Raw genomic sequence first — 45,964 nt, 5'->3', positions numbered from 1 at the left:
GGACGCGGCCTGACGCACCGCGCCGTCGACGCGGCCGCACAGGTGCCGCCCGGCACCACCAAGAACTACTTCCCGACCAGGGACGCCCTGCTGCGTGCGGTGGCGGAGCGCTGCCTGGAGCAGTACCGGGAGACCACGGCGCACATTGCCGCCACTGGACCGGGACTTGCTGGCCGCGAGGGCCTGGTGGCCATGTTTCGGGCGCTGTTGGAGAACGTCGCCGGGCCCGGGCGCCCCCGCCTGCTCGCCTACCTTGAGCTGCAGGCCGAGGCGGCCCGCAAGCCTTGGCTGTCAGCCATACTCGACCCCATCGCAGCCTCGGACTTCGTGGGTCTCGAACTGGCCCAGCGGGCCGCCGGGCTGCCCGTCACTCCGCAACGGGCAGCCGTCGTCACCCTCGCCTTGCACGCCGCCATCCCACACCTGCTGGCAGGCGGCTCCGCCACCCTGGCCGCCGCAGGCCTGGACGACCCCGATCGCTTCATCCGCGGCCTCCTGCAGGCGGTGTACCCGGAGAACCCCGACGGATCGGCCATGCCATCGACCGTGGCTGGTGACGCGATGCGACCGCACTCGTGATGAGCTCCCACGCGGTATGCGACAACGCCGTTGCACGGTACGAAATGCAGGCAAGCCCCACGCCGCACCGCCCCTACCGACCGTGACCACCCGCCATGCCCCACCCGACCGGATTGCTCACCCTCAGCAACACAACGAGTGCGCATCCAGCACGGATTCCGGTGTTCCCCCAGAAACCAGTGCGCACCGAATCGCAGACCCCACACGCCGCGAGGAACAGGTGCGCCGTCGGGTGCCAGTTCCCGGGCCACGGGGCAGCGGTCGGTGGCTGATGAACCGAGCCCGGGCCACGCCGGCCGCCGTATGGAAGCCACCCCGTCCTCGAACAGGAGGCGCCGGGACGGCGGTCAGCCCGCTCTCGTGGCGCAACCGTGCCTGGGCCCGGCAGGCGAGAGCCAGGACCAACGGCGGCGGACACGCCGGTCGTCCGTCACGCGGCCGCGCGCCCTTCAACGGCATGCTGAGGCTGCGCGGCGGAAGGAGAACCATGGCGCGTCACAGCGACCGCCCCGGCCAGTCCCGGCATCGCTTCGTACCCGCGGTGCCGGGACTGGCCGCACTCAGAGGCTACCGGCGCGGTCGGCTGCGCGGCGACGTGGTGGCCGGTGTGACGGTCGCGGCGTACCTGGTGCCGCAGGTGATGGCGTACGCCGGCGTCGCGGGCCTGCCGCCGGTCGCGGGCCTGTGGGCGATCCTGCCGTCGATCGGGGTGTACGCGCTTCTCGGCTCGTCCCGGCTGCTGTCGGTCGGCCCCGAGTCGACGACCGCGCTGATGACGGCCGCCGTGGTCGGCCCGCTCGCGGGCGGAAACGCCGGGCGCTACGCCGTTCTCGCCGCGACGCTCGCCGTCGTGATCGGTGGACTGTGCCTGATGGCGTGGACGGTGCGGCTCGGCTTCGTCGCCGACCTGCTCTCGAAGCCCGTCCTGATCGGGTATCTGGCCGGGGTCGCCCTGATCATGATGGTGGGCCAGCTGACGAAGCTCACCGGTGTCCCGGTGGCGGGCGAGCGCTTCTTCCCACAGCTGTGGTCCTTCGGCCGGCACGTGTCCGAGGTGAACGTGGCCGTCACCGTCTTCAGCGCCGTTGCCCTGCTCTTCCTGTTCGCCATGGCGCACTACTTCCCCTGGCTGCCGGGCCCCCTGCTGGCCGTCGTCCTGGGCACGGCGGCGGTGGCCGCGTTCAACCTGGAGCAGCACGGCATCCACGCGATCGGAGCGGTCCCCGGTGGACTGCCCGAACTCTCCCGGCCGGACCTGCGTGAGCTGGACGAACTGGTGTTGCCCGCTGCCGGAGTGCTGCTGGTCGGCTACACCGACATGGTCCTCACCGCGCGCGCCTTCGCCTCCGGCCACAACGGGGAACACCTCGACGCCGACCAGGAACTGCTCGCTCTGGGAACCTCGAACCTCGGCGCCGGCCTGTTCTCCGGTTTCCCGGTGAGCAGCAGCGCCAGCCGCACCGCACTCGCCCGGTCCTCCGGCGGACGCACCCAGGTGTACACGCTCGTCGCCGGAGCATGCGTCCTCGCGGTGCTGCTGTTCCTCGGCCCGCTACTGGAGCACCTGCCGGTGGCCGTGCTCGGTGCCGTCGTGGTCTTCGCCCTCGATGGCCGCCTTGGCCGTGTCGACGACGGCCACAATGTCGCCGCGGGCCACCCGGTCGCCGGGGCCGACCAGCCACTCCAAGAGCGTTCCCTCGGTCATGTCGGCGCCGAGCGCGGGCATGGTGAACTCGGCCATGTCAACCGACCGCCCGCCGGGCCGCCGCCACGATGCCGTCGACCTGCGGCAGGGCGGCCTCTTCCAACTGCCGGGCGTAGGGCACCGGCACCTCGGCCCCGCAGACCCGTTCCACCGGCGCGTCCAGCTCGTAGAACCCCTGCTCGGTGATCCGCGCCGCCACCTCTGCCGACAGCCCGCCGGTGCGCCAGCCCTCGTCGACCAGCACCGCCCGGTGGGTCCGGCGGATCGAGCCGAGCACGGTCGCATCGTCCAGCGGGCGGAGCGTCCGGAGGTCGACCACCTCGGCGTCGACGCCGTCGCCGGCCAGCCGTTCCGCGGCCTTCAGGGCCTTGCCGAGCGAGCCACCGTACGTGATCAGGCTGACGTCGCTGCCGGGCTGGCGCACCGCCGCGCTGTCCAGGTCCACCGGCCCGGCTCCGGGCGGTAGCGTGCCGGAGGCGTTGTAGAGCGAGCCGTGCTCGAAGATCACCACCGGGTCGGGGTCGGCGAGGGCCGGCGCCAGCATGTACCGGGCGTCCGCCAGAGTGGCGGGGGCCAGCACCCGGATGCCGGGGATGTGGGCGTACCAGCCTTCGAGGCTGTGCGAGTGCTGGGCTGCCAGTTGGCGGCCGGCCCCCGTGGTCATCCGGATCACCAGAGGGACGGCGACCTGCCCGCCGGACATGTGCAGCAGGGTCGCGGCGTTGTTCAGGATCTGGTCCAGGGCCAGCAGGCTGAAGTTGACGGTCATCACCTCGACGATCGGCCGCAGGCCCGCGATGGCCGCGCCGATCCCGACCCCGACGAAGGCCGACTCGGACAGCGGCGTGTCTCGGATCCGCTCCGGCCCGAACTCGTCGAGCAAGCCGAGGCTGACCCCGAAGGCGCCCCCGTAGCGGCCGACCTCCTCGCCCATCAGGAACACCCGCTCGTCGGCCGCCAGCGCCTCGCGCATCGCCTCCCGGAGCGCCTCGCGGTAGGTGATCGGTTCCGGGGCCGCCTTCGCCCCGGTCACGACGGGGCTCCGCTCGGTGTGCGGACGAAGCGCAGCAGGTCCTCCGGGGGTTCGAGCCCGCCCTTGCGGGCTTCCGCCTCGGCCTGCCCCAGCTCCTCGGCGATCTCCTTCTCGACGAGGTCGAGCCCGGCGTCGTCGAACCCGTCCTCGCTGCGTATCCGGTCGACGAGTTGGGCGACCGGATCACGCTCCTTCCAGCGTTCGATCTCGGCCTTGTCGCGGTAGAGGTCAGGGTCGTACATCGAGTGCGCCCGGAAGCGGTAGGTGCGCAGCTCCAGGAAGTACGGGCCACCGCCCTCGCGGACGGCCTGCGCCGCGCGCCGGGCGGCGTGCTCGACGGCGAGGACGTCCATCCCGTCCACGGCCCAGGCGACCAGGCCGTACGAGGCCGCGCGTGCCGCCAGGTCGATCTGGGCGTGCTCGCGGACCAGCGGGGTGCCCATGGCGTAGAGGTTGTTCTCACAGATCAGCAACAGGGGAAGGTCCCACAGGGCCGCCAGGTTGGCGGTCTCGTGGAACTCGCCCTCGGCGAAGGCCCCGTCGCCGAAGAAGCAGCACGCAAGCCGGGGTTCGCCGCGCATCCGGTCGGCCAGGGCCAGTCCGGCCGCCACCGGCAGGCCGCCGGCGACGATGCCGTGACCGCCGTTGCGCCGCCACCAACCTGGAGCCGATCACCTGACGGCCCACAGACCCTGCCGACAACCCGTCGCCAAGGCCGTCCGAGGAGGACCCGGCAGGCCAGCTCGGGAGGGCCCGGTGGTTGCTGGGGAATCAGTCCGTCACGGGCGGCTCCGAAGGCTGGTGACACATGGATCTCCGACTACGACGGAGTCCCGTCATGCCCCCTTCGCCGCAACAGCACCAGGCTGCGCGTCCTGCGGATCTACCCGCGGTGCGACCAGAAGACCGCCGTCCAGTTCCTGGACTACGTCCTGGAGCGCTACCGTTTCGCGTCGGGGTCGTCCAGACGGACAACGGCGCGGAGTTCCAGTCCGCCTTCCACTGGCACGTGCTCGACAAGGGCATCGCCCACACGTACATCAAGCCGGCGTCCCCGCACCTCAACGGCAAGGTCGAACGTCCCACACCGCATCGACGCCGAGGAGTTCTACCGCATGCTCGCCGGTGTCGTCATCGACGACACCGGCGCCCTGAACGACAAACTCCGAGAATGGGAGGACTACTACAACTTCCACCGCCCACACGGCGCTCTCGACGGCCAGACGCCCTACGAACGCCCCAAGCGGAAGACCGAGACCCACGTGTAACCGAGCTCCGGCAGATGCACACCTAGCCCGACGCCCCGCACCGGCCGCCGCGGGCGCACCGTCGAGGCCCGGGCCCGGATCACGCACACCGGTAGCGAGCGCATCGACGCCGAGGCGAGCGCCGAGCAGACCGCCGCGATCGCGGCCCGCGAAGTGCCTTCCGGCTGGGCTGACAGAGACTTTCGACAAGCCTCGTCTTCCCTGCGTGGAAGGCGCTTTCGCGTTCCCGGCCACGATCTGGAAACCGCCACCGGTGAAACGCCCGGGCTGGCTCACCGGTTCAAGCCAAGCCGCGGGCGCCTCGCCAGCGGTCTACCGTCACGTGCGGTATCGCGAGAACCGTGGGGCGAGATTCCCCCCGGCGGCCCGACTACTAGGCCAGGGCGAGAAAGAACTTCTCGTCCGCGCCGCCATTGGCGTTGATCTGGCAGTTCACCGTTCCCCCGGGGCCGGTGGCGGTGGTTACCCCGCTGCCGGTCACCAGGCGCAGGTAGATGTTCGGGAAGGCTGTCGCCGATCCGAAGGAGAACGAACCGTCAGACTGGGGGAGAAGCTTGTACATCTCGTAGGAGAAGGCGCCGAATTGGCAGTTGACCGTTCCTCCTCCAGCCATGGTGGTGGGGACCCCGGAGCCCTCCATGCGCAGGAACACGTTCGGGAAGGCCACCGACTCGAAGGCGTACGAACCGTCGCTCTGCGGCCGGACTCTGAACGACGTCAAGGGGCCGGTGCCGTACTGACAGTTGACCTTCCCCGCTCCGCCGCCGGCGAAAGCGGTCACTCCGGTCCCGTCCATGCGCAGGTACACGTTCGGATAGTGCGTCGACTGGATCGTGATCGGCGCGTCTCCGAGCTTTGCGAGGTCAGCTGCTGACAGCGACATGATGGCCTCTCTCTCCTTCGGTCTGGGCGTATCGCGGACGAGTCGAGCGTGCACCGCTGCCGGCAGCCTTTGCGGCGCCGAATGCGAGGCTGGAGGAGGGCATCAAGTTCAGTACTTGCGGCGTCAGCCGACAGGAGTCTTTTGAGCCGAACTGCGCGTTCCCGTCAGCCCCATGAGCCACTTTCCATAAATGAGAAACCCCGCCGAATGGCAGGGCAAGGCGGCATTTACAGCCGCCACTCATCTTTTCCGCCCCCTCTTGCCTTTCCTGCTGCCGCAGGCTCTGAGCCGACTGTAATCCGACAGGTACACACTGTCTAGACTCGGTGCTTCAGTAAAGCCGTCCGGATCATGGAATTGATACAAGAAAGCGCCTTGACCTGGGATTATCGGCTTGCCAAAGAAGTCCCAATCAAGGCCGCAATGGCCAAGGCCACCTACCGCCGCACGGCCGTCGCCCCGCTCGATGAACTGACCCCCTTCCCGGGGGCGCCGTCCTGCTGCTCCGGCGGACCACCGAAATGCCCGCCGACCTCCGCCCGCTGGTCTACCACACCCGCAAGGCCGCCGAGAGCATCAGCGAGCTGACCACCTACCACCTCGACCTCGGCGACAACCAGGCCGAAGCACTCGACTCCGTCACCAAGCTCACCCTCGCCGGCTCCGAACTCGACCTCGACGCCCTCCTCACCATCGGCGTCACGGCCCCGTCCCACTGCCCCGGCCGCTGTTCGGCGAGCGGCCCCGGAGCGGGAAGTCGGTCCCTCCGACTTCCCGCTCCGCCCCTGCGTGTAGGGGGCCGGTACGCTCCGGAGATGACCGACCACGACATCGCCCAGCCCCTCTTCCGCCACCAGGTCGTCCAGGCGGTCTCCGCGCTGGCCGATCCTGCCTTACCGCGTGAAGTGCGGCTCGACCCGGCCAAGTTCGAGGAACTCGACTACACCGTCTGCGTCCTGTTCGACGAGTTCTGCGACGCCGACGAGCCCTTCCCCTGGCTCGGTCGGAGCCTGCGCACGGAGGAGGAGGTCGAGCTGATGGCCGCCCTCGGCGTCGCCTACACCGCCGTCCAGGACGCGCTCCTCCCCTCCGCCCCCGACGCCGCCCACCTCGACGCCCCCGGCTGGCCCGCCGTCGTCGCCGCGGCCGCCCGCCTCGCCCCGCTGCTCGCGGCCAACGACGCGGCGGCGTGAGCAGGAAGTCGGCCGGGCCGCCTTCCTGCTCACCGGGCACGTCCCGCGTTACGGGACGGCAGCCCAGTTCTGGGTCTTGACCCGGCTGTCCGCCCCGCGGATCTGCGCATCGTCACCGGCCTGGCTGCCGGGGCAGTCGAGAGCCGAGTAGCCGTTGTCGGTGGTGATCGTCAGGGTGCCACTGGTGTTCTGGGTGACCCTCCACTTCTGGTACCGGTCCGACGGGTTGTACGGCCGCAGGACAGCCCGAGGGGGATTCGAGAAGTCCGCGGTCAGGGTGAGCGAGGCGGAACAGTTGTCGTAGATCCGCACCGTGCCGTCGGGGTTCGGGTCCAGCCGCCAGCGCTGCGAAGGGCGGGAGGCGTCGGAGGCGTTGAGGGCGCCGCGCGGGCGGTTGGTCGCGGCGCAGCCGCCGTCGCGTTCCAGCGCCAGGCCGTTGCCGTCGGTGAGGCTGTAGTACCGGCCGTCGCCGACGACGGGTCCGTAGTCGATGGCGTGCCGGGCCGGGTGGTCGAGCGCGGCGCCGGTGGTGGCGAGCGGCGGGACGGCGGCGGGGCGGGTGTTCCTGAAGTACTCGGCGAAGGTGTTGGGCCTGTTCGCGGCGAGCGCCTTGATGGTGGCGTCCCAGCCTCCGTCGGTCTTCCGCCACAGGTCGAGCAGCGCACCGGTGATGTTGCCGGAGACCAGGTCGCCGACGTCCCAGCCGCCGCCGTAGGTGAAGGCGGTGCTGCTCCCGTTCGACCACACGTAGCGGTTGTCACCGAGCAGGTAGGCGGCGGTGGCGTCGGCGAAGCCCTCGACCCACGCGCAGGAGGCGCGGGTGGTGGCCGCCCAGATGTAGTGGTCGCCGCAGACGCTGTCGGCCGGCATCGTGCCGTTGTAGAGGCGGTGCATCAGGAAGTGGCCGCCCTCGTGCAGCACGGTGTGCTCGGAGTCGGGGTCGGTGTCGGGGAGGTGGATCGTGTTGTCGAGGGTGTACACCGGTCCGAAGGTGGAGCCGGGGTACCACTGGTAGGTGAGTTCGGTGCACGTGGCGGGGTTCGACTCCTGCGCGGTCCAGCAGGGACCGCCCGGGTTGGCGCGGCCCTGCCACAGGGTGTTGACGGTGTCGAAGACGTGGAAGGCCCGGGACCAGTCGGTCGAGAGCCTGGTGGTCCCGGTGTCGACGCTGGCGGAGACGTCGTACGCGAAGGACCCGACCCCGCTCCACGTGTCGCCGTTCTTGTCCACCACCTTCCACAGCCGGTTGTTCTCCGCCTTGACGGTCACCCACATGATCTCCATCGTCGTGGGGACGGCGGGGGTGTAGCAGGCTTTGATGCTTCCGTCGGAGGAGGTGTACGCCACGTCGGAGTTGAGCCGGCGGGCGGGGGTGGTCATCGTCTCGCGCCCCCACAGCTCGATGTTGGCGTTGCGCACGGGCTTGGTGCGGACGGGCTTGTCCGGACCCTCCTCCGCGTTCGGGTAGTCGTAGACGAGCTTGCCGCTCATGCAGACCGGGGCCACGGCGGCAGCGGCGGGGGCCGCCGCGAGCGGGACGGCCGCCTCGGCGGCGAGCAGCGCCGTGCCGAAGGCGGCGAGGCGGCGGGTCAGGCGCGTGCGCGAGGGTGTGGCCATCGAGGTCCTCTCGGTGGGCGGGTGCACCGGGGTCCGGTGGGACGCCGGGGAGTGCGGGGCGGCACCGGGCCGCCGAACGGCCGGCCGGATGCCGGCGCCACCGTTCGGTGGCAGTCGTTCCGGTTGTGGCGGTTCCGCTTGAGCATGTCCATGGTCGGTACACGGCCCGGCTCACGGAAAGGGCGCGCGGAAGCACTCACGAGCGCCCGGCGCACCGGGCGCACTCCGCCCTGATGCCGCGTCAGGCAGCAGGCAGCGCGGCACCGTCCAGCGGTGGAGCACCACCTCATGCGACACCGGCTTCCGCGGACGGCTCGGGGGCGCCGAGGTCCACCATCAACTCGTCGGTGACGACCTGGACAACGTGCTTGCGGGCGTAGCCGGCGACGGCGAGGGAGAGCTTCGGTTCCGCGCGACCGGCGTGACGGGAGGTGGCCGCGAAGTGGTGCACGAGGCCGGGGGTGGTGCACCCCCGTCCGAGCCATCCCACGCGAACCCCGGACCGGTCCGTTCGGCCTTCGCCACCACGCGACGTTGCCGACGAGCCGTCAGACGGGATGTCGAGGCGGGGCCGGGCCTGCGCGAGGGTGCGGCATCTGCACGATGCTTGCTGCTCCGTTCTCCGCCATGCGGCCGAGAATCGCGGGCTCCCGTCATCCTCGGAGACGATGTGTCGCTACGTCGCGGAGATGACATCGCCTCAGCCTTCGCGGCGAGGCCGGATCCCCGTTCTGCGATCTACCGTCTCCGCATGACCAGACTCCGCCGTACCTCCGTGGCCGCCGTGCTCGCCCTCGTCCTGCCGTTGCCGATCGCCGGGGCGAGTTCGGCGTTCGCAGCGCCCGGGCCCGTCGCCACCACCGCCCCCGTCGCGCAGGCGTCCACCGCAAGTCTCGATCTGCCCCGGCCGACGGGGTGGCAGCCCGTCGGCCGCAGCACGCTGCACCTCGTCGACGGGGACCGCCCGGACCCGTGGGTGCCGTCCGCGGGGGCACGGCAGTTGATGGTGTCGATGTACTACCCGGCCCGCCCCGGGACGGGCGGGCCGGCGACGCCGTACCTGACCACCGAGGAGGCCCGGTTGCTGCTGGACTTCCAGGTGCCGGGCGGCAACATACCGCCCGAGGCGGCCACCGGCCTCCACCCGTGGGCCCGTACCGACGCGCGCCCGGCGCCGGGCAGGTTCCCACTCGTCGTCCTCTCGCCCGGGTTCACGCTTCCACGTGCCACGCTTACCGGCCTCGCCGAGGACCTGGCCAGCCGCGGGTACGTCGTCGCCGCCGTCGACCACACCTACGAGACCTCCGGCACCACCTTCCCGGACGGGCGCACCCTGCCCTGCGCCCTCTGCAAGGACCCGGCCCCCGACACGTTCGCGGCCGTCCCCCCGAGCCGGGCCAAGGACATCTCCTTCGTCCTCGACCAGCTGACCGGCCCCCGCCCGGCCTGGCCGTACGCCCACATGATCGACCGGGACCGGATCGGCATGGCCGGGCACTCCATCGGCGGTAACTCCGCAGCCAGCACGATGGCCGTCGACCAGCGGATCCGCGCCGGGGTCAACATGGACGGCAAGTTCTTCGATCCGTTTCCCGCCGGCGGGCTGGGCGGACGGCCCTTCCTGATGCTCGGCACCCAGTCCGTTCACAACCCCTCGGGCTGGGACACCAGTTGGAACGATGCCTGGGCGCACATGGACGGCTGGAAGCGCTGGCTGTCCGTGACCGGCTCCGACCACGGGAGCTTCACCGACGGTCCGCTCATCGGGGCTCGCGCGGGCCTGCCCGACCCCGAAGCGACGCTTGCCCCGCTGCGCGCCGAGAAGATCACCCGGGCCTACGTCGGTGCCTTCTTCGACCTGCATCTGAAGGGCATCCCGCAGCGGTTGCTCGACCGTCCGTCGGCGGCGTACCCGGAGGTCGTCTTCCAGCAGCCCTGACGGGGCCTTCGATCCTTCCCGGAGATCACGGAATCCGAAACGGACATCCGGCCCTCGTACGCGAGCCGGCCGGGTGCCGTCCAGCGCGACTGTTCGCTGACGGCACCCGGCCTCGCGGACCGCGGGGGGACCTACCAGCGGCTGCGCGACGGCGTGGAGGCGAGCTTGGCGCTGAGCGCCGAGAGGAAGGTCGGGAGCTTGTCGACCATGGCCTTGGGGACCGGGGTGGTCTGGACGCTGCCCCTGCGCACGTCCTCGACGACGAGCGTGTAGGTGCCGTTCTCCTCGACGAGTTCGGCGGCGAAGAGCAGTGTCTGGGTTGAGGTTTCCATCGGGGTCCTAGGCTTGGGCGTCGTTGAGCCAGGCGGTCCACGCCTTGGTGGCCTGGTGCTCGTCGGCGTCCTCGGCGAACAGGTGGTGGCCCAGCCAGATCGGCCACTTCCAGGTGCTGCCGTTGAAGAACCGGTACAGCGCGTCGGGGCCGCGCAGGCCGACGAAGTCGGTGCTGAGCCAGTCCACGACCACCTCCACGGGGCCGCCGTCCGGGCCCGGGACGAGGAGTGGGAACCGGTCGCCGACGGCCGCGTCGTCGGCGAGGCCGAGGCGTCGGCGCAGGGCGGCGAAGTCGGCCGAGTCGGCGGTGGGTTCGGGGCGCTGGGCCCTGACGTAGACGGCGGGGCGGCCGGCGAAGTGCCGCAGGTACTCGGCGAGGGCGTGCTGGTAGAAGTCGACGTGCTTCTCGGCCGCGTCCGACTTGGTGTCCCAGGCCCAGGTGTCGTCGACGACGCCCGTGTGCACCCAGTGGATTCCCATCCGCAGGTGGCTCGTTCCGCCGCCAGCCGGCTCGATGTGGTAGCTGAGCGTGTTGGAGAACCCGCCGTCCTGGGTCGCCCGGACGGCGAAGTGGTGCGGCGGCTCCCAGGCCACGACGGTGGAGTCACCCCGGCTGACCTTCCCGCCGACGCGCGGCTCGACCTCCATCGGGTACAGCCAGCCCAGGTTGCCGGCGCCGGTGGCGACCGCGTGCCAGACCTGCTCGGGCGTGGCGGGCAGGTCCTGCTCCCGGCGGACCTCGAACTCTCGGGCCATGGTCGGTACTCCTTCGTCGTCGTTCATGGGTCAGTAGGTGAGCGGGAGGGCGCTCAGCCGCCGTTGCAGCGGGTTGGGCCGCCATTCGAGGGCGGCCCCGCCGGCGGCCTCGTCGGCCAGTCGCAGCTGCGGGAACCGGCGGACCAGCGTGCCGATGGCCACCTCCGCCTGGAGCTTGGCCAGCGGGCCGCCGAGGCAGAAGTGCGGGCCGTGGCCGAAGCTCAGGTGCCGGTTGCCGGGGCGGGACAGGTCGAGCCGTTCGGGGTCCTCGAAGCGCTCGGGATCACGGTTGGTCGACGCCAGGAACAGGTACACCAACTCCCCCTCCCGCAGCGTCCGCCCGCCGATCCGGAGGTCCTCGGCGACGACCCGGACGATCGCCTGGGTCACCGTGTCGTAGCGGGCCAGTTCCTCGACGGCGCCGCGGATCAGCCCCGGGTCCGCACGCAGCCGGGCCAGCTGGTCCGGGTGGCGCAGCAGGGCGAGCACGCCGTTGCCGATCAGGTGGGTGGTGGTCTCGCCGCCCGCGGTGATCAGGACGAAGCAGGTGGACAGCAGTTCGGAGTCGGTGAGCCGGTCGTCCTGCGCCTGGGTGGCGACCAGGGCGCTGATCAGGTCGTCGCCCGGTTCGGCCCGGCGCCGGCGGACGAGCCGGGCGAGGTACTCCTCGTACTGCCCGATCGCCTCCTCGGACTTGTCGATGTCCTCGCCCAGCCGGCTGAAGCGGCGGAACCAGGTCTCGACCTGCGGGCGGTCCTCGGGCGGGATGCCGAAGAGCTCGCAGGTGACGGACAGCGGCATCGGGGCGGCGACCGCCCCGATCAGGTCCATCGTCGGCCCCGCCGCGACCGCCTCGTCGACGAGCCGGTCGACGATGCGCTGGATGCCGTCGCGCAGGGCTTCGACACGCCGGGCGGTGAAGGCCCGGTTGGCCAGCCTGCGCAGCCGGGCGTGGTCCGGCGGGTCGGTGTTGGTCATCACCCGGCCGAGCCGGTCGGTGAGTCGGCTGAGGGCCTTCAGGTCGCCGCCGAGCGCGCCGTAGGCACGGGTCATCCGGTCACGGTCGTTGGACAGCCGCAGGTCGCCGAGCGCCGCCTCGACGTCGGCGTACCGGGTGAGGTACCAGATGCCCTGGGCACTGCGGTGGACGGGGCTCTCGCGCCGCATGCGGGCGTAGAAGGGGTACGGGTCCCGCCGGGCGTCGGGGGTGAGCAGCGCCGCGGCGAGGTCGGCGGACGGGGCGGGGTCGGCGGACGGGGCGAGGCCCGCCGCGGGGCGGGCCTCGTCCGTGGTGTCGGTCTTGTTCACTACGCGCCGCGCTACCGCTGGGCGTCCATGGCGTCGGCAAGGCTCCTGGGCCGCATGTCGGTCCAGGCCTGCTCGACGTACTCCAGGCAGGCGGCGTGGGTGTCGGGGCCGTGGGCGACGGTCCAGCCCTCGGGGACGTCCGCGAACTGCGGCCAGAGCGAGTGCTGGTTCTCGTCGTTGACGAGCACGAGGAAGGTGCCGTCCTGGTCGTCGAAGGGGTTGGTCATGGGAATCAGTCCTCCTGGTGGGAATGGGTGGTGTCGCCGGTCGCCTCGGTGATCCTGGCGGCCAGGATCGGCCCGATCTGGGCCAGTGAGCCGGCTTGGGTCATCCGGTCGTGCCGGGTGGTGATCTCGTGGGACTCGATCCGGCCGGCGACGTACGGACGCCAGATCTCGGGCTTGGCGTTGTCCTCGGCCCGGTCGATCGTGGAGTTGAACAGCAGCAGGTCTCCTTCGAACCTGCCGGGGACGAAGTCGACCGCCAGCTTCGCGTTGTTGATCATGATCTGGACGATGACCTCGATCTGCCGCTCGGTCAGGCCCTGCAGCGCGCTGCCCCGCCGGTTCAGGACCTCGGCGACCTCGGCGTAGGTCACCACCTGGTCGCCCAGCTCGTCCGGGTCGACGTCGAGCACACCGACGAGCACGTCCCGCTCGGTGGGCACCGGCACCTCCTCGAACTGCACGTCCTTCACCGGGTAGGCGTCGAGGATCGCCAGCAGCGCGGTCCGCTCGCCGCGCGACTGCAGCTCGCAGGCCACCGCGTGGGCGACCAGCCCGCCCGCGGACCAGCCGAGCAGCAGGTACGGGCCCTCCGGCCGGATCTTCTGGATCTGGTCGGCATAGTCGGCCGCCATCTCCTCGAAGGACGTCGGCAGCGGTTCGGGCCGGCCGAGGCCGCGCGCCTGGATCGCGTAGACCGGGTGCTGCGGGCCGAGGTGGTTCAGCAGCCCGCTGTACGACCAGCTGATGCCGCCGCCGGGGTGGATGCAGAACAGCGGCGTGCTGGTCCCGGTCGAACGCAGCGGCAGCACCACGTCCAACGCGTCGTCGGGATTGTCCATGACCAGGCGCTCGGTGAGACCGGCCACGGTCGGTGCCTCGAACAGCATGCGCAGGCCCAACTCCAGGCCGAGGGTCTCGCGGACCCGGGAGGCGAGGCGGGCGGCCAGCAGCGAGTGCCCGCCGAGGTCGAAGAAGTTGTCGTCGATCCGCACCTGCTCCCGGCCGAGGACCTCGGCGAACAGGCCGCACAGCAGCTGCTCCTGCGGCGTCCGGGGGCCGCGCCCGGCGTCCGACACCCCGTACTCGGGGGCCGGCAGGGCGGCCCGGTCGAGCTTTCCGTTGGCGGTCAGCGGCAGCGCGTCCACGGTGACGAACGCCGCCGGCACCATGTAGTCGGGCAGTTCGCGGCGCAGCCGGCCGGACAGCTCGCCCGTCTCGGGCGCCCCCTCGGGGGTGGGCACCAGGTAGGCGACCAGCCGCTTGTCGCCCGGCCGGTCCTCACGGGCGACCACGGCCGCCTGGGCGACGCCCGGGCAGCCCGCCAGGACCACCTCGATCTCTCCGGGCTCGATCCGCAGGCCGCGCAGCTTGACCTGGTGGTCGGCGCGTCCGGCGAACTCCAGCGTGCTGTCGGGACGCCACCACGCCAGGTCGCCGGTGCGGTACATCCGGCTCCCGGGCGGCCCGTACGGGTCGGCGGTGAAGCGCTCCGCCGTCAGGCCGGGCCGGCCGAGGTAGCCGCGGGCCACACCCGTCCCCGCGAGGTACAGCTCGCCGACCATGCCGGTCGGCACCGGCCGCAGCCGGGCGTCGAGCACGTAGGCGCGCATGTTCGCCATCGGCCCGCCGATCGGCACGGTCGCGGCGTGCTCGGGGAGGGTGCGCACCGGGTGGCAGGTGGCCAGGGTGGTGGCCTCGGTGGGCCCGTAGCCGTTGACCACCTCGATGCCGGGGCAGGCCGCCAGCACCCGGGCGACGGCGGCCGGGGAGACCACGTCACCGCCGGTCCACACCTCGCGCACCCCGGCGAGCAGGCCCGGCCGCTCCTCGGCGACCAGGCGGAACAGGCCCGCCGTCAGCCACAGTCCGGTCACCCCGTTCGCGGTGAGCGTGTGCTGGAGCAGGTCGAGGTCGAGCTGCTCGGGCGGTGCGACCACGACCCGGCCGCCGCCCAGCAGCGGCACCCACAGCTCGTAGGTGGAGAGGTCGAAGGCCGTCGGGGAGTGCATCAGCACCCGCTCGTGTCCGCCGCCCCGCCATTCGGGAGTGAGCGCGAGACCCACCACGTCACGGTGGGTGACGGCCACGCCCTTCGGCCGGCCGGTCGAGCCGGAGGTGTACATGATGTACGCCAACTGCCTCGGGTCACAGGGGACTTCCACGCAGGATGAGTCGGGCTCGGACTGCACCAGTGCGGTCAGCACCTCCTGGGTGAGCACCAGAGCGGCCCCGCTCTCCCGCAGGATCAGGTCGATCCGGGAGGAGGGGAAGCGCGAGTCGAGCGGCACGTAGGCGCCGCCCGCCTTGATGATCGCCAGGATCGCCACGACCAGCTCCGCCGAGCGGTCCAGCATGACCGCGACCGGCGTCTCCGGCCGCACGCCCTGGCGGATCAGAGCCCGCGCCAGGCGGTTGGCCCGCAGGTCGAGCTCCGCGTACGTCAGCTCGATACCGCCTGCCGCGACCGCGACCGCCTCCGGAGTGGCCCGTACCTGGCGGGCGAACAGCTCCGGCACCGCGGCCTCGGGCAGCTCGGCCGCGGCACCGTTGGACCCGGCGAGCAGTCGGCGGCGCTCCTCGTCGGACATGATGTCGATCCGGCTGATCGGCCGGTCGGGGTCGGCGACCGCCGCCCGCAGCAAGCGGGCCCAGCGCTCGAACAGCAGCTCCACGGTGGGTGCGTCGAACAGGTCGGTGGCGTACTCCACCGCGCCGACCAGACCGTCGGACCCACCGTCCGGGCGGAACTGCTCCGCCAGGCTGAACGTCAGGTCGACCCGTGAGGTCCCGGTCGGCGCTCCCAGGTGGCCGGTCTCCAGCCCCGGCAGCGCGAACTCGCCGAGCGGCGCGTTCTGCAGGGCCAGCATGATCTGGAACAGCGGGTGGTGGGCCAGCGACCGTACCGGGTTGACCACCTCGACCAGGTACTCGAACGGCACGTCCTGATGGTCGTACGCGGTGAGCGCCTTCTGCCGGACCCGGCCGAGCAGTTCGGCGAAGCCGGGGTCGCCGCCGGTGTCGGTGCGCAGCACCAGGGTGTTGACGAAGAACCCGACGAGCTCGTCCAGCGCCTGGTCGGTACGGCCGGCGATCGGACTGCCGATCGTGAGGTCCGTGCCGGCGCCGAGCCGGGTGAGCAGGGCGGCGAGGCCGGCCTGGAGCACCATGAACATGCTGGCGCCGCGCTCTGCGGCCAGGTCCCGCAGCGCCTGGTGCAGTTCGGCGTCCAGGCGGACCACCACCCGGTCGCCCAGCTGGGAGGCCACCGGCGGCCGGGGCCGGTCGGCGGGCAGCTGCACCTGCTGCGGGATTCCCGCCAACTCCTCCTTCCAGTAGGCCAGTTGCCGGGCGAACAGGCTGTCCGGGTCGGCGGCGTCACCGAGCAGGTCGCGTTGCCAAGCGGTGTAGTCGGCGTACTGCACCGGCAGCGGGGACCACTGCGGTTCCTCGCCCCGGCAGCGGGCCGCGTAGGCCGCGGCCAGGTCACCGGAGAGCGGGCCCATCGACCAGCCGTCGGCGGCGATGTGGTGCACCACGACCAGCAGCACGTGCCGGTCGGGGGCGAGGACGTACAGCTCCGCCCGGACCGGCGGCTCCGCAGCCAGGTCGAAGCCGCGTTGGGCCGTCTCCGCCAGCCGCTCGGCCAGCCTGCGCTCGTCCAGCTCGACCACCGGCAGTGCCGGGTGCGCCCGGTCGGCGCTCAGCACGACCTGGTACGGCACGCCGTCGGTCTCGCGGAAGACCGTCCGCAGGCTCTCGTGCCGGGCGACCACGTCCGCGAGCGCGGCGTGCAGGGCCGAGCGGTCGAGGCCGCCGGTCAGGCTCAGCGCGAGCGGCATGTTGTAGGTGGCGCTCGGCCCGTCCATCCGGTGCAGGAACCACAGACGGCGCTGGGCGAAGGACAGCGGCACGCGCTCCGGGCGGGGCCGGGCGGTCAGCGCGGGCCGCGCCGCTCCGGAGCCGTCCAGGCGGGCCGCCAGCCCGGCCACGGTCGGAGTCTCGAACAGCGTCCGGACCTCCAGCTCCGCACCGAGGGTCGCCCGGACCCGGGAGGCCAGGCGCGTCGCCAGCAGCGAGTGCCCGCCCAGGTCGAAGAAGCTGTCGTCGACACCGACCTGCGCCAGGCCGAGCACCTCGGCGAACAGCTCGGCGAGGAGCTGCTCCTGCGGGGTGCGCGGTGCCCGCCCGGCCGCGGCCGGACCGAGGTCGGGGGCGGGCAGCGCACGGCGGTCGAGCTTGCCGCTGGCCGTCAGCGGCAGCGTCTCCAGCGCCACGAACGCCGACGGGACCAGGTAGTCGGGCAGCCGGCCCCGCAGCCAGTCGCGGAGTTCACCGAGGAGGGCACCGGTGCCCCGGCTGCCGGTCGGGCGGTTGGTCAGCGAGGACAGCGCCCGGCCCGCGCCCCGGGCCGGGCGGTACGGCTCGACCGGGGAGCCGTGGAGCGTCCGCGGGTCGGCGAAGACGACGTCCACGGCGTCGGCCGCGGTGGCCGACCAGGTGACGACCACCGAGCGGCCGAACTCCGACCCGAGGGCGTGGAAGTCCTCCGGGTCGGGAAGGTCGCCCTCCTCCGGGGCGTGCAGCCGTTCCCGCAGCTCGGCGAGCGAGCCGTCGCCGTTCTGCACCGCCCGGGCCAGGGCTGCCTCGCGCACCACACGGCGGTTCGGCACCCCGGTGATCCGCAGCACGCCGGCGGGCGGCTGGGCGAGCAGCTCGCACAGCTCGTCCGGCCCGGCAACCTGCCGTCCCCACTCCAGCTCGACGGACCGGTCCGGGGCCGCCGGGGTGGTCGGCGCCTTGTGCAGCGCCACGTCGTAGCGGTAGCGGGTCAGCTCGTTGTGGTGGCGGCCGCGCTTGACCTCCACGGCCACCGCACCGATGTCCGTGCCGTGCTCCCGCAGGGCGGTGAAGAAATCCGGGTCGACCAGGAGTTCCTTCTCCACCCGGACGGCCTGCTCCACCGCGCGGCGCACCGCGCCGAGGTCGGCCTCGGCTCCGGTCCGGTGCAGCTGGACGGCCGTGGCCAGCGGGCGCAGCAGTCGCAGGTTGCGGACGTCGCCGATGAAGAGTGCGCCGCCGGGGGCGAGCAGGCCCATCAGCTTCTCGATCACGTCGGCGAGGTAGTCGGCGGACGGGAAGTACTGCACCACGGAGTTGATCACGATGGTGTCGAACTGCCCGGCCTGGAGCCCGTCGGTGTCGTGTGCCGGGCGGGTCTGGAGCACCACGCGCTCGGCGAGGTCCGCCTGCCGGGCGACCTGGGCGGTCAGTGCGTCGATCGCGGTGGCGGAGAAGTCGGTCGCCCAGTAGGTCTCGCAGTGCGGTGCGATCTGCGAGAGGAGCAGTCCGGTCCCGACGCCGACCTCCAGAACCCTGCGGGGGTGCAGGGCCAGGATGCGGGCCACGGTGGCGTCCCGCCACTCCCTCATCTGCTCGACGGGAATCGGGCTCGCGTCGTAACTGCTGTTCCAGCCGACGAAGTTCTGGCCGAAGGCGGCCTCGCCGGGGGTGATGGGCAGGGCGTCGTAGATGTCCTGCCACTCGCCCACGTGGTCCGCTTCCAGGCGGCTGTCCCGGGCCTCCTCCTGTCGGGGGACGACGTAGCCGACGAGCCGGTCGTCCTGGGCGAGGACGGCGGCCCGGGCGACGGCGGGGTGCTCGGCAAGCGCCGCCTCGACCTCGCCCGGCTCGACGCGGAAGCCGCGCACCTTCGCCTGGTCGTCGGCGCGACCGACGTATTCCAGCTGGCCGTCGGCACGGAAGCGCACCAGGTCGCCGGTGCGGTACATCCGAGCACCCTCAGGCCCGAACGGGCAGGCCACGAACCGCCCCGCCGTCAGGCCCGGCCGGTTCAGGTAGCCGCGCGACAGCCCGGCGCCCGCGACGTACAGCTCACCCGGTACGCCGGGCGGCACCGGCCGCAGCCGGTCGTCCAACACGTACACCTGCGCGTTGGCGATCGGCCGGCCGATCGGCGGCACGCCCGCCCCTGAGGACAGCGGGTCGCTCATGGTCGCGCAGACCGTCGTCTCGGTCGGACCGTACGCGTTGATCATCCGACGGCCGGGCGCCCAGCGGACCACCAGCTCCGGCGGGCAGGCCTCGCCCGCCACGACCAGCGTCGACACGGTCACCGAGCCCTCCGGCACGGCGGCCAGGACGGACGGCGGCACGGTCACGTGGGTGACCTTGAGGTCCGGGTCGGTCAGCGCGGCGAGCGGCTCGGCCGCGGGCGGCAGCACCAGGGCGGCGCCGCGCAGCAGGGCGGTGTAGATCTCCGACACGGAGGCGTCGAAGCTGGGCGAGGCGAACTGGAGCACCCGGCTGTCGGGTTCGATCGCGAACCGCTCGATCTGGGCGGCGACCAGGCTGGCGACCCCGCCGTGGCTGACCACGACGCCCTTGGGGCGGCCGGTCGAGCCCGAGGTGTAGATCACGTAGGCCGGATGCCGCACATCGAGCGCGACCACGGGATCCGTGTCCGGCCAGTCCCCGTCGCCCACCATCGCCGGGTCGTCGACCACCACCGAGGGACGGGCGTCGTCGAGCATGAACGCGATCCGCGCCTTCGGGTACGCCGGATCCACCGGAAGGTACGCGGCCCCGGCCTTCAGCACACCCAGGACCGCCACCACCGACTCCACCGACCGCGGCAACGCCACCGCCACCAACTGCTCCGGCCCCACACCCCGCGCGATCAGCGCATGCGCGAACCGGTTCGCCCGAACGTTCAACTCGCGGTACGTCAACTCCACATCGCCGCACACCAACGCGACCGCATCCGGCGTCGCCGCCACCTGCGCCGCGAATGCCTGCGGCACCGGGACGGCGCCCACCTCACGGGCGGTCGCGTTGCCCCGCTCCAGCAGCCGGTGCCGCTCGTCGGCGTCGAGGAGGTCGATCCCGCCGATCGCCTGCTCCGGATCCGCGGTGACCGCCTCCAGCAGCAGCGTCCAGCGCCGGACGAGGGCCTCGACCGTCGAGCGGTCGAACAGGTCGGTGGCGTACTCGGCCGCGCCGAGGATCCCGGCCGGGCTCCCGTCCGGACCGAACTGCTCGACCAGGCTCACCCCGAGGTCGAACTTGGCGGTTCCGGTGGCCACCGCGTAGGTGGCGACCTCCAGGCCGGGCAGTGAGAACCGGCCCATCGGCGCGTTCTGCACGGCCAGAATGGTCTGGAACAGCGGGTGGTGCGACAGCGACCGGGACGGGTTCAGCACCTCCACCAGGTGCTCGAACGGCACGTCCTGGTGCGCGTACGCCGACAGCGCCGTCTCCCGCACCCGCCCCAACAGCTCCGCGAAACTCGGATCCCCACTCGTGTCCGTCCGCAGCACCAGCGTGTTCACGAAGAACCCGACCAGGTCGTCCAGCGCCTCATCCGTACGCCCCGCGATCGGACTCCCGATCGGAATGTCCGTCCCTGCGCCCAACCGCGTGTACAGCGCCGCCAGCGCCGCCTGCAGCACCATGAACAGACTGGTGCCGGAGCGCCGCGCCAACTCGGTCAGAGCGGCGTGCAGTTCGGGGCTCAGCTCCAGGCCGACATGGTCCCCGCGCCATCCGGCCACGGCCGGCCGTGGCCGGTCGGCGGGCAGTTGGAGCAGCTCCGGCAGGTCGGACAGCTGCCGCTTCCAGTAGTCGAGCTGCTCGGCGAACCGGCTCCCGGGGTCGGCGACGTCGCCGAGCAGGTCGCGCTGCCAGAGGGTGTAGTCGGCGTACTGCACCGACAGGTTCGACCACCGCGGCACGCGACCCTCGCTCCGGGCGGCGTACGCCTCGGCCAGGTCGCGGGCCAGCGGGCCCGTGGACCAGCCGTCCCCGACGATGTGGTGCATCACCAGCAGCAGCACGTACTCGTCCGGCGCGACCGCGAAAAGCTCCGCCCGCAGCGGTGGTTCCGCAGCCAGGTCGAAGGGCTGCCGGGCGAACTCGGCCAGCCGCTCCGGAAGTTCGGCCCGGGACACCGCGGCCAGCCGGGCCCGGGGCCGGGCCTCGGCCGGGTCCAGGACGCGCTGGCACGGGACGCCGTCGACCTCCGGGAACACCGTCCGCAGGCTCTCGTGCCGCGCCGAGACGTCGGCCAGCGCCTCGCCCAACGCGGACCGGTCGAGCGTCCCGGTCAGCTGGAGCGCCAGCGGGATGTGGTAGGTCGCAGCGGTGCCGTCCATGCGGTGCAGGAACCAGAGCCGGCGCTGGGCGAAGGACAGCGGCACGTCCTCCGGCCGCTCCTGTGCGGTCAGCGCCGGGCGGGCCCGGCCGGCCCCGGCCAGCGCCTCGGCCAGACCCGCCACGGTGGGCGCCTGGAAGAGCGCGCGCAGCCCGACCTCCACGCCGAGCACCGAGCGCACCCGCGCGACCAGCCGGGTGGCGAGCAGGGAGTGCCCGCCCAGGTCGAAGAAGTCGTCGTCGACCCCGACCCGGGCCCGGCCCAGCACCTCGGCGAACAGCTCGCACAGGATCTGCTCCTGCGGCGTGCGCGGCGCCCGGCCCGCCTCCCTGGCCGTGGCCTCGGGCGCGGGCAACGCCGCCCGGTCCAACTTCCCGTTCGGCGTCAGCGGCAACACCTCCAGCAGCACGAACGCCGACGGCACCAGATAGTCCGGCAGGCGCTCGCGCAGGTGCGCCGCCAGCTCCGCCGGACGGACGGTCGCACCGGGACGGGCCGTCACGTAGCCGACGAGCCGGTCGTCCCCGACGAGGACGGCGGACTGCGCGACGGCGGGGTGCTCGGCCAGGGCCGCCTCGATCTCGCCGAGTTCGATGCGGAAGCCGCGCACCTTCACCTGCTGGTCGGCGCGGCCGACGTACTCCAGCTCGCCATCGACCCGACGCCGCGCCAGGTCGCCGGTGCGGTACATCCGCGCACCCTCCGGCCCGAACGGGCAGGCCACGAACCGCCCCGCCGTCAGGCCCGGCCGGTTCAGGTAGCCGCGCGACAGACCCGGGCCGGTGACGTACAACTCCCCTGCCACGCCCGGCGGTACGATGCGCAGCCGCTCGTCCAGCACGTACGCCCGGAAGCCCGCGACCGGCCGGCCGATCGGCGGCACGCCGGAGCCTGGGGAGAGCGGGTCGCTCATGGTCGCGCACACCGTGGTCTCGGTCGGACCGTACGCGTTGATCATCCGACGCCCGGGCGCCCAGCGCTCCACCAGCTCCGGCGGGCACGCCTCACCCGCCACCACCAGGGTGCCGGCCGTGACGTCGGCACTGTCCAGTGCTGCCAGGGCCGAGGGCGGCAGCGTCACGTGGGTGACGTCGAGCCGGCGGTCTGTCAGGGCCTCCAGCGGGGCCTCGGCAGGGGCCAGGACGAGGGCGGCGCCGGTGAGCAGGGCGCTGCACAGGTCCCAGAAGGACGCGTCGAAGCTGGGCGAGGCGAACTGGAGCACCCGGCTGCCCGGCATCACGCCGAGCCGCTCGATCTGTGCTCCCACCAGGCCCGACACGCCGGAGTGGCTGACCACGACGCCCTTGGGCCGACCGGTCGAGCCCGAGGTGTAGATCACGTACGCCGGATGCCGGACGTCGAGCGCGAGCTCGGGATCCGTGTCCGGCCAGTCTCCGTCGCCCACCATCGCCGGGTCGTCGACCACCAGCACCGGCTGGGCATCCGCCAGCATGAACGCGATCCGCGCCGCCGGGTACGCCGGATCCACCGGAAGGTACGCGGCCCCGGCCTTCAGCACACCCAGGACCGCCACCACCGACTCCACCGACCGCGGCAGCGCCACCGCCACCAACTGCTCCGGCCCCACACCCCGCGCGATCAGCGCATGCGCGAACCGGTTCGCCCTGGCATTCAACTGCCCGTACGTCAATGCGACATCGCCGCACACCAGCGCGACCGCGTCCGGCGTCGCCGCCACCTGCGCCGCCAGTAGCTCCGGCAGGCTCACCCCGGCCGCCCCGCCCTCGACGGCGGGCAGCAGCTCGCAGCGCTCCTCGGCGGACAGCAGGTCGATCCCGCCGATCGGCTGGTCGGGCGCGGCAGCGACCGCGGCCAGCAGCCTGGTCCACCGCGCGACCAGGGCCTCGACCGTCGAACGGTCGAACAGGTCGGTGCTGTACTCGACCGCACCGCTGAGCCCGGCCGGCGCGCCGTCGGGCCCGTGCTCCTCCGCGAACCCGAAGGTCAGGTCGAGCCGCGCGGTCCCGGTGAGCACGGCCACCCCGGAGACCTGGAGGCCCGGCAGCTCGAAATCACCTCCCGGCGCGTTCTGAACGACCAGCCCGGTCTGGAACAGCGGGTGGTGCGACAGCGACCGGGACGGATTCAGCGCCTCCACCAGGTGCTCGAACGGCACGTCCTGGTGCGCGTACGCCGACAGCGCCGTCTCCCGCACCCGCCCCAACAACTCGGCGAAACTCGGATCCCCACTCGTGTCCGTCCGCAGCACCAGCGTGTTCACGAAGAACCCGACCAGGTCGTCCAGCGCCTCATCCGTACGCCCCGCGATCGGACTCCCGATCGCGATGTCCGTGCCCGCACCCAACCGTGTGTACAGCGCCGCCAGCGCCGCCTGGAGCACCATGAACAGACTCGCACCCGAGCGTCGCGCCAACTCCACCAGCGCCGCGTGCAGTTCGGCGTCGATCCGGAGTTCCAGCAGGTCGCCGCTGTACGACATGGTGGCCGGGCGCGGCCGGTCGGCAGGCAGCTGCAGCTGTTCGGGCAGCCCGGCCAGCGCCTCGGTCCAGTAGGCGACCTGGCGGGCGAACACGCTGTCGGCGTCGCGCTCGTCGCCCAGGAGCTCGTGCTGCCACAGGGTGTAGTCGCCGTACGTCACCGGCAGCGGCGGCCAGGCCGGCGCCTCGCCACCCTGCCGGGTGGTGTAGGCGGTGGCCAGGTCACGGGCCAGCGGGCCCATGGACCAGCCGTCCCCGACGATGTGGTGCATCACCAGCAGCAGCACGTGCTCGTCCGGCGCGACCGCGAACAGCTCCGCCCGCAGCGGTACTTCCGAGGTCAGGTCGAAGCCCCGCACCGCCGCCTCGCGCAGCAGGGCGGGCACCTCCGCCTCGCCGGCCGCGCGCACCGTCAGCGGGACGGCGACCTCAGTGGTGTCCAGCACCCGCTGGTACGGCACTCCGGCGATGTGCGGGAAGACCGTGCGCAGGGTCTCGTGCCGGGCCACCACGTCCGCGAGCGCGGCGCTCAGCGCAGCCTGGTCGAGGTCACCGGACAGCCGCAGGGCCAGCGGCATGTGGTAGGTGGCGCTCGGCGCCCCGAACTGCTGGAGGAACCAGAGCCGGCGCTGTGCGAACGACAGCGGCATCGGTTCGCGGTGGGGCTGGGGCACCAGGGCCTGCCGCGCGGTGCCGGCGTCGTGCAGCCCGGCCGCCAGTCCGGCGGGTGTCGGGGTCCGGAACAGGCTGCGCAGCTCCAGCTCGACCCCGAGGGTCGCCCGGACCCGCGAGACCAGCCGGGTGGCGAGCAGGGAGTGCCCGCCCAGGTCGAAGAAGTCCTCCTCGACGCCGACCCGGGCCCGGCCCAGCACCTCGGCGAACAGCTCGCACAGGATCTGCTCCTGCGGCGTGCGCGGCGCCCGGCCCGCCTCCCTGGCCGTGGCCTCGGGCGCGGGCAACGCCGCCCGGTCCAACTTCCCGTTCGGCGTCAGCGGCAACGCCTCCAGCAGCACGAACACCGACGGCACCAGGTACTCCGGCACCCGGTCGCGCAGGTACGCCGCCAGCGCCACCGCGGTCGTCCCGGACCCGGCCAGGGGGACGACGTACGCGACGATCCGGTCCTCCCGGGCGAGCACCGCGACCTGGGCGACGCTAGGGTGGGCGGTCAGCTCGGCCTCGATCTCACCCGGCTCGATCCGGAACCCGCGCACCTTCACCTGGTGGTCGACCCGGCCGGCGAACTCCAGCTCGCCGTCGGCGCGCCAGCGCGCCAGGTCGCCGGTGCGGTACATCCGCGAACCGGCCGGCCCGTACGGGTCGGCGACGAAGCGCCCGGCGCTGAGCCCGGGCCGGTTCAGATAGCCACGGGCCAGCCCCGTCCCGCCGAGGTACAGCTCGCCCAGCACACCGGGGGCGACCGGCCGCAGGCACGAATCCAGCACGTAGGCACGGCAGTTGGCGATCGGGCGGCCGATCGGTACCGGCAGCGGGCAGTCGGCCGGGTCGGCCGGCAGCGAGTAGGCGGTGATCACATGGGTCTCGGCGGGCCCGTAGTGGTTGTGCAGCACCCGGCCCGGCCGACGGGACTGGAAGCGGCGCACGGCACCGCCCAGCCGCATCGCCTCGCCGGCCTGGGCGACCAACCGCAGGCTCGGCAGGTCCAGTCCGGCCTCCTCGGCGGCCTCGGCCAGTGCCTCGACCACCAGGTTCGGTGCGAACAGCTCGGCCACCTCGTGCCGGTCCAGCCAGCGGGCGAACAGCTCCGCGCTGCGGCGCTGCTCCTCGGTCGGCACCACCAGGGTCTTGCCGTACAGCAGCGCGGACAGCACCTCCTGCACCGAGACGTCGAAGCTGATCGCGGTGAACTGCGCGGTGCGCGTGCCGGGCTCGCCGCCGACGGCCCGGTGGTGCCACTCCAACAGGTTCAGCAGTCCGGCGGCGGGCATCACCACGGCCTTGGGCCGGCCGGTGGAGCCGGAGGTGTAGATGACGTAGGCCGGGTGCCGGGCGTCCACGGGGACGGCCGGATCGTGCTCCGGCTGCTCGTCGGACGGTGTGACGGCCGCGAGGTCGTCGAGCACCACGGCCGGGCGGGCGTCCTCCAGCATGTAGGCAATGCGGGCGGCCGGGTAGTCCGGGTCGATCGGCAGGTACGCCGCGCCCGTCTTGAGCACCGCGAGGACGGCGACCACCAGCTCGGCGGAGCGCGGCAGCCGCAGGGCGACGACCTGCTCCGGCCCCGCCCCGCGCGCGATCAGCGCGTGGGCCAGGCGGTTGGCCCGGCGGTTCAGCTCGCGGTAGGTCAGCGCGGTGTCCTCGAACACCACCGCCGGGGCCTCGGGGGTCGCCCGGACCCGTGCCTCGAACAGGGCGGGCAGGCCGGCGTCGGGAACCGGGCGGGCGGTGTCGTTGCGCTCGACCAGCAGCTCGTGCCGCTCCTCGGCGGTGAGGACGTCGATCCGGCTCAGCGGCCGCTCCGGATCGGCGACCACCGCCGCCAGCAGCCGCAGCCACCGGGCGACCAGCGTCTCCACCGTGGCGGGGTCGAACAGGTCGGTGCTGTACTCGACCCGCCCGACGATGCCCTCGGCCGGCCCGCCGGTGCCGCCGCGCTCCAGCAGGTGGAAGCCGAGGTCGAACATCGCGGTGGGTGTCCGTACCAGGAGGATCTCGGAGCGGAGCCCGTCCAGCGCGAACTCGGTGCGGGGCACGTTCTGCAGCGCGAGCAGCACCTGGAACAGCGGCTGACGGGCGAGCGACCGGGCCGGGTTGAGGGCCTCGACGACGTGCTCGAACGGCAGGTCCTGGTGCGCGTACGCGGCCAGGGCGCCCTCCCGGACCCGGGCCAGCAGCTCCGCGAAGGTCGGGTCGCCCGAGGTGTCGGTGCGCAGCACCAGGGTGTTGACGAAGAAGCCGACGAGGTCGTCCAGCGCCTGGTCCGTCCGGCCGGCGATCAGGCTGCCGACCGGGATGTCCGTGCCCGCGCCGAGCTTGTCCAGCAGCGATGCCAGGGCGGCCTGCAGCACCATGTACACGCTGGCACCGTGCTCCCGGCCCAGCCGGACCAGTCCGGCGTGCAGTTCGGCGTCCAGTTCGATCGCGAGGTGTCCTCCGGCGTAGGAGGGGGTCGCGGGACGGTGGCGGTCGGCAGGGAGCCGGATCTGCTCGGGCAGGTCGGCCAGCGTCCGCGTCCAGTGGGCCGTCTGGCGGGCGAACAGGCTGTCCGGGTCGGCCGCGTCGCCGAGCAACCGGTTCTGCCACAGGGTGTAGTCGGCGTACTGCACGGGCAGCGGCGCCCACTGCGGCTCCTCGCCCCGGCGGCGTGCCGCGTACGCGGTGGCCAGGTCGGCCGACAACGGGCCCAGCGACCAGCCGTCACCGGCGATGTGGTGCATCACCACCAGCAGCACGTGCTCGTCCGGCGCCGCCTCGAACAGCTCGGCGCGCAGCGGCGGTTCGGTCGCGAGGTCGAATCCGCGCGCCACCGCTGCCGCCAGCAGCCCCGGCAGGTCCGCCGTGCCCGCCCGGGTGACGGCCAGCCGGGGCGGGGCCGTCCCGGCGTCCAGCACCGCCTGGTGGGGCACCCCGTCGACCTGAGGGTAGATCGTGCGCAGGCTCTCGTGCCGGGCGACGACGTCGCCGAGCGCCGCCTGCAGGGCCGCCCGGTCGAGTTTGCCGGTCAGCCGCCACGCCAACGGCATGTTGTAGACCGAGCCTGCGCCCTCCAGCTGGTGCAGGAACCACAGCCGTCGCTGCGCGAACGACAGCGGCACCGGGTCGGGCCGCTCCGCGCGGCGCAGCGCGAGCCGCGCCCGGCCGGCCCCGCCGAGCCCGGCGGCCAGCCCGGCCACCGTCGGCGTCTCGAAGAGGGCGCGCAGCTCCAGTTCAACTCCGAGGGTCGCGCGTGCCCGGGCCACCAGCCGGGTGGCCAGCAGGGAGTGCCCGCCGAGGTCGAAGAAGTCGTCGTCGGCCCCGACCTCGGCCACGCCCAGCACCTCGGCGAACAGCTCCGCGAGGACCTGCTCCTGCGGGGTGCGCGGGGCCCGGCCGGTCCGCGCCGCGGTGTGGGCGGGCGCGGGCAGCGCGCGTCGGTCCAGCTTGCCGCTGGCCGTCAGCGGCAGGCTCTCCAGGAGCACGAAGGCGGCCGGGACCATGTAGTCCGGCAGTCGCTCGCGCAGGTGTGCCCGCAGCTCGTCCGGATGGAGCTCCGCCCCGGTTACGGGCACCAGGTAGGCGACCAGTCGGATGTCCTCCGCCCGGTCCTCCCGGACGATCACGGCGGCCTGCGCGACCTGCGGGTGTTCCGCCAGTGCCGCCTCGATCTCGCCGAGTTCGATCCGGAAGCCGCGCACCTTGACCTGGTCGTCGGTCCGGCCGAGGAACTCCAGGTTCCCTCCCCCAGCCTCCGGCCGGGGGGACCCCCAGGCACCCCACCGCACCAGGTCACCGGTGCGGTACATCCGTGATCCATGCGGCCCGAACGGGTCCGCCACGAACCGCGCCGCAGTCAGCCCCGGCCGGTTCAGGTAGCCGCGCGCCAGGCCCAGACCGGCGATGTACAGCTCACCCGGCACGCCCGCGGGCACCGGCTGCAACGCGGCGTCGAGCACGTACACCCGGACACCGCCGAGGGGCCGGCCGATCACCTGGTGCGGGCTCGACTCCAGCGGCGCGAAGACCGAGTCCACCGTGCACTCGGACGGCCCGTAGTAGTTCAGGGAGGACACCCCGTCGGCGGCCCGCAGCCGCTCCCACAGCTGCTCCGGAACGACCTCCCCGCCCAACCCGACCACCGACGGACGCCACCGCGGGTCATCCAACAGTCCGTGCTCGACCAGGACTTGCAGGTAGGACGGGGTGCCGCCGACAGTGTCCAGCCCGGCCCGCGCGGCGTACTCGAGGTAGGCGTCCGGGTCGGTCCAGGTCGCCTCGTCCAGGACGTGCAGCTCGTGGCCGGCGTACAGGGCGAGCAGCTGGTCGCAGGAGGCGTCGAACGACACGGACGTCGTCATCCCCACCCGCAGCCGCTCCTTCGTCCGTTGGGGGAACATCAGCGGCCGCTGGTTGGCGAACAGGTTGACCAGACCGCCGTGCGTCGACAACACACCCTTGGGCCGCCCGGTGGACCCGGAGGTGTAGATGACGTACGCCGGATGGCCCGGATCGATCGCCACCGCAGGGTCCGTGGCCCGGCAGTCCGCCACCAGCGCGGCGGTCTCCGGATCGTCGACCACCAGCCACCCGGCGGAACCGGCCTCCGGCAGCCGGCCCCGGGTGCGGGCGTCGGTCACCACCAGGACCGGCCGGGCGTCGTCGAGCATGTACCCGATCCGCGCGGCCGGGTACTCCGGATCGAGCGGGAGGTACGCCGCGCCGGTCTTCAGCACCGCGAGGATCGCCACCACCAGCTCGGCCGCCCTCGGCAGCGAAACCGCCACCAGCCGCTCCGGCCCTACACCCCGCGCGATCAGCGCGTGCGCCAGCCGGTTCGCCCGCGCGTCCAACTCCGCATACGTCAGCGACGCATCCGATGCCACCACCGCGAGGGCGTCCGGAATCGCCCGCACCTGAGCCCGGAACAGCTCCGGCAGGCTCTCGGTGAAGGCCGGGGCCTCCGGGCCGGTACCCAGTGCCGCCAGCTCGGCGCGTTCCTCGGCGGCGAGCAGGCCGAACCGGCTGAGCCGCCGCTGCGGGTCGGTGACCACGGCGCGGAGCAGCCGCTCCCACCGCCCGATCATCGTCTCGACGGTGGCCGGGTCGTACAGGTCACCGGCGTACTCGACGAAGCAGTCGATCCCCTCCGGAGTGGGGGCACCTCCCGGGCCGCCAGGCCCAGGGGGACCGTCCTGCGCGTGCCGCTCGGACATGGTGAAGATCAGGTCGAGCTTGGCGGTGGTCGACGTCAACGGCATGTCGCCGACGCGCAGCCCGGGCGGCGCGAAGTCGGCGCGGGGCGCGTTCTGCAGCACCAGCATGACCTGGAACAGCGGGTGGTGCGCCAGCGAGCGCATCGGGTTGAGGACTTCGACCAGGTGCTCGAACGGAAGGTCCTGGTTGGCGTACCCGGCCAGCGAGGTGTCCCGGACCCGGCCCAGCAGCTCGGCGAAGGTCGGATCGCCCGAGGTGTCGGTACGGAACACCAGGGTGTTGACGAAGTAGCCGACCAGCTCGTCCTGCGCCTGGTCGGTCCGGCCGGCGACCGGGCTGCCGACCGGGATGTCGTCGCCCGCCCCGAGCTTGCTCAGCAGCGCCGCCAGCCCGGCCTGGAGGACCATGAACAGACTGGTCCCGTGCGCGCGGGCGAGCTCGCGCAGACCGCGGTGCAGCTCGGCGTCCAGCTCGGCGTGCACGGATCCACCGCGGTGCGAGGCGATCGCCGGGCGGGACCGGTCGGTGGGCAGCTGGATCCGCTCCGGCAGGCCGGCCAGCTGCCGGGTCCAGTAGGCCGCCTGGGCGGCGAACAGGCTGTCCGGGTCGATGGAGTCGCCGAGCAGTTCGTGCTGCCACAGGGTGTAGTCGGCGTACTGGACCGGCAGCTCCCCCCACTGCGGCTCCTCGCCGCGGCAGCGCGCCGCGTAGGCGGCGGTCAGGCCCTGCGCGAGCGGGCCCAGCGACCAGCCGTCACCGGCGATGTGGTGGAGCACCACCTGGAACACGTGCTCGTCCGGTGCCAGCTCGAACAGCTCGGCACGCAGCGGCACATCGACCGCGAGGTCGAACCGACGGGCCTTCGCTTCCGCCATCACGGCCGGCAGCTCCGCCTCGGTGGTCCGGCTCACGAGCAGCCGCGGGCAGGCTGCCACGACGTCCAGCACCTGCTGGTACGGCACGCCGTCGACCGCCGGGAAAACGGTGCGCAGGCTCTCGTGCCGGGCCACCACGTCCGCCACGGCGGCCTCCAGGGCCCGCCGGTCCAGATCCCCGGACAGCCGCCAGGCCAAGGAGATGTGGTAGTTCGCGCTGGAGCCCTCCAGCTGGTGCAGGAACCACAGCCGCCGCTGCGCGAACGACAGCGGGATCACCTCGGGGCGCTCGCGCCGTGCCAGGGCGGCCTGCGCCGGTCCGGCCGCCACGAGGGCAGCGGCCAGGCCGGCCGGGGTCGGAGCCTCGAACAGCGTGCGCAGCGGCATTTCCACGCCGAGCGTTGCGCGGATCCGGGCGGCCAGGCGGGTGGCCAACAGCGAGTGCCCGCCCAGGTCGAAGAAGCCGTCCTCGACGCCGGCCGACGCCACGCCCAGGACCTCGGCGAACAGCTCGCAGAGGATCTGCTCCTGCGGGGTGCGCGGCGCACGGGTGGTGGCCGCCGGGGCGAGGTCGGGTTGGGGCAGCGCCCGGTGGTCCAGCTTGCCGTTGGCGGTCAGCGGCAGGCTCTCCAGGGTGACGAACGCCGCCGGCACCATGTGCTCCGGCAGCCACTCACGCAGGTGCTCGCGCAGTTCGGCCGCGCGCGGGACGGCACCCGGGGCGGGTACCAGGTACGCGACCAGCCGGGTGTCGTCGGTGCGGTCCTGCCGGGCCAGCACGGCGACCTGCGCGACGCTCGGGTGGGCTGCCAGCGCCGCCTCGATCTCGCCGAGCTCGATCCGGAAGCCACGCACCTTCACCTGCTGGTCGGCCCGGCCGACGTAGCACAGACTCCCGTCCGCGGCCCGGCGCACCACGTCGCCGCTGCGGTACATCCGGGAGCCGGCCGGTCCGAAGGGGTCGGCGACGAACCGCCCGGCGGTCAGGCCCGGACGGTTCAGGTAGCCGCGCGCCAGCCCGGGGCCCGCGACGTACAGCTCGCCCGCGACACCCGGGGCCACCGGCCGCAGACCGCTGTCGAGCACGTACGTCCGCAGGTCCGGGAGGGCCGTGCCGATCTGGCCGGCGGCGGTGCCGGAGCGGTCGAGAGCCGCGTACGTGACGTGCACCGTGGTCTCGGTGATGCCGTACATGTTGACCAGCCGCGGCGCGTCCTCCGGGTGCCGCTCGTACCAGCTCGCGAGCCGGGCGTGCTCCAGCGCCTCGCCGCCGAACACCACGGTGCGCAGGGCGAGTCGGCGGCCGGTCTCCGGGGCCTCCGCGTCCGCCTGCATCAGCTGGTAGAAGGCGGACGGCGTCTGGTTGAGCACCGTCACCCGCTCGCGGGCGAGGAGTTCCAGGAAACGGTGCGGCGAGCGGCTGGTCTCGTGGTCCACGACCACCAGTCGGCCGCCGTGGAGCAGCGCGCCCCACAGCTCCCACACCGAGAAGTCGAAGGCGTAGGAGTGGAAGAGCGTCCAGACGTCGTCGGCGGTGAAGCCGAACAGCGCCCGGGTGGTGTCGAACAGCCGCACCACGTTCCGGTGCGGGACGACCACGCCCTTGGGGTTGCCGGTGGAGCCGGAGGTGTGGATGACGTAGGCCGCATGACCGGGCTCGACCGAGACCTGCGGGTCGGTGTCCGGCCGTCCGCCCAGGTCGAGCGCGTCCAGCAGCAGCCGGTCCACCGGCTCCGCACCCGGCAGCTCACCGATCCCGCTCGTCGTCAGCAGCAGCCACGGCCGGGTGTCCTGGAGCAGGTAGGCGATCCGGGCCACCGGGTACCGCGGGTCCACCGGCACGTACGCGGCGCCGGTCTTGAGCACCGCGAGCACCGCCACCACCAGGTCCGCCGAGCGCGGCAGGGCCAGCGCCACCAGCTGCTCCGGGCCCACGCCCCGGTCGATCAGCGTGTGCGCGAGCCGGTTCGCCCTGGCGTTCAACTCGCCGTAGGTCAGGGCGACTTCGCCGTCCGTCAGGGCGACGGCGGCCGGGTCCGCCCGAACCTGCCGCTCGAAGAGCGCGGTCAGGCTGCTCTCCGGCGCCTCCTCCCCTCGGTCGGTACGGGCCGGGAGCAGCGCTCGGAGCTCCTCCGTGGAGAGCACGTCCACCCGGCCGATCCGCCGGCCGGGGTCGGCGACCACGGCTTGCAGCAGCCGCAGCCACCGGTCGGCGATCCCTGCCACGGTGGCCTCGTCGAACAGGTCGGTGCTGTACTCCACCACGCCCGACAGCCCTTCCCCTCCGGCCTGTTCGGCCAGGATGAAGGTCAGGTCGCACTTGGCCGTCCCGGTGTGGACCAGGTCTGTCGCCACCCGCAACCCCGGCAGGTCGAACGTGCCGAGCGGCGCGTTCTGCAGGGCGAGCATGGTCTGGAAGAGGGGGTGGTGCGCCAGCGTCCGGGTCGGGTTCAGCGCCTCCACGAGGTGCTCGAACGGCACGTCCTGGTGCGCGTACGCGGCCAGCGCGTCGGAGCGCACCCGGCCCAGCAGTTCGGTGAACGACGGGTCGCCGGACAGGTCGGTGCGCAGCACCAGGGTGTTGACGAAGAAGCCGACCAGCTCGTCCAGGGCCTCGTCGGTGCGGCCCGCGATCGGCGTGCCGATCGGGACGTCGGTGCCGGCGCCGAGCTTGCCCAGCAGGGCGGCCAGCCCGGCCTGGAGCACCATGAAGAGGCTGGCGCCGCCGTCGCGGGCGAGCGCGCGCAGGCCCTGGTGCAGGTCGGCGTCGATCCGCACCGGCAGGTGGGCGCCCCGGTAGGACATCACCGCCGGGCGGGGCCGGTCGAAGGGCAGCTCCACCTGCTCGGGAAGGTCTGCCAGCTGCTCCCGCCAGTACGCGAGCTGGCCACTCAGCAGGCTGTCCGGGTCGGCGCCGTCACCGAGCAGCTCCCGCTGCCAGAGGGCGTAGTCGGCGTACTGGACCGGCAGCGGCGACCACTCGGGCTTCGCCCCCTCGCAGCGGGCCGCATAGGCCGCCGTCAGGTCCCGCGAGAGCGGCCCCGTCGACCAGCCGTCACCGGCGATGTGGTGCACCACCAGCAGCAGTAGGTGTTCCTCCCGCCCGAGCCGGAACAGCTCGGCGTGCAGTGGTGGCTCCTCCGCCAGCTCGAAGCCGTACCGCGCCGCCTCCGCCAGCCGGTCCGGCAGGTCGCGCTCGCCAGCCTCGGTCACCCGCAGCCGCGGCCGTGCCGCGTCGAGGTCCAGCACGTGCTGGCAGGGCACGCCGTCGACCACGGGGAAGGTGGTGCGCAGGCTCTCGTGCCGCCCGACCACGTCCGCCAGGGCGGCCTCCAGGGCCCGCTGGTCGAGGTCTCCGGACAGCCTCAGCGTCAGCGGGATGTTGTAGGTGGCGCTGGGGCCCTCCATGCGGTGCAGGAACCACAGCCGGCGCTGGGCGAAGGACAGCGGGACCGTCCCGGGCCGTTCACGCGCCGCGAGCGCGGGCCGGGCCCGGCCCGCGGCGTCCACCGCCGCCGCCAGTTCCGCGACCGTCGGCGCGTCGAACAGGTCGCGCAGCCTCAGTTCCACGCCCAGCACCGACCGCGCCCGGGCGACCAGTCGGGTGGCCAGCAGGGAGTGCCCGCCGAAGTCGAAGAAGTCGTCGTCGGCGCCGATCTCCGGGACCCCGAGCACCTTGGCGAACAGCCCGGCCAGCAGGTGCTCGGTCGCCGTGCGCGGAGCGCGGCCGGGGTCTGCCGACTGCCGGTCGGGTTCCGGGAGGGCCTGCCGGTCGAGCTTGCCGTTCGGGGTCAGCGGCAGCGCGTCCAGCAGCACGTAGGCGGCCGGCACCATGTGCTTGGGCAGCCGCTCCCGCAGGTGTTCGCGCAGGGCGGTGTCGGTCACCGCAGTGCCGGGCTCGGGAACGGCGTACGCGACCAGCCGGGGTTCCTCCTCGGTGCGCACCACGACGGCGGCCCGGGCGACCTGCGGGTGTTCGGCGAGGACGGCCTCGATCTCGCCGAGTTCCACCCGGAAGCCGCGGATCTTGACCTGGTCGTCCGTGCGCCCCAGGAACTCCAGGTTCCCTCCCCCAGCCTCCGGCCGGGGGGACCCCCAGGCACTCCAGCGCACCAGGTCGCCGGTGCGGTACATCCTGGCGCCCGGGGAGCCGAACGGGTCCGCCACGAACCGTCCGGCGGTCAGCCCCGGCCGGTTCAGGTAGCCACGGGCCACAGGGGCGCCCGCGATGTACAGTTCGCCCACCACGCCGGCCGGCAACGGCCGCAGGGCTCCGTCGAGCACGTACAGCCGGGTGTTGGTGACGGGCCGGCCGATGACCGGGCGCGGGCTCGAACCCACGGGTGCGACCACCGAGTTGACCGTGCACTCGGACGGTCCGTAGAGGTTCAGGCAGGACACCCCGTCCGCCGCCCGCAACTGCTCCCACAGCCGCTCCGGAACAGCCTCGCCGCCCGCGGCGACCACCGCCGGACGGCGCTGCGGATCGTTCAACAGCCCGTGCGCGACGAGCACCCGCAGGTAGGACGGGGTGGCCTCGACGAAGTCCAGCTCGCACCGCGCGGCGTAGTCGACGAAGGCGTCCGGGTCGGTCCAGGTCGCGTGCTCCAGGACGTGCAGCTCGTGGCCCCCGAACAGGGCGAGCAGCTGGTTCCAGGAGGCGTCGAAGGACACCGAGGTGGTCAGCGCCACCCGCAGCCGCTTCCCCTCCTTCAACAGCTGCGCGAAGTGCACCTGCCGGTGATCGGTGAGCAGGTTGAGCAGGCCGCCATGGGTCGGTACCACGCCCTTGGGCCGTCCGGTGGAACCGGAGGTGTAGATGACGTACGCCGGATGGCCCGGATCGACGGCCACCGCCGGGTCCGCCGCCGGGAGCCCCGCCACCAGGTCAGCCGTCTCCGGGTCGTCGAGGAGCAGCCGGGCGGCCGCGCCCGCCTCGGGCAGCCGGTCCTCGCTGCGGGTGTCGGTCACCACCAGGGCCGGGCGGGCGTCGTCGAGCATGTGCCCGATCCGGGCCGCCGGGTACTCGGGATCGACCGGGACGTAGGCCGCCCCGGTCTTCAGCACCGCGAGGATCGCCACCACCAGCTCGGCCGACCTCGGCAGGGCCACCGCCACCAGCCGCTCCGGCCCCGCACCCCGGGCGATCAGGGCATGCGCCAGCCGGTTCGCGCGTTCGTCCAGTTCCGCGTAGGTCAGCGAGACGTCCCCGCACACCAGTGCGACGAGGTCCGGCGTCGCGCGCACGTGCTTCCGGAACAGCTCCGGCAGGCTCTCGGCCGGGAGCTCCGCCGCCGGCCCGGTGCCGAGGGCCGCCACCTCGCGGTGCTCCTCGGCCGTGAGCAGGTCGATCCGGCCCACCGCCTCGTCCGGGTCGCAGTCCGCAACGGCGTCGAGCAGGTCGATCAGCCGCTGCCGGTGGGCGGCGAGGTCGGCGTCGCCGTACGCCTCGGGCGAACCGTGGAGCCTGAGCAACGGGGGGTTGCCGTCCCGGTAGTCGAACACCCAGACGGCGAGGTCGGTGGTCGACCCCGACACGAAGTGGTGCACCGAGGCGGGGTGCCCGGCGAAGCTCGGCCTGGAGTTGAAGGCCATGATGTTGACGATCAGCGGGAACGCCGTCCCGATGCTGCCGGGCGCGCCGAGGTCCCGCAGCAGGTCCTCGCTCCGGTACCGCTCGTGCGCGACGGCCGCCTCGACCTCCCGGGCCACCTGGGCGACGAGGTCACGCCACCGCATGTCCGGTCGTACCGTCAGCCGCAGGGGCACCACGTTGGACATCGTGCCCGGCGCCGACATCAGGCCGCGGTCGGCGGACCGACGGGCCGTGACGGGGAGGGCGAGCACCACGTCCTGCGTGCCGGTCAGCCGGTGCGCGTAGAGCGCCGCCGCCGCGATCACCAGGCGGGACCACCGGACACCGGTCCTCCCCGCCGCGGCCCGCAGCGCGTCCGGGCGCCGCAGTTCCCGCTCCTCGGCCAGGCGGAGCGCGCGGTTCGGGTCGGTCGCGGCCGTGTCGGCGAGCCGCGTCGGGGCCGGCCGGTCCGCGAAGCGTTCCGTCCAGTAGTCGCGGTCGGCGGTGAAGTCCGCCGACGCGCGGTAGGCGGCGTCGCTGTCGACCAGGTCCCGCAGCGAGCCGAACGGCGACGGCGGCACCCGACCGCCCTCGGCCAAGGCCGAGTACACGTCGGCGACCCGCTGCCTGACCAGGGCGCTGCTGATCGCGTCCAGCACCACGTGGTGGTAGTTCAGGTACCAGAGGAACTCCGTCGGCGACAGCCGGATCAGCGCGTGCCCGAACAGCGGGTCGCGCGCGAGGTCCAGCGGGCGCATCAGGTCCCGCTCCATCCACTCCATGGCCGCCGCACGGGGTGCGGCTTCCCCGCTGAGGTCCAGGTGCGCCGGTGCCCAGTCCCAGGTCGCGCGGAGGACCTGGCGCGGGCCTTCGCCGTCGTCGACGAAGGTCACGTGCAGGGCGTCGACCTCGTCGACCACCCGGCGCAGCGCGGCCTCGAACAGCGCCGGCTCGACCGGCCCGTGGATCTCCAGGCACTCACCGACGCGGTAACCCGGAATCGGCGTCCGGGAGCGCTGCTCGGCGAGCCAGATCTCACGCTGGGCCGCGGTCAGGGGAAGGACGTCGCCGTCGCGACGGGGCATGGGGGTACCTCCAGAAGTGTGGGCGGGCATATGCGCACGGCACGCCGGGCCACGCCGACCGCGGTGGCGTCACGCGGTCGGCCGGCGGGGCGGCTCGCGGCGGTCAGGCGGCGAGTTCGCCGGCCTGGAGCTGCCAGAGGGATGCGTAGAGTCCGTGCTGGGCGAGGAGCTCGTCGTGGGTGCCCTGTTCGGCGACGACGCCGCCCTTGTCCAAGACGTAGATCCGGTCCGCGTGGCGCACGGTGGAGAGCCTGTGGGCGATGATGACCATCGTCCGGTCGGCGGCGAAACCGCGGAGCGTGCGCTGGATGGCGGCCTCGGTCTCGTTGTCCACGGCGGAGGTGGCCTCGTCGAGGATGACGACCGGCGCGTCCTTGAGGATCGCCCGCGCCAGGGCGATCCGCTGCCGCTGGCCGCCCGAGAGGGCGGCGCCGCGCTCGCCGATCACCGTCTCGTAGCCGTCCGGCAGCGTCGCGATGAAGGTGTGCGCCTCGGCCATCATGGCCGCCTTCACCACGGCCTCGTCCGAGGCCTCGAAGCTGCCGTAGCGGATGTTGTCGGCGATGCTGCCGTCGAAGAGGAACGGATCCTGGGCGACGAACCCGATCGTGTGGCGCAGGTCCCGGCGCGGCAGGTCGGTCACGTCCCGACCGTCGAGCAGCACGCTGCCGGACTCCGCGTCCTGGAAGCGCATCAGCAGCTTGGCGACCGTCGTCTTGCCTGATCCGGTTGCGCCGACGAGGGCGGTGACCTGCCCGGCGGGGATGGTCAGCGAGAGGTCCTCCAGCACCGGCGGCCGACCGGGGTAGGCGAAGGTGACGTCGTCGAGCACGATCTCGCCCTGCACCTTGTCGGCGTCGAGCGGACCGCCGGTGCCCTCGGTCTCCACGGGCAGGGCGCGCAGCCGGCGGACCCGGTCGTGGGCGGCGAGCGTGCGTTGGTACTGGTCGACGATGCCGCCGAGCCGGTTCATCCGCAGCATCACCATCTGGGGCAGCCCGATCAGCGGGCTGAACACCTCGAACCGCAGGGTGCCGTTGAGTACCGAGCGGCCGCCGATCAGCAGGGTCCCGGCCATCGAACTGGTCGTGCAGACCCGGACGATCTCGGCGTGGCGGATCGTGCCCCGGTCGGTCCGGCAGTTGCTCTCCTGGGCGTCCCCGCTCAGCCGGTCGATGCGCTCGGCCTCGTAGTCCTCGGTGCAGAAGCTCTTGACGGTGGCGCCGGCCTCCAGGCTGTTCACCAGTTGGCTGTGCAGCCTGGCCCGGCGCTCGCCGGAGACGGCGTAGTCGGCCGCGGCCTTGTCCTGGTAGTGGAGCGACAGCCAGGCGATGACCGGGATGGGCAGGAACGCGATCCAGGCGATCTGCGGGGCCAGCAGCAGGAACGCCGGCACCAACAGGGCCAGGCTGGTGCCCAGTTGCAGCATGTCGTTGGCCGAGGAGGCGAAGAAGTTGCCCAGCTGCCGGACGTCGTCGGTGAGTACGCCGGCGATCCGGCTGGTCCGTTCGCCTTCCAGGTGCCGCAGTTCGAGGTGCTGCACGTGGGCGTACGTGCGGCTGCGCCAGTCGTGCTCGATGTCCTGGCCGAGCCCGCGCCACTGGAGGTTCGAGGCGTACGAGAGGCCCGCCACGGCGGCGCAGGCGACGGCCACCATCCCTGCCAAGCCCCAGAGTTGGGCGGTCGCGGTGGTCAGACCGATGCGGACCAGCGGCGCGGCCTCGCCCTTGATGAGGACCAGGGCGGTCCAGCCGAGGAAGGTGCCGAGTGCCATCTCCGAGACCTGGCAGGCGACCGACAGCGCGGAGGCGCGGTAGAGGCGCCGCCGGTACGGCCCGACGATCTCCAGCAGGGGGTGCCGTCCGGCTCCGTCTCCGGCCAGCTCCCGGCTCACGTCGGCCGTCCGCCGCCAGGCCTTCCGGAGGACTGTCGCGGTCGCCGCCGCCACGCCGCCCAGCGCGACCAGCTGCCTGCTGAGCGCCGAGCCGCGGATCAGCGCGATGCCGGCGGCCACCCCGCCCCCGACGGCGAGGACGGGACGCACGACGAGGCCGCGGTCCGCCCGCGGCGCCGGTCCGGAGGCGGATCGCTGCGGGGCGGGGCGGGCGGCTCCGGCCGGGCCCGCCACGACCAGGGTGACGGCTCGGCGCACGATCCGGCCGACGTCCGTGGCGCTCACCCGCGCGTCGTGCCGGACGAGGACCCTGCCGGTGACCGGGTTGGCCTGCGCCTCGGTGATCCCGGGGATGCGCCGCAGGGCTGCGGCGAGGATTTCGGCCGTCCGGGGCCGACCGAGAACCGGCTTGACGTCCCAGCGCTGGCGGCCCGGAATGACCGAGCGAGGGCGCACGTCCAAATCCACGGAGCGATATCCGGCTTCGGCACCCAGTAGAGACGGCATGTGTACGATCACCTGTTTGCGGAGGTCGCGGGAATCCGTCATCGGCACGACGGAACACTGCGAAGGAGTGGGAGATTCTGAAGGGGAAATCGATGTGGCCGGCGGTCCCGCGGCCGACCGCCGCGTGGGCGCATCACTCCGGTATTCGTCGGAATGCGCGCCCAGGCGGCGGGTGGGGCCGCCGGACCGACCGTCAGTTCGGCTTGCCGGCTCCGGCGGTCGCGCGGATCTTCGAGGTCCTCGACTCGCCCTCGCCCCGGTCGGAGACCTCGTCCTTTCCTCCGCTCGGGACGGCACCGTCGGCCGCACGCTGGCCGTCGCCGGAGGCGACCTGCGCGGCCACCATGTCGGCGGCCACTTCGGCCGCGAGGTCGTGGATGTTCTCCCCGGCCTCATGGGCCGCCTTCTTCACCTCCAGGACAATGCCGACGGACGTCTTGACGACGCCACGCACCAGCGGCTTGAGCAGACGCTTGGCCAGCGGGGCGACGATGAGACCGACCAGGAACGGCGGGACTACGGGTGGCATGATGCTCCATCCTCTCTACGCAGACGTATGACGGGGACCCCGGTCACTGCGAACACCGGAGCGGCGCACAGCTGGGCGGACGGACACGCCCGTCTCCGGAATCCGCCAGTCATTCCGTCGGATTATTCCGCCGGATCGAATTCCTTGACTCACGGGTTCGCCGTCCACAACCTTCGACACCGTAGTCGAGCCGGATGCACCGAGACCAAACGGAATCGGCGGGTTTCACTCGTGCGAGTGTTCTCAACCTCCCCAAGTAGCGCGAATTGCCGTACGCACATTCACCGGATCAACCACTCATCACATCTATTGACCCAGGGAGGAACAATTGCCGAGTTCCCGTGCCACCCTCCGCCGCAGGGCGGGGAACGGCAGAGCGCCACCGCCCAGCACCGCCTCGTGGAAGGCCCGCACGTCGAACCCGGCGCCCAGGCCCCTCTCGACCCGCACCCGGAGCCGGGTGAACTCCAGATAGCCCGCGCGGTACGAGAGCGCCTGACCGGGCAGGTCCGTCGAGTAGCGCAGCAGGTCCGAGGCGATCTGGGCCTCCCCCTCGGTGGAGTTGGCGCGCATGAAGTCATGCGCCTGCTCCAGGCTCATGGTCCCGAGGTTGAGCCCGGTGTCGACCACGAGGCGCTGAGCGGTGAACCGCTCCTGCGCGAGCCGCCCGTACGCGTCCCACGGGTCGTCGTAGAGGCCCATCTCCCAGCCGAGACCGGCCGCGTACTCGGCCCAGCCCTCATTGAACGCGCCGAACTCGGCCACTTCACGGCGCAGTTGCGGCAGCGACCGGCTCTCCGCCTGCCGGGCGAGGTGGAAGTGGTGGCCCGGCGCCAGCTCGTGGTAGATCAGGGAGGCCGCTCCCAGCAGCGACCGCCGGTCCAGGTCCGAGCCGTTGTAGCGGTAGCGCCCGACCGGGCTCGCCGCGGTGGGCTGTTCGTAGTACCCGAAGGTCATCCCCGCCTCCAGCGCCGGGTCCAGCCGGGCCAGCCCGTACGGCGCGGCCGGCAGGGCGGCAAACCATCGCGGCAGCATCGGAGCCAGCCGGTCGAGGTGGCCACGGAACCGCGCCTCGACCTCCTCGGGCGTCCGGGCGTGGAACCGGGGCTCCGTCCCGAGCCGCTCGTGGAACTCGGCCTCGGAGCCGTGGAAGCCCAGGGCCGCGCGCACCTCCCGCATCCGCTCGGCCAGTTCACGGCACTGGTCGCGGCCGAGCTCGTGGAGCCGCTCGGGCTCGGTGTCGCCCCCGGCGTGGGTCCGCACGAAGTCCCGGTACGCCTCCTCGCCGTTCTCGTAGCGCGCCCACCCGACCTCCTGCGGGGCCTCACCCGGCTGGGCCGAGTCGTCGACGGACGCGAGCAGCCGGTCGAAGGCCGGCGCCAACTCGCCCTCCACCAGCCTCCGTACACCGTCCCGAAGGCGTCCGCGCCCAGCCGGCCCCAGCCCGCCGAGCCGGTCGTCCGCCACCGTGACCCGGCGCGCGGCGGAGGACCGCAGGCCCTCGATGACGGCTCTCGCTCCGGCCAGGGCCGGTGCCGGCACCCGGAAGCCGCGCGAGGCCTGCCCGGCCACCTTGTCGCCGATCGAGCCGACCACTCGCGCGAGGTCGTGCACCAGCGTCAAGTACCGGTCGGTGTCCGCCGGTTCGGCAAAATGGAAGGGGCGCAGGACCGCATCGACGTACAGCGACAGCGGGAAGAGCCGGTACGGCGTGGCGGCGGGCGTCAGCCAGTACCACCGGTGGGCCCGCAACTCCTGCTCGGCCAGCGCCGCGAGGACGGCCGCGGTGTCGGCGTCCGTACCGGACAGTTCCGCGTCGTCGAACGCCCGGACCCGGTCCAGCACTCCCGCCGCGAACCGCGCCCGCTGCTCGGCCTCGTCGAGGGACGCCCCCGGCAGCGTCTCGACCGGGAGGCCCTGGCGGACTCGCAGCAACGGGTCCCGCTCCAGCAGGAACTCCCAGTAGCGGTCCGCCAGGTGACCGACCTCGCGATCGGGTGCGTTCGTCGTCATGCCGACATACTGACGATGCCGGACCGTCAGGCCCCCCGGTCGGCGACACCCAGGCCGTGGCACCCCTCGAAAGAGTGAATCGGGGATCGCCACCGCCCGCCGTCCCGCGCCGACGCCCATCTTTCCCGGCAAGGCGAGAGGCGGCCCCATCCATTCGAACATGCCTTTCCCTCAGTCGAGTTGACTCGCCGCCGCCAAGGCCCGGTGGCACCATGGCGCCATGTCCCGTCGCCCACCTCCGGTTGCCCTGGCAGCCGCCATGACCGCCGCTGCCGTCGCGCTGAGCGGCTGCGGCGGCGCCACCAGGTCCTCGACGACCACCCCCCTCGTGGACCACGGGACCGTCCGGATCGCGGCGGCCAGTGAGACCCCGAGCTTCAACCCGTACTCGGCCTTCGGCGCCTCCCAGTCCCGCTACGCCTACGACTCACTGGTCAACCTCGCCCCCGACGGCACCGTGGTCTCCGGCCTGGCCTCCTCCTGGCAGGCCACCACCACCACGGCCACCTTCACCCTCCGCCCGGGAATCACCTGCGCCGACGGCACCCCCCTGACCGCCTCCGCGGTGGCCCGGGCGCTCACCTACGCGGGTGACCCGGCCAACCAGCTCGCCGGCGCCCGGACCGTGCTGCCCAACGTCCCCTTCACCGCGGGCGCCGACGACCGGACCGGTACCGTGTCGGCGACCAGCGCCGCCCCCTTCCCGTTCCTCACCCGCACCCTCGGCCTGCTGCCGATCGTCTGCCCCGCCGGCCTCGACCGGCCCCAGTCGCTGGACCGCGCCACCCAGGGCACCGGGCCCTACGTACTGACCCGCTACACCCCCGGCGGACCGTACGAGTTCACCGTCCGCGACGGCTACACGTGGGGCCCCTCCGGGGCGACGACCGCAGAGCCCGGCCTGCCCGCACACATCGTCATCCCGGTGGTGCCCCAGGCCTCCACCGCGGCGAACCTCCTGCTCAGCGGGGGCGTCGAGATCGCGAACGTGAACGGGCCGGACCGTGCCCGGCTGACCGGCCACGGCCTGGCCGCCACCGACGTGGCGACCGTGGTCGGGCTGACCTTCTTCAACCAGCGCCCCGGCCGGGCCCTCGCCGACCCGGCGCTGCGCCGCGCCCTGGTCTCCGCCCTCGACCGCCGGGGTCTCGCCAACGTCGCCGTCGGCGGCACCGGCCGGCCCGCCACCGACTTCGGCGCCGAGGGCGCCGTCTGCCACGCCGACCTCGCCACCGCCAACCTGCCCGCACAGGACGCCGCCGAGGCGCTGCGCGCCGCCGGCTGGACCCGCTCCACCGACGGCCGGCTGACCAAGGACGGCCGGGCGCTCCGGCTCCGTCTGATCACCAGCCCCGACGTCGGTCCGACCCTGCCCTCCGTCGCCGAGCTCATGGCCCGGGACTGGACGGCGCTCGGCGCGAAGGTCGACCTGGTCACCGAGAGCCTGCCCGCCCTCGTCAACGCCATGTACCGGAGCGGCGACTTCGACGTGGTGGTCGGCACCTCGCCGGGCTTCGCCCTGCCGGTCGGCTTCATCCCGTTCTTCTCCGGCCCCACCCCCGCCCAGGGCCTCAACTTCGCGGGTGTGACCAACCCCGAGTACGACGCACTGGTCGCCCAGGCCCTCGGGGAGACCGACACCTCGGGCTGCGGCACCTGGAACCGGGCCGCCGCCGCGCTCTTCCGCTCGGCCGACGCGCTGCCGATCGCCGACGGCCGGAGCACCGTGTACGGCTACCGCACCACCTTCGCCACCACCTTCGGCGGCCAGCTCATCCCCACCAGCATCCGCCTCCACCAGTGACCGGGGCCCACCATGTCCGTACCTCAGCTGCTGCGGCACCCCTGGACGGTGTTCCTCGGCCGCCGCACCGCCCGGCTGCTCCTCTCCCTCGGGGTCGTGCTCACCGCGTCGTTCGCGATGATCCGCCTCGTCCCCGGCGACCCGGTCCGCGCCGCCCTCGGCGTCGACGCCGCCCCTTCCCTGGTGGCCGCCCGCAGGCACGACCTCGGGCTCGACGCCCCCTTCCTGTCCCAGTACCGGCACTACCTCGGCGGCCTCCTGCACGGCGACCTCGGTACCTCGCTGGTCACCGGGGCACCGGTCGCGGAGCTGGTCCGCACCCGGCTGCCGGCCACCCTGGAAATCGCCGGCCTCGCCTTCCTGGTCACCCTCGCCGTCGCCCTGCCCGCCGGTCTGCTGGCCGCCGTCCGCACCCGCGACGGCCGGCATCCGCGCACCGAGCTGGCGTTCACCGCGGTCACCGCCGGTCTGACCGGGGTGCCGGACTTCGTCCTGGCCGCCGGGCTCACCGCGCTGCTGGCCGTCGGCCTCCAACTGCTCCCGGTGGCCGGCGCGGCAGGCGTCGAATCCTTCGTCCTGCCGGTCCTCGCGCTCTCCCTCGCACCCACCGCCGTCCTGGTGCGCATCGTCCGGGTGGAGGTGTTGAAGGTGCTCGACGAGGACTACATGCGCACCGCGCGGAGCAAACGGCTGTCCCCCGCACGCCGCTACCTGCGGCACGCGGCGCCGAACACGGCGACCGCCACACTCACCGTCGCCGGGGTCCTGCTGCCCGCCCTGATCGCCGGCACCGTGCTGGTGGAGAAGGTCTTCAACTGGCCCGGCATCGGTTCGGCCATGGCGCAGTCCGTGGTCGCGCAGGACTACCCGGTGGTCCAGGCGATGGTGCTGGTGCTGGGCACCACCGTGCTGCTCGCCGGCCTCCTGGTCGACGTGCTGCTGGCCGTGCTCGACCCCCGCTCGGCGATCCGGGAGACGTGACCATGCCCCTTCCACTCGGACGCCCGCGCTCGCCCATGGCCTGGGTCACGGCGGCCATGCTGACGTCGCTCGTCGTGCTCGCACTGGTCGGCCCGCTCGTCTGGGGCGCGTCCGCCGACCGCCCGGACCCCTCGGCGGTGCTCCAGGGCCCGTCCGCGGCACACCCGTTCGGTACCGACAACCTCGGTCGGGACCTGCTCGCCCGGGTCCTGACGGCCACCCGGTCCTCCCTGTTCCTCGCACTGGCGGCGGTCCTGCTCGGCGCGACCGGGGGAGTCCTCCTCGGGGCGTCCACCGCCGTGGTCGGGCTGCGCGCCCGTCGGCTGCTCGCCGGGCTGATCAACCTCCTGCTCGCCTTCCCCGCGCTCCTGGTCGCGATGTTCCTCGCGGTCGTGTTCGGCGCGGGCGCCGGCGGGGCGGTGCTCGCCCTCGCGGTCGCGGGCGTCCCCGGATTCGCCCGACTCGCCCAGACCCTCGCCGCCGGCGTGGCGGGCACCGACCACCTGGCCGCCGGCCGGGTGCTCGGCCTGCGCCGCCACCGGCTGCTGTGGCGGCACGTCCTGCCCAACATCGCCGAGCCCCTGCTGCTGAGCACCACCACCGCAGCAGGCACCGCCCTCGTCGCGCTCTCCGGGCTGAGCTTCCTCGGCCTGGGCGTCCAACCGCCCGGATACGACTGGGGGCAGCTGCTCAACCAGGGACTCACCCGCATCTACGCCGAACCCCTGCCGGCTCTCGCTCCGGGCCTGGCCATCGTCTACGCGGCCCTGACCTTCCAGCTGCTCGGCGAGGTCCTGGCCGGCAGCGTCGCCCGCCGCGGCCCGGCGCCGCGCACGCCCGCACCGACGCTCGCCCCATGGGGGTCCCCCCGGCCGAAGGCTGGGGGAGGCCCCGCCGAGGACGGCCTGGTGCTCCAGGTCGAGGACCTCCACGTCGAACTCCCCACTCCAAACGGCACGATCCGGCCGGTGCGCGGTGTGAGCCTCGCACTGCGGCCGGGCGAGATCGTCGGACTCGTCGGCGAGTCGGGCTCGGGCAAGTCGCTCACCGCGTTCGCCATCGCCGACCTGCTCCCGCCCGGGGCCCGGGTGTCCCGGCGCACCCTGCGCCTGCTCGGTGTCGACCTCACCGCCCTGACCCCGAAGGAACGGGACCACCACCTCGCGACGGGTCTGGCGGTGATCTTCCAGAACCCGGCCTCGGCGCTCAACCCGTCCCTGCGGGTCGCCACCCAGCTCACCGAGACCGTCCGGGCCCACCGCGGCGCGAGCCGCGCGCAGGCCGCTTCGGAGGCCTCCGACGCCCTGCGCCGGGTCGCGCTGCCTCCGGCACTTCTGCGCTCACGCCCTCACCAGCTCTC

The 45,964-nt window shown here is 73.0% G+C and carries 21 protein-coding genes and 1 pseudogene (1 of these 22 only partly in view); 8 read left to right on the top strand and 14 right to left on the bottom strand.

Annotation, left to right across the window (positions count from 1 at the left end; translation table 11 throughout):
- Both ACIRRH_RS10635 and ACIRRH_RS10630 read left to right on the top strand, forming a co-directional pair.
- Positions 1 to 579, top strand: a 579-nt coding sequence (locus ACIRRH_RS10635) for a TetR/AcrR family transcriptional regulator (RefSeq protein ID WP_403064713.1), incomplete at its 5' end; no start/stop codon positions are given.
- A 487-nt stretch (positions 580 to 1,066) separates the two neighbouring features.
- Positions 1,067 to 2,182 (top strand): annotated as a pseudogene (locus ACIRRH_RS10630) (SulP family inorganic anion transporter); the annotation flags it as partial.
- On the opposite strand, the gene ACIRRH_RS10625 reads toward ACIRRH_RS10630, so the two are convergent.
- From ACIRRH_RS10625 to ACIRRH_RS10615, 3 genes are read right to left on the bottom strand one after another with little or no spacing between them, the layout of a single operon-like run.
- On the bottom strand, positions 2,132 to 2,284 hold the full coding sequence (locus ACIRRH_RS10625) for a biotin/lipoyl-containing protein (protein WP_403064740.1): 153 nt from the start codon (positions 2,282 to 2,284) through the stop codon (positions 2,132 to 2,134). The pseudogene ACIRRH_RS10630 and the gene ACIRRH_RS10625 sit on opposite strands and share 51 nt — an antisense overlap.
- Before the next feature lie 37 nt (positions 2,285 to 2,321).
- Positions 2,322 to 3,317 (bottom strand): alpha-ketoacid dehydrogenase subunit beta, encoded by a 996-nt coding sequence (locus ACIRRH_RS10620; RefSeq protein WP_403064710.1) that lies wholly within the window; start codon positions 3,315 to 3,317, stop codon positions 2,322 to 2,324.
- Positions 3,314 to 3,928 (bottom strand): thiamine pyrophosphate-dependent enzyme, encoded by a 615-nt coding sequence (locus tag ACIRRH_RS10615; protein WP_403064707.1) that lies wholly within the window; start codon positions 3,926 to 3,928, stop codon positions 3,314 to 3,316. The genes ACIRRH_RS10620 and ACIRRH_RS10615 overlap by 4 nt, the downstream gene beginning before the upstream one ends.
- Before the next feature lie 504 nt (positions 3,929 to 4,432).
- Here ACIRRH_RS10615 and ACIRRH_RS10610 point away from each other — a divergent pair.
- Positions 4,433 to 4,585, top strand: a complete 153-nt coding sequence (locus ACIRRH_RS10610) for an integrase core domain-containing protein (protein WP_403064704.1) — start codon at positions 4,433 to 4,435, stop codon at positions 4,583 to 4,585.
- Positions 4,586 to 4,958: 373 nt separating this feature from the next.
- On the opposite strand, the gene ACIRRH_RS10605 is transcribed toward ACIRRH_RS10610, so the two are convergent.
- The gene (locus tag ACIRRH_RS10605) at positions 4,959 to 5,468 is read right to left on the bottom strand and encodes a hypothetical protein (protein ID WP_403064701.1); all 510 of its coding nucleotides are present in this window, start codon (positions 5,466 to 5,468) and stop codon (positions 4,959 to 4,961) included.
- A 521-nt stretch (positions 5,469 to 5,989) separates the two neighbouring features.
- Between ACIRRH_RS10605 and ACIRRH_RS10600 the strand changes: the two genes are divergently transcribed.
- Positions 5,990 to 6,661, top strand: a complete 672-nt coding sequence (locus tag ACIRRH_RS10600) for a hypothetical protein (RefSeq protein WP_403064698.1) — start codon at positions 5,990 to 5,992, stop codon at positions 6,659 to 6,661.
- A 48-nt stretch (positions 6,662 to 6,709) separates the two neighbouring features.
- On the opposite strand, the gene ACIRRH_RS10595 is transcribed toward ACIRRH_RS10600, so the two are convergent.
- Together ACIRRH_RS10595 and ACIRRH_RS10590 are read right to left on the bottom strand one after the other, a co-directional pair.
- Positions 6,710 to 8,278 carry an RICIN domain-containing protein gene (locus tag ACIRRH_RS10595; protein WP_403064693.1) on the bottom strand — a complete coding sequence of 523 codons (1,569 nt, stop codon included), beginning with the start codon at positions 8,276 to 8,278 and terminating at the stop codon, positions 6,710 to 6,712.
- Between the two features lie 286 nt (positions 8,279 to 8,564).
- Positions 8,565 to 8,729, bottom strand: a complete 165-nt coding sequence (locus tag ACIRRH_RS10590) for a hypothetical protein (protein ID WP_403064691.1) — start codon at positions 8,727 to 8,729, stop codon at positions 8,565 to 8,567.
- Between the two features lie 300 nt (positions 8,730 to 9,029).
- Between ACIRRH_RS10590 and ACIRRH_RS10585 the strand changes: the two genes are divergently transcribed.
- Complete coding sequence (locus tag ACIRRH_RS10585; RefSeq protein WP_403064688.1) at positions 9,030 to 10,217, top strand: alpha/beta hydrolase; 1,188 nt, start codon at positions 9,030 to 9,032, stop codon at positions 10,215 to 10,217.
- A 131-nt stretch (positions 10,218 to 10,348) separates the two neighbouring features.
- Here ACIRRH_RS10585 and ACIRRH_RS10580 read toward each other — a convergent pair whose 3' ends face one another.
- From ACIRRH_RS10580 to ACIRRH_RS10545, 8 genes are all read right to left on the bottom strand, one after another.
- Positions 10,349 to 10,549 (bottom strand): hypothetical protein, encoded by a 201-nt coding sequence (locus tag ACIRRH_RS10580; protein ID WP_403064685.1) that lies wholly within the window; start codon positions 10,547 to 10,549, stop codon positions 10,349 to 10,351.
- Between the two features lie 7 nt (positions 10,550 to 10,556).
- A complete protein-coding gene (locus ACIRRH_RS10575; RefSeq protein ID WP_403064682.1) occupies positions 10,557 to 11,306 on the bottom strand; it encodes an SRPBCC domain-containing protein in 750 nt (249 codons plus the stop codon).
- 30 nt (positions 11,307 to 11,336) lie between these two features.
- Positions 11,337 to 12,614, bottom strand: a complete 1,278-nt coding sequence (locus ACIRRH_RS10570; protein ID WP_403064679.1) for a cytochrome P450 — start codon at positions 12,612 to 12,614, stop codon at positions 11,337 to 11,339.
- Between the two features lie 11 nt (positions 12,615 to 12,625).
- Entirely contained in the window at positions 12,626 to 12,841 is a 216-nt protein-coding gene (locus tag ACIRRH_RS10565; RefSeq protein WP_403064676.1) for an MbtH family protein, read from the bottom strand.
- A gap of 5 nt (positions 12,842 to 12,846) precedes the next feature.
- On the bottom strand, positions 12,847 to 36,876 hold the full coding sequence (locus ACIRRH_RS10560; protein WP_403064674.1) for a non-ribosomal peptide synthase/polyketide synthase: 24,030 nt from the start codon (positions 36,874 to 36,876) through the stop codon (positions 12,847 to 12,849).
- A 103-nt stretch (positions 36,877 to 36,979) separates the two neighbouring features.
- Entirely contained in the window at positions 36,980 to 39,226 is a 2,247-nt protein-coding gene (locus ACIRRH_RS10555; protein ID WP_403064671.1) for an ATP-binding cassette domain-containing protein, read from the bottom strand.
- A 244-nt stretch (positions 39,227 to 39,470) separates the two neighbouring features.
- The gene (locus ACIRRH_RS10550; RefSeq protein ID WP_403064668.1) at positions 39,471 to 39,806 is read right to left on the bottom strand and encodes a DUF5132 domain-containing protein; all 336 of its coding nucleotides are present in this window, start codon (positions 39,804 to 39,806) and stop codon (positions 39,471 to 39,473) included.
- A gap of 306 nt (positions 39,807 to 40,112) precedes the next feature.
- A complete protein-coding gene (locus tag ACIRRH_RS10545) occupies positions 40,113 to 41,819 on the bottom strand; it encodes a DUF885 domain-containing protein (protein WP_403064665.1) in 1,707 nt (568 codons plus the stop codon).
- Between the two features lie 259 nt (positions 41,820 to 42,078).
- Between ACIRRH_RS10545 and ACIRRH_RS10540 the strand changes: the two genes are divergently transcribed.
- The 3 genes in view from ACIRRH_RS10540 to ACIRRH_RS10530 are tightly spaced (at most 35 nt apart) and all read left to right on the top strand, a layout consistent with a single transcriptional unit that may run on beyond the window.
- Positions 42,079 to 43,623, top strand: a complete 1,545-nt coding sequence (locus ACIRRH_RS10540; RefSeq protein WP_403064662.1) for an ABC transporter substrate-binding protein — start codon at positions 42,079 to 42,081, stop codon at positions 43,621 to 43,623.
- 12 nt (positions 43,624 to 43,635) lie between these two features.
- Positions 43,636 to 44,604 carry an ABC transporter permease gene (locus ACIRRH_RS10535; RefSeq protein WP_403064659.1) on the top strand — a complete coding sequence of 323 codons (969 nt, stop codon included), beginning with the start codon at positions 43,636 to 43,638 and terminating at the stop codon, positions 44,602 to 44,604.
- 35 nt (positions 44,605 to 44,639) lie between these two features.
- Positions 44,640 to 45,964, top strand: the 5' portion of a protein-coding gene (locus ACIRRH_RS10530; RefSeq protein WP_403064737.1) for a dipeptide/oligopeptide/nickel ABC transporter permease/ATP-binding protein. 526 nt of this gene lie beyond the right edge of the window; the window shows 1,325 of its 1,851 coding nt (coding positions 1-1,325); it begins with the start codon at positions 44,640 to 44,642; the stop codon falls past the right edge of the window.

It is taken from the genome of Kitasatospora sp. NPDC101235, from assembly GCF_044767505.1.
Taxonomy (GTDB): Bacteria; Actinomycetota; Actinomycetes; order Streptomycetales; family Streptomycetaceae; genus Kitasatospora.
The sequence above is the reverse complement of the archived record's forward strand: the minus strand, read 5'-3'. Positions and strand labels throughout refer to the sequence as shown.

Excerpts from the sequence above, each read along its gene's own strand:
- ACIRRH_RS10625 (WP_403064740.1), bottom strand. The coding sequence starts at position 2,284 with ATGACCGAGGGAACGCTCTTGGAGTGGCTGGTCGGCCCCGGCGACCGG.
- ACIRRH_RS10610 (WP_403064704.1), top strand. The coding sequence starts at position 4,433 with ATGCTCGCCGGTGTCGTCATCGACGACACCGGCGCCCTGAACGACAAA.
- ACIRRH_RS10605 (WP_403064701.1), bottom strand. The coding sequence starts at position 5,468 with ATGTCGCTGTCAGCAGCTGACCTCGCAAAGCTCGGAGACGCGCCGATC.
- ACIRRH_RS10600 (WP_403064698.1), top strand. The coding sequence starts at position 5,990 with ATGCCCGCCGACCTCCGCCCGCTGGTCTACCACACCCGCAAGGCCGCC.
- ACIRRH_RS10595 (WP_403064693.1), bottom strand. The coding sequence starts at position 8,278 with ATGGCCACACCCTCGCGCACGCGCCTGACCCGCCGCCTCGCCGCCTTC.
- ACIRRH_RS10585 (WP_403064688.1), top strand. The coding sequence starts at position 9,030 with ATGACCAGACTCCGCCGTACCTCCGTGGCCGCCGTGCTCGCCCTCGTC.
- ACIRRH_RS10580 (WP_403064685.1), bottom strand. The coding sequence starts at position 10,549 with ATGGAAACCTCAACCCAGACACTGCTCTTCGCCGCCGAACTCGTCGAG.
- ACIRRH_RS10575 (WP_403064682.1), bottom strand. The coding sequence starts at position 11,306 with ATGGCCCGAGAGTTCGAGGTCCGCCGGGAGCAGGACCTGCCCGCCACG.
- ACIRRH_RS10565 (WP_403064676.1), bottom strand. The coding sequence starts at position 12,841 with ATGACCAACCCCTTCGACGACCAGGACGGCACCTTCCTCGTGCTCGTC.
- ACIRRH_RS10560 (WP_403064674.1), bottom strand. The coding sequence starts at position 36,876 with ATGCCCCGTCGCGACGGCGACGTCCTTCCCCTGACCGCGGCCCAGCGT.
- ACIRRH_RS10550 (WP_403064668.1), bottom strand. The coding sequence starts at position 39,806 with ATGCCACCCGTAGTCCCGCCGTTCCTGGTCGGTCTCATCGTCGCCCCG.
- ACIRRH_RS10545 (WP_403064665.1), bottom strand. The coding sequence starts at position 41,819 with ATGACGACGAACGCACCCGATCGCGAGGTCGGTCACCTGGCGGACCGC.
- ACIRRH_RS10540 (WP_403064662.1), top strand. The coding sequence starts at position 42,079 with ATGACCGCCGCTGCCGTCGCGCTGAGCGGCTGCGGCGGCGCCACCAGG.
- ACIRRH_RS10535 (WP_403064659.1), top strand. The coding sequence starts at position 43,636 with ATGTCCGTACCTCAGCTGCTGCGGCACCCCTGGACGGTGTTCCTCGGC.